We start from the raw sequence: 57,671 nt of genomic DNA, 5'->3' as shown, positions 1-57,671 counted from the left end.
TTTGAATGACGGTAAGTAACTTGCTTCAATTTTTATATGATCTTCTCTTAATGGGCTACTTAATAAGTTTCTTTGCACTTGTGTAGCTAAATCTAATTCATTACGAAGATTTTCTTCTTGTTCTTTATGCCAATTTAATTCCGATTTCAAGCGTAATGCTACACGCATACGCGCTAATAGTTCAACTTTATTTATAGGTTTCGTAATATAATCCATTGCCCCCATATCAAGAGCTTCGGCTAATTTATTTGCATCCTCTAAAGCTGTAACAAAAATAATAGGGATATCTTTAAACTTCTCCTCTTTTTGTAATCGCCTACAAACTTCAAGTCCATCAATTTCAGGCATCATAATATCTAATAGTATTAAGTCAATTTCATTATGCCTGGAAGAATCTTTTCCAAACTGTATGTATTCGAAGAGCTCTTGTGCAGAATTGAGCGATACAAGATCATGATATCCGGCTTGTTTTAAAATTTTCTCAATTACAAATATGTTAACCGGATTATCATCAACAATTAAAATGGACACAAGTTATTTCCCCTTTTCTTATTTAAAATGTAAATCTATTATAATTTTCTATTTTTCTAGTATTACATACTCAGTTACAAAATGAAAATTTCGTACTCAAACATATTTATACAACAAAAGAACAAACCCCTAGAAATAGGAATTTGTTCTTTCACTCTATAAAGTGAAACTTTAATCAGTGGGGGTTTTCTTCATCCCCCACTGATTATCAGCCCTCACCAATCGGACTTTTATGGGCAGTTAACCCCCCACCTAAATTCTTTGCTTTCGCTGCATTTTGAGGTGGGGGGTCTTACTGCCCATTAAAGTGGGGTAAATTTCCACTTTTAATTTAACACCATTGCTTTATCATTTAAAAGACGATCTAATTCTTCCATATGATTTGTTTCATCTGCAATCATATCTTCTAGTTTTACAACTAACTCTGTCATATTTAATTTCGCTGCCTGTTCTTTTCTCGTTTCATAACGCTTAATTGTTTCATATTCTGATTGTCTAGCGGATTCTAACATTTCTCGAACATCTTCCACTTGTTTCACTGGTAAAGGGATCGTAGTAGGTGTACCACCTAGCGTCTTAATTTTCTCCGCTAAATATAGGGCATGTCCTTGTTCATCGCTAATTTCAGATTCAAAGAAAGGTTTTAACACTTGTCTATATATACCAGAAACTGTAGCAGCATTATGGTTATACATAATAATCGCCGAGTATTCTCCTGCTAAATCTTCATTCAATCCTTCTATTAGTTCTTTCACATCGTGTGACATTTTAATATCTCCTCCTATACTTAATAACTACCCCTTTTCTCATGTTTTAAACATCATTATTTTAAATTTTTATGTATCTAAAAACGCGGCTTGCTTCAATTTACTTATCGCTTGTCTTTTAATACGAGAAACGTGCATTTGTGAAATACCTAATCGTTCCCCTGTATCTTTTTGATTTAAATTTTCTCCAAATATATAATGAATAACACTCTTTTCTGTCTCATTTAATACGTTAAAAATATCTTCTAAAACGAGACGCCTTTCTGTCTGTTCATATCCTTGCTCTACTTCACCTACAGATTCAATTCTCGCTACCGAACTTCCATCAGATGAATTTTCAACTACATCATCTAAGGAAGATACTCGATAATTATTTTTAGCATCCATAATTTCTAGCACTTCCTCTTCGGATAGTCCTAAATGATCCGCAATCTCTATAATCTTCGGTGAACGCTGCAGGTGATCTGTTAACTCCTCTATCGCAAGTTTAATTTTCCCGCCCAAATCTTTAATTCGCCTTGGAACGTGAATGCCCCAAGTTTTATCACGTAAATACTTCTTTATTTCTCCTACTATCGTAGGTATTGCAAACGGCTCAAAAGCATTCCCTATCGAATAATCATACCTTCTTATTGCGCCTAAGAGCCCTAACATCCCTACTTGTATAATATCCTCATGCATAGGCCCGCCTCTTGAATAACGATATGCAATGGAATATACGAGATTTTTATAGTGATTAACTAATCTTTCCTGTGCTTCATCACATTGGTTTTGTTGGAACTCTGCAATTAGCTTAATAACGTCTTCTTTAGTAAGATTTGTAGGTTGAGATTGGATTTCCATCATTCTCCACCTGCTCTCTTTGTATATATTTTGTCATTAAAACTGTCATGCCCTCATCATGCATGATTTGTATATCATCCATTAACGTATTTATTAAATATAAACCTAAACCATTTTCCGGCAAATGTTCTACTGGTTTACTAATATCATACGGACCAACTTTCCTTTTTAAGCTACTAAAATCAAAGCTAACTCCATTATCAGCAACCATAATTTCTAATCGATCTTCATATAGACCAAAGACAATTGTAATTTCTCCATCATCTTCTTTGTATGCATGTTGTACAATGTTTGTACATGCTTCACTAATAGCAATTTTCATATCTTCTATATCGTCATAAGCAAAGCCCATTCGGTTCGCAACACCAGCCATCGTTAAACGAATAATAGCCACATATTCTGCTTTTGCAGGAATTTTCATTTCTATCTTTTCAAATTTCTCCATCATCCCTAGTCACCTTCTTTCTACTTTTTCAAAATCGGAATTCAAATTTAATATTTCTGTTAGTCCTGTAATATCAAATAATCTTTTTAGTCTTTTAGATACACCAATAAACTCTAGTTTGCCATCATTTTTCTTAACTGCTTTTAATAGAGCTATAAAAACACCTAAACCGGTACTATCCATATAATCTACGTTATGAAAATCTACTACAATATGAACTTCCTTTTCGCTTGCAATAGGCATAATCTTATTTTTTAAATCTGATGCCGTATATGCATCAATTTCACCATTAAGTTGTACCGTATAACCTACATCATTTTGCAAAATATTTATTGCCAAATTCATCATTTCCGCCCCCTTATCTCAAACTACTACTATGTTAATTACCCATAAAAATTAATTTTAAACATATTTTTTTATTTTCATTATAAATAAATTTTCCACACCTTTCTCGGCTTAACACTTAAAAAATACTACCGAATGTTTAAATCTTATAAATTTGTGTATGTATAATGTATAAACATTATTTTTAGGGGGATCTATCTATGGAAGAGCACCACTTTAAAAAGGGAGATTTCGTTCAATTTTCTTATCGACACGATCATGCTACAAAATTAGTTGGTTCCATTATTAACATACTGACGAATACAATTGTAGTTGATATAGGTAATAGCGATGACTTATCCCATATAGAACCAAGGCAGGTCGTAAGAATAAATAATTGTGAAAAAGTAACGATGGTTTAATACATAATAGAAAGTGTAATTTTAATGAGTGGGGGCCTTCATCCCCCGCTCATTCCTATGAAGATTACATTAAAAAAAGCATCCAATTAGTTTAATTGGATGCTTTTTTATGTATATTTATCAGTTCATTCACTTTATAGCTATATATAATAAACTTAAGATTACTATTCATTATCATACTTACGCTTTCCGTAGCATTCTAGAAAAGAATGTGACGATTAAAATAAAGACGATTGCACCTAATAACGCTGGAAGAACAAAAATACCTCCCCATTCAGGGCCCCAGTGACCAAATAATGCACTGCCAACCCAAGATCCAATTAATCCAGCAATCACATTACCAACTATACCTAAAGGAAAGTCTTTTCCTGTAATCATTCCAGCTAACGCACCAATAAGTCCACCTACAATACACGTAATAATAAGTCCCACAATTAACCCTCCTATATTAGTTTTATATTGTATTTATCAAGCTTTGGTATGTAACCAAAGCTTGATAAATATGTATTATTCTTTATTATCCAACCCATCACTTATCTTTTGTTTCACTTTTCCGACTTTTTCTTTTATCGTTCCCTTCGTCTTCTCCCACTTTCCTTCATTTTTCAACTCTCTATCTTCTGTAACTTCACCAATTCCTTCTTTTACTTGTCCCTTTTTCTTTTCAACTTTACCCGTAATTTGTTCTTTTAGCCCGCTCTCACTCATATTTCCAATCTCCTTTTCGTAATAGATTTATAGATTTAAAGGATACAAATTTAAAGAGAATATGTGCATCTTCTTTCTTGTAGCCATTCACCGACTCTTTCTAAATCCTTAACGAATAACAAGATTTTTCCTTCATCCAGCTTTTCTTCATAAAAGTTAGCTTCTTCCTCATTAAGTCCTAACTCTTGCATCTTATTTCTTAACTGATCTCCCGTTTTTTGAAAGACATTAATAATGCTTGTCCCAAGTCCCTCCTCTTTTATTCCAATTGTATTCACGTCTGCATTATCTGCGATTCTATCTGTCCTTTCTTTCTCATGTGTTAATACGTAAATATCTTTTTGGTCTATTCCTTTCTTCACGAGATCATTCGCCGCATTCATGACCTCTTTCTCCGTAATAAATTCATATACAAAAGGTTTACTATACTTCGTTTCCATCTTTAACTTCCTCCTTTAAAATGAATTATTTGTTATATTATATGTAGTACACCTATTTTCGAAATGTTAAACATAAAATATGAAAAAATTATCTGAGTTTTGATTTTGATAGAGAAATAGCAGTGTAATTTCCCACTATTATTTTCAAATGTAAAACATCACACATTACCCCTTACAATAACTACCTAAATTAACAGAATATTGTTATAATTAAATTGAAGGAGGGGATAAAATGAAAAAAATTACTTATGTATGTGCTCTAACCGTTCTATCTTTCAGCTTAATTGGTTGTACAAGCACCTCGACTACAGATAAGGCTTCACCAGCTACACAGGAACATACACAAAATAGCATTCAATTAAACTCCACAAATATTATAGACATTGAAATACTTCGAACAAGCAATAATGATATTTCCAAATCTCAAACAGACAATGAAGAAATGATAAAACCTATCGTTTCGGCAGTTCAAAATGGAACCTCGAAAACAATTACATTAGATCAAAAAAAGGAACAATCGGCACATTCTACTATAACCGTTACATATAAAGATGACTCAAAAGAAGAGTTTCTTGTCTGGGTTGATAATAAGAAGCAAATTACAATCGCTAAAGATGAGAAGAAAGGTAAAGTAGAAGCTGTGACATTAAACATGAAACACTCTAAAATGATGAAAGATTTCTTTAAAAATGATAAAACGTAAAAAGGATCTCCTTTAAGGAGATCCTTCTTCTCTTTATACAATTTGCTTTATACAAGCAAACGAAATACATACTATTGTTATGCTCCTTATCATCCGAAGAAGAAATATTAATTATATATTATGGAGACAGTTATTTACTCTTTAGTTATATGACTATCGTTAATATTGATTTGCTAAATCGTGCTGTCCTATGTACCGATGATGACACTAAATTTTTTTATATAGTTGATGTTAAGTAAAGGAAGTAGCTTTACATCCTACTTCCTTTACTTAACCATTTCCATATTTAGACTTTTATAAAATCTATTTAAGGTCTAATTTTGCTAAATCATGTTGTAAAACATTATTTCCTTCTTGTGGATTAAATACGATTGCACTAAGACCAAAAACATTCGTAACAACATCTCTATCATTTGGATGAATTATTCTTACTTCGTAAGCAAAAAGTCCTGGAGGAAGAGCTGCCGAACGAAAAGTAACATATTGATTAGGTGCTAATGTTCGTGTAGAAGGATCTACTAATGGTAACAATACAGGAGAACCAGATGACCAATCAAACATTTCAACAGTTACTCTATGAGTATCATCTGGATCAACATTCATAGCATCAACAGTAAGAAATAAAGTAGCAGAATGTCTACGTAATACACCTGTTGATAACGTTTCATTGTAATTTTTACAACATTTTTTAGAAGAATAGCCATAGCCATAACTCATATCAATTTCCCCCTTTCATTTACAATTAAGGACAAGCATTCCTTATAATATATAATGCTATTATTATTTTATTGAAAGGTATAATAGCGGAATTTCATCTATATTTTCTAATATTTAAGTTTATGTTTGTTCACTCGTATTGAAAATAAAGTGAAACTTTAATCAGTGGGGGTTTTGTTCATCCCCCACTGATTATTAGCCTTCACCAATCGGGCGTTTACGGGCAGCCCGACCCCCACCTAACTTCTTTGCTTCCGCTGAATTTTGAGGTGGGGGTCTTACTGCCCGGCAAATAGCGGGATAAATTTTATATCATTCTTGTCCATGAACTAGTTCCTAAAAGGTCCCTTTTCTACAATAAAAAAAGAGCTGTCCATAAGTCGGTTTCACCAACTTATGAGACAGCTCTTCTTCACTTCACCTTATTTTATCGATGAATCCAAACTGCACCTGCAGACTTGTCTTCTGCTTGGCCTACTACTTCAAATTTTAATCCTAGTTTCGGCAACTTACGTCCTGCATCTGGAATCACGCTGTTGATATACTGCTTAGAATCATCAAATTTCGCAACACCTGGTAATCCTTTATAGTCAAAGATACCGCGAGTTGGCGAATCTACTCTCCATGCTGGCGTTTGATCGAATGAGAATGCAGCATCAGCAATTTGATAACGCGTACTGCTCTTCACAGTCGGTTGTCCATTTAATGTCCCTACGATTGCCTCTGGATGAGAATCTACTACTCCTAAGAATCCTTCACCTGGATGAACCCCTACCCAGTTATCTGTAAAGCTTTGATCCGCATACCATACAACCATTCCTGTATTAAATACTGGACCACGCGCATGTTGTAGCGCCGTGTCAGAACCAGCGTAATTTCTCCACTCTACATAGTAGTTATGTTTCTTCTGTTCAAATCCGTTAGACACCGTAAATCCTTTTAGTGTCATTGCTGGTTGGCCTTCTGCATCATCTGAGAAAACAACTTTTCCGTTTACAGTTAATGCAGCATTATCTAATGCAAATCCTTTATAAGCTACTGCAATATCTGTTAAATACTCAAATTGCAGTTTTACTTTTTTCCCTTTGAATTGGCTTAAATTGTATGATTTATCAACCCACTTACCATCAGTTGTATCCACGCCGCCTTTTACATCTTTTTCGCCCATTCTATCAATGCGTGTCTTCGTTCCATCTTCTGCAATCGCATATACGTCAAGGAAATCATACTTCGCTTCCAGTTCGTAGAATGCCTTATAATCAAACTTAGCATCCGTTGCATTTGTTAAGTCAAATACTGGTGTCTCAAGTGTTGTATGAATGTCATTTCCTTTTGTGCTGTAGTAAAACTTCTTACCAAATGCCGATTCGATATTTTTAATATCTTTGTCCGGTAAGTTAACACGAACGATTCCTGGTCGTTTTGATTTTGTAACACTTTGATCTAAATATGTTGCAACACCGACTCCCGTGCGAAGTTTATCGTAATCTACCTCAACGATATTCGCCCAATTGCCCTTCATATTCTTTTGGAAAAACTCTTTATTTTGTGGTGAGAAACTTGTTGGCTCTGTTCCCGCAATTTTTCCAGCCCAGCTACCGCCACTCATAATAGACCAAGACTCAACAGGTTCACCTTGCCCTGAGTACTTCGTATCGTACTCATCTGGTAATCCTAAATCATGACCATACTCATGCGCAAACACACCAACCGCTCCATCTTCAGGCTCGATTGTATAATCGTATGCAGCCATCTTTCCGCCCCAATTTGAAACAGAAGATTTTGTGCCATCAATCGCATATGGTTTTGATCCAAGTTTTGAACGATGAGACCAAATTGCATCATCTTTCAATTTACCGCCACCAGCTTCTTGACCAACACCAGCATGTACAACCATTAAATGATCAATAATGCCATCTGGCTCGTTTTTATTTCCATCACCATCTTGATCGTATTGATCAAATTGATCATAGTCTGCTAAATTGATCCCTTTTGCTACCGCTGCTTTTAATGCTTCTTTCACAAAATCACGTGGCCCTAAAGGACCTTTGTTATCATGACCAGTTCCAGCATCCGCACCATAGTCTGAAGCTTTTCCTGGAACAGTAAGCCATTCCGTTACAGTTCCATCAACTGTGTAGCTACCACCAGATTGTTCTTCATAATATTGTTTAAATGTGTTAATCTTCGATCCATCAAATAACGTAAACGGTTCATCACCAAATAACATTTTTTGATAATGTTCACGATTGAAGTCCTTAGAATACATGTATCCTGGCTCTTGATCAATGTTGTTATGCTTAAAATCGCTAAATTCTACGAGTAAAACAAGTACTTTATCTTTTCGAACAGCTCCATTGTACTCAGCTTGCTTCGCTGATGTAGTAGGTACTTTTCCATTTAATTTCCCTGGATTTAATCCTGCACCTTGTCCAGCTACTGGTCCTACTTCTGGCTGCTGCGCCTGTTCATTTTCCTTCATTTTTGAATCTTTTACTTTTTTCATAAAATCAGAAGCTTCTTGCGTAAGACTATCTCCTGTCAAGACTTCTTTCCCAGGGTTTTCCCCTTTCTTGTTCTCAACATATTTTTCAACAGCCTTTGACGTCTCAGCTTGTGATGCAGATTGATCAATTACGCCCCGTTGTTTTAGCGCTTCTGCCAAACGCTCCTCCGGTATTAAATGCTCATCTATCGGTAGAGATGATGGCGCATCAGCATACGCCGCATGACTTCCAAAAGCAAAACTACTACTTAGTACTGCCGCTGTTGCTAAAACTGATAATGGTTTTAACTTCTTATCCTTTTTCAATGCATTTCCTCCCCAGTGTCTGCAAATTATCGTTTTTTTGTCGATAACAACATAATATTCGTTATAATACGAATATTCAATCTTTTTCAACAACCAAAATGTTGAGAAATATTTTTTGTGCAGGATGAAATACGTAAGATAGCAAAATACAAAGGTTCTGCTTATTTATGTTTTTTTAGTTTTGCATATAACCATAAAGTGGGATTACTTGTTCTTTCAAATTGATAGCGATGGAGTAAAATGCTTATTTACAATACTAAGGAAATACAACATACAAACAGGCTGTTATTTGTTTTAAGTACAATAGTCATACTTGCTCGATGCACTTATTTTTTGGCAATAAATAAATGATCACCATCTAAGGAATCTTATTTATATTCTAATTACCTTTTAAATTATCAGAAAATTGTTGAAAAAGTTTTTTCTTACTATCTATCATTCTATCACACTTAATTTCTTGCTAGTATATACATATCAATATACAAATAAATATAGTAGAAAGCGGGGAGAATTATGGTAAGTCATCTAAAAACAAAAGATATAATCACACAACTTTTAAATAATTGGTATCAAGAGATACGTGCCCAGCACCTAAAAGAAGCAAAACATTTAAAAACAGAGATTGATACACACATAAAAAGTATTAATGAAGATCCAAATTTACTATTCCATTACTCACTTCTTACTTTTCGCTTTAAAGTTTTGCTCGATCATTTAAGCATCACACCCACAAGCTTCCAGGCAATTGATTCACTGGATATACCAAAAAATGAATCGTTGTCTTATTATTATCACTTTTTCAAAGGGATTCATGCCACACTAATTTCCAACAACAATGAAGCCTGGGAATACTACGAAAAAGCCGAAACACTATTACAACATATTCATGACGATCTTGAAATAGCCGAGTTTAGCTATCGTTTTGCTAACTTCTATCTTCATACCTATCAACCTCTATTAGGAATTCAACATGTGACTAAAGCTAAAGAAATCTTCTCTAAACATAATGGCTATGAAAATAATGTTGCCGCTTGTGAGAACTTATACGGTTTAGCATGTATTGATATAAAACAATTCCCTGTAGCAGAAGAAAAATTTAATTCTGCAATAGATATTTTACGTAAAAATAATGAGGATTCCCTAATATTAAGAGTCCGCAATAATTTAGGTTTTTTATATAGTAGCCAAAACTTATCCGCTTTAGCAATTCGACACTTATCAGAAGTAACAACTAAAAATCCAGAGCATTTTAGGGCCATCTTCCTTAAAGCTAGAGAACATTTAAAGATTGGGGAACTTGAACAGTCGGCCGAGTTAATTGAACGAGGATTAGCAATTTGTGAGAAGCTAGACAATAAAGAATACCTATATCATTTCAAACTTTTAGATTGTATAAATAAAGGTGTTTCGGCTGCTATTCTCGAAGAATTATCTTTGGAAGCTATCTCATTTTTCGACACACAACAACTCTATACTTACACACAAGAATACACTGAAAAATTAGCAATCAAGTTTTACGAAGAAAGCGACACTGTAAAAGCTAGTAAATACTTTTATATTAGTCATCAAGCTAAAGAAAAAACTTTTGAAAAAGGAGCGTTAAAATAATGAAAAAACTTTTTGGAACGATTTTAGGTTTATCACTTTCAGTTGCACTATCTATTGGATTAGCATTCCCTTCACAATCAGATTCTAAGAAACAAGTTGATTCGACTAAATCTAGTACAATTATGTACATGCAATCCAGCCACGGTGACTCCTGGTAATACAAAGAGTTTTTTATCTGTTACCATCATTAATTAGGAAAAGGGCACTCCCTCAATGGAGTGCCCTTTTCCTAATTAATAGACAACATATAGCAGACTACTTATTAACTTCAGCCCATTTAACCTTGAACTCCGCACCGAAATCATTTGCGCAACACGTTCGAAAATATAAATCTATGATGTTAGAAACAGACTAATCGTCTGTTCTTGTTGTGTTAATTTCATACTAAAAAGGAATGTGTTGTATCATGTTGAAAACATAATTTATAACCAAATCGATTTACTTTCATTTACTTTTAAATAAAGATTAAAGAGAGCTTTTAAATCCATCTTTATTCTAAAGCTACAAACGAGCATACATTATGCTCGTTTTTCAATTGGTAGTTTAAATGTAAAAGTACTGCCTTCCCCTAATTTACTTTCAACGGTAATTTCTCCTCCGTGTAGTTCGACAATCCATTTTACCATCGACAATCCTAAACCTGTGTTTCCAATATTTGAAGATTTCCGTGCTGCATCAACTCGATAGAAGCGTTCCCATATTTTCGTAATATGTTGCTCGCTGATGCCTATGCCATTATCGGAGACTTTACCTATTATGTTCGTTCCATCACGGCAGAGTTGTACATTCACACTACCATTCTCTTTACCATAAGCAATCGCATTCGTTAATAAATTCATTAACAAACGCATCATCAATGTTTGGTCTGCTTTCATAAACAGGTCTTCCTCTATATTTGTTGTTATATCAATCGAAGCTTCTTGAACCATTAATGAAAGTTCTTCTACAACGATTTCCGCTAATTCACTCATATTGATACATTCAAATTGAAAAGTATCATGCTTTCCTTGGTCAACTCGTGCTAATAATAACAGTTGCGAGATTAACGAGGACATTTTACGCGATTGCCTTAAAATTACTTCTAACGATTCTTCCATTTCTTTCGGATTATGCTTCTGCGATAAAGCGTATTCGCATTGCGAAATAATAACAGATGTTGGTGTTCTTAATTCATGAGATGCGTCAGATGTAAATTGTTTTTCACTTTCAAATGATGTCTCCAACCGCTCAAACATTTTGTCAAAGGTTTGTGCTAAATGATACATTTCGTCTTTCGATGAACCTTGTAAGTTAATCCTCTTCGAAAGGTCTTTACCATCACCAATTTCACTCGCTGAATCACTCATTTGTTTCACAGGTCGAAACGCTCTTTTCGTAATAAAATAGCCGCCCACTGCCGCAATGAGAATAAGTAATGGAAAGGTAATGAGTGTTACCAAAATAATCGTACTCATCGTTGATGACAATTGATTCATGGTCATGATTCCACGAACCCAGACTTGCTCATCCCCGCCCGCATGATAGAGAAAATCATATACGATCCATTCTTTATTACCATTTTTAATGATTTGTATTTCATCGGATTTAAGCAATCCCTTTTTATTAAAGCCGGCCGGATTATGTCCTGCCAGTAGCTCACCTTGCTTACTATAAATGAGTATATTTACTCCATCTTCTAAAGTTTCAAATTCATCGTCAATCTTTAACTTTCCATGCTTATATTTGATATCTTCGATGCTATCTTTTACCGTGCTCTTTAATTGATTTTTCATATTAAAAAGCAAAACTTTATCTGAAGAAGTTAAAATAAAAGCTAACACGAGTGCCATAATAATTACAACTAACCCCGTATACCATAGGGTTACTCTCATTTTTATTGATAGTCTTTTCATGATTCTACTCGCAATACGTAACCAGTGCCTCGCACCGTATGAATTAACTTCGTTTCAAACTGGCTATCAATTTTTTTACGAAGGTATCGGACGTAAACATCAATAATATTTGAGCCACCTTCATAGTCGTAATTCCACACATGTTGCTCAATTTTATCTCGTGTCAACACAACTTCTTTATTGCGAATCATATATTCTAAAATAGCAAATTCTTTACTGGAAAGATTAATAACCTGGTCTCCCCTTGTTACTTTATGCATATTGCAATCCACCACTAGATCAGCAATTTCAAACACATTAGAGGTATTCCCTGTTTTTCTTCGCATCAACACTCGAATTCTTGCTAATAGTTCATCAAAAGCAAATGGCTTTACTAAATAATCATCCGCACCTAAGTCGAGTCCTTTTACGCGATCATCAATTGTATCTTTAGCTGTAAGAAGCAAGACAGGAGTTGTATTATTGTCTGCGCGTAATCTTTGTAACACTTGTAACCCATCTATTCGGGGAATCATAATATCAAGCACAATCAAGTCGTAAGTAGCCATGCTTATATAATCCAAGGCATCTGCTCCATTCCCACATCCATCGACACTATAATATTCTGCATTTAATCGTTTTACTAATATATTTTGTAAGTCTTGTTCATCTTCGACAATAAGAACTCGCATTAGCATCCTCCTTTTTTCTTATTATATATATCACTATAGTTCCAAAACATTAAAGAAAGATTAGAAACGATTTAATTATATCATTTTATTTTTTGGCACATTAATCTTCCTTTAATGTTTGTTCAGTAATATAAAGGCAAGGATCAGGTGCTCAATTAAAGGGAGGCAAACATAATGAGAAACTGGATGATAATTGGAGCCATGTCTTGTTTATTCTTAACAGCTTGTTCTACTCAAACTGATAAAGATACAGAAGTACAACAACTGAAAGTAGAAAACGATACGTCACAAAAAGAAAGTGCTCAACTACAACAAGAACCAAACAAAACAGGGCCTGCTACGAATGATACTACGCAAACACAAGATTTCAAAAACGAAGTCTCATCTATTGTAGAAAAGGCAAATAACACGAAACCAGTTGGAGCAAAAGAAGAGGACTTAAATACGTACTTAGCAGCAAAAAAAGAAATTGACCAATTAGATGACAAAATAGATCTATCTGATAATCAGCTAGAAGCAGATTATCGCGCTGGAACGATAACTGTTGAACAATATCAAACACAAGAAAGAGAACAAGATATACTTGAAGATCAATTAGAGCAAGCAGAAAATGCACTTGAAGCAAGATTTGGAATAGATGATTAATCATTAAGGAGTGGATGAAAATGTTAAAACATAAAAAGAAAATAATGATAAGTGTAATTGCTACTTTAGTAATTGGTATCGCTATTGTTGGTGGATATTTTGGTATGGGTTACAATTATGCAAAAAAGAATGACAACTACACAGAAAAACAAGTTCGTGAAATTGCTTTAGCACAAACAAATGGAGAAATTATTCATGTGAAAAAAGAATTTGAATTAGAAGATGACAGCTTAACACAATCTCAATTCGAATATGAAGTGGAAATCAAGACACCTGACAATCTATTGAATGTTTTAAAAGTTAGTGCTAGAACAGGCACAATAGAAATCGATAAAGAAGATTAAAAAATATAATTAAGCAACGTGAATTCCATATTTATAGGAACTCACATGATGGCATTCATGTTAAAAAACAAAAAAACTCTAACTAATTCGTCATGGCGATTTAGTTAGAGTTTTTTTGTTTGAAGTATTCACGAGTATCTACCCTTATCTTTTCAGGTAAAACAATATCAAGTTCTTTATCTAACCATGCAAGAGTCTTTTTACGAAGAAACTCACGCATGTGTTCTTCTGCTTCAAGCATTACTAAGTTAATTGTACAAGAAGAATTGCTAGGTTCACAAGAATTGCAAGCCTCGGCCTCGTCTCGATATAGTAGACCATTCTGTACAATATTTTTACATTGAAAAATAGGTTTTGGACCTTCGACAGCTTCTATTACATCCCAAAAAGAAACATCTTCTGGAGACTTAGCTAACCTATACCCGCCCTTTACACCTGGGACAGAATTTACAATGCCAGCTTTAGATAATTTACCGAAAACTTTTGAAAGAAATGTTTCAGAAAGCCCTTGGAACTCTGCCAAATCTTTTATTCCGACACTTTCCTTGGAAGGAGTGTTAATTAAATAAACTAGGCAATGCAAGGCATATTCAACCCCAACACTATACTGCATATACAAATCACCTGCTTTTTATTTTAAGGGTTATCAAATTGTATCTTAGGACCATTTAGAATTTTAGTCAAATAAAAAAAGGCTCTTTTCGAATAGTATGTATTTCGTTTGACAAAAATAATTTCAGAGCTTATATTAAAGACAAAGTTAATCGACGATTAACTTTGTCGACAATTAAAACGTAAAAACTTTTAAAAAGGGGAAATACAAATGAACAAAACACTTATCATAAACGCACATCCAAAAGTGGATGATACATCATCAGTCAGCATTAAAGTTCTTAACCACTTTTTAGTATCTTATAAAGAATTAATTCCTAATAATGAACCGATTGAACAAATTAATTTATACGATGATATAGTACCAATGATAGATAAAACTGTTTTAAGTGCATGGGAAAAGCAAGGAAATGGACAAAAGTTAACTGATGAAGAACAAAAAGTAACAGAGCGTATGTCCGAAATTTTACAACAATTTAAAAGTGCAAATACGTATGTTATCGTATTACCTTTGCACAATTTTAATATTCCATCAAAGTTAAAAGATTACATGGACAATATCATGATTGCACGTGAAACATTTAAATATACTGAAACTGGATCAGTGGGACTACTTAAAGATGGAAGAAGAATGCTTGTTATACAAGCAAGTGGAGGAATCTATACAAATGATGATTGGTATACAGAAGTGGAATACTCTCATAAATATTTAAAAGCAATGTTTAATTTCTTTGGTATTGAAGATTATCAAATCGTTCGTGCACAAGGAACAGCAGTACTAGATCCAAATGAAGTATTACAAAATGCGTATAAAGAAGTTGAAGAAGCAGCTTCTAGATTGGCTAACAAATAAAATTTTTCACTGGAAGAATGATGATTATAAATAAAGATCCCCTCCACCTTAAGACAGAGGGGATCTTCTAATTCCTATTTCAAACTACCCGCAATCTCCGTAAAGATAACTCCAAGCGCATGTGCACCTGCATCTGGATAGCCTAAACTTCTTTCACCAACTGTACCGGCGCGGCCCATGCGAGCTACGATTTCTTTCGTGTACTCTGCTCCTTTAACGGCTGCTTCTGCACCTTTTTCAAAGGCAGTTTTCACGTCTACTTCGTTTGAGGCGCTAGCTAACCAAGAATCTACACATGGAGCAAGTGCGTCAACAAGTGTTTTATCACCAACTACTGCACCTCTACCGAACGATCTTTCACCGATAGATTGTATGCCTTGCAGTGCTGCTTGCAACATTTCAGCGAATTCTTTCACTGTTAACTCACGCTTCTCGCCTGCTGCTTTACTAGCTGCGCGGAATGCACCGCCCCAAATTGGACCAGATGCGCCGCCGCAATGTTCCATAATAATCATGGAACAACCGTCAAGGAATGATCCGATCGTTACATTTTCTTGTTCTACAATAGAATGCCACTCACGTTTTAATTGCTTAAATCCTTTCGCAACACTCATTCCGAAGTCGCCGTCACCTGCATGTGTATCTAACTCACAGAACGGTACTTCATTTTTAATAATAATGTCGCTCATTTTATCAACGAGATAAATCATGTTGTTTAATGTAATGACATTATCTTTAATCACAGCGTACTCTTCCGCTGTTTCTATTTCAAATGAAACTTCTTTCTCTTCTGCCTCTTCAAGTACATTCACGTACTCTACACTTTCAACTGGTCCATCTACTTTAAACGCTGGTGTATTACATTCTTTCGATAGTAATGTTTTTAGCTCATCATCTAACTTCATCACTGTTAAAGACATACCAGCCATATCAATACTCGTCATATAGTTACCGACGAATACTCTATTAATTTTAATGTTTCTAGCAGCTAATTCTCTCGTAACTGCGTTATTAAATAAGTATAGTTCTTGCAGTGGTGTACCACCAAAACCATTTACTAGAAGCGCAATTTCCTCGCCATCTTTTACTCCTAAATCTTTTATTAAATCATTTGTCATACGTTTAGCTAACTCATCAGCTGACATCGTTTTTTCACGCTTAATTCCTGGTTCGCCGTGAATACCAACGCCGTATTCCATTTCATCTTCCGCAAGTGTGAAAGTAGGTGATCCGCTCGCTGGAACTGTACAAGACGTTAACGCTAAACCGATTGTACGCACGTTAGCCGCTGCTTTTTCCGCTACAGCTTTCACCGCGCCTAAATCCATACCTGCTTCCGCTGCTGCGCCGGCAATTTTATGAACGAGAATAACGCCCGCAACGCCGCGGCGTCCTACTGTATACAGACTATCTTCTACCGCAATATCATCGTCAACTTTTACGTAATCGACTTCAATTCCATCTTCCTTCGCTAAATGCGCACCGTTTTTGAAATTCATAATATCGCCGCTGTAGTTTTTAATAATTAATAACGTACCTTTTTTACTAGCTGTCTCTTTAATTGCTTGATATACCTGAATTTGCGAAGGAGAAGCAAACACATCTCCGCACACTGCCGCATCTAACATTCCTTTTCCGACTAGTCCTGCATGTGCTGGCTCATGACCACTACCGCCGCCACTAATTAACGTTACTTTATTTTCATTCATTTCTTTTTTCTTAATTACTTTATATTTTTTCAAAAGCTCAAGCTCTGGGTGAGCCATAACCATTCCGTTACACATTTCCATAACTAATGTTTCTGGTTTGTTTATAATCTTTTTCATTGTGATTCTCCCTCAATTCCTTTAATATATTGTGATATATTTGAAATCTTCTTCTTACTAACCATGTTAAAATGAAAGCGTTTTATAGTAAACGGACAAAATGGACAATCTGTCTAAAGACACCGCTCTCATTTATAGATAGGATTTTTATATTAATAACATTCTAGGGATGATTCAGATGACCTCTTCTATAATTTCTAAAAAGATAATCGCGAACTCATTGAAATATTTAATGGAAACAGAGTCGTTTCATAAAATATCAGTAAGCGATATTATGTTACACTGTCAAATGCGTAGACAAACTTTTTATTATCATTTTAAAGATAAATTTGAACTATTAAGCTGGATTTATAGAGAAGAAACGAAAGAAAACATTATCGACTTTCTCGACTATGAAACGTGGGAAAACATTTTCGATTTATTATTTGATTACTTTTATGAAAATCAAAAATTTTACCGAAATGCTTTTAAAGTCATTGAACAAAACTCGTTTAATCACTATTTATTTGAGCATACGAAAAACTTATATATGAAGATTATTGATGAACTATCCGTGAGCTGTGGATTCAGCCTTTCTGACGAGACAAAAAATACGATTGCCTCCTTTTATAGTCACGGCTTCGTTGGAACGATAAAGGATTGGATTGAAAGCAAATGCGAAGTAGATCCTTCCATTATGTCTTCTCTCATGAAAAATATGATCAACAATCAATTACTACTATTACTGGAGCAATCAGCAAAGTAATTAAAGGGTGGCAAAAGCAATGAAAAAGATTATGAATGATGTACAACATATCGTTCAAGATATGCTGCATGGCTTTTATTTTGAACATAACGACAAAGTAAATTACGACGAAACAAACAACATCATTTATGTAAAAGATATCGACAAACTAAAGCAAGACGTCACTATTATAAGCGGTGGTGGTAGCGGACATGAACCTGCTGATATTGGTTATGTAGGAAAAGGAATGCTTACAGCGGCAGTAAATGGCAGTATTTTCACTCCGCCTACAGTAGAACAAATTGTCGCAGCTACTCACCTTATACCAAAGGATAAAAGTATTTTATTCATCATTAAAAACTTTAAAGATGATGTTGAGAATTTTCTAGCGGCGAAGCAAATTGCCAAAGAAGAAGGAAGACAAATTGACCACATCATCGTAAATGACGACGTTTCAATTGAAGATGATGCTTCTTTTAATAAAAGAAGACGCGGCGTTGCTGGTACTGTTTTCGTTCAAAAAATACTTGGTGCGGCCGCTGAGAGTGGACATTCTTTAGAAGAACTAACAACAATCGGGCAAGCTGTCATCAAAAACTTACACACATTAGGAGTTGCCCTTTCCCCTGCCAACGATCCAGTAAAAGGAAAAGCTTCATTCACATTAAACGAAGATGAAGTGTTTTACGGCGTCGGCATCCATGGTGAAAAAGGTTACCGTAAAGAATCTCTATCCTCTTCTGAAATATTAGCGATCGAACTGATGAACAAACTAAAAAGTATTTACCGCTGGAGAAAAGGAGACAATTTCGCTATTCTCATTAATGGACTCGGCGCAACTCCACTAATGGAACAATACATTTTCGCAAATGATATTCGCCGTTTATGTGAGCTGGAGGGATTACAAGTGAAGTTCGTAAAGGTCGGCACACTGCTAACTTCTTTAGATATGAAGGGTGTTTCGCTCAGTTTGCTTAAAATAGAGGATTTGGATTGGGTGGAATGGTTGAAGGAAAATACGGAAACTGCTAGTTGGTAATACAAATAGGATGGCTTCAATTGGCCATCCTATTTTTGTACGAAATTCAGCTATTAAAAAAATTCTGCCCTCAATATGACAGCAAATTCACATCAAAAATGTAAATCCTCATTTCCCTCGTATTTTCCTTTATTAAATCTTTTTCTTATGAACAATTCTGCAACAAGTAAATTGGGTACCCATGCTAACCAAGCAATAATAGCGTAACTAAGTTCAAACCGCTCTATTCCAAATAGAACTATAAACAACGGTAGCCAAATTCTTAATGTAACTGCTCCAAAGGTTAAAGAATAATTCCTAATCATCCAGTTCCGATGCTCTTTAATTTTTTTATTCTTAACTCTATGTAACGCTTGATATGCTGATGTTAGCCAGAATACAGATAACAAACCAAAACCTAGCTTCGCTACCAATCCTCCCGTAGCATAAAAGGATAGATATAGTCCAGAAACGCCTCCTAATAATACACCAACCAGATAGATTCTCCCAACTATTCGATGACGGTTGATATTCCTTTCTCTAAATCTAGTGGATAATGTAAAAGGACCAATTACTAATGCTACTATACTAGTTGTAATATGTATAAATAGCATCATATACCAGAACGCACTTAATTTAGATCCAAACATAAGCTTCGCTTTTACAAGCCCTGTTTGAAATCCATCCATAATAAAATATTGGACAACAACATAGCCAGTTACTAAAAGAGCAAAAAAAGTAACTACAAACCAAATTTTCCTATTCAAATTTTACTGCCTCCTTATTACATTAAGGAATTAGATTATACATTACTGTTCATTCTAGGGAAAAATAGAAAAGCCTTCTTCATACATAAAAACCCTCAAGTATATCGTTCTATACTTGAGGGTTTACTCATCTATTCCTTCTCATCTCTCATTTTCTTAAATCAATAGTCAGTTCATCTGTAATCTGCTCAAGATGGAAAAATCTTTTTATATAATGGATATCAGACCATTTTTCTTCTCCGCCAATAATAAATAATTCTTGCGCATCATACATAAATGAAAAGCTTGGATAGAAACTGTCCGCTTTTATTTCAATCCCACCAGTACGATTACTGATCATCTTACAGTCTGCTGAATAGCTTAATAGCGTATAGAGAGAATCTTGTGCTGATTGGAAGAAATACTAGAATCATTTTATAAACGAGATCGCACATCTCATTGGAGAATTACAGGCCTCCCAAATAAAGCTGGATAATAAATTAACATCGCACCTACAAATGAACACACTAAACAAAAAACAGCTTCGTATTTTATAACTAGAGAAGAGTTGGTATCAAGCTTTTTTTCCTCTCTTTTACATATCATTTTAAATAAAGCTCTATATATTACATACCCAACAATTGCCCCGAGGGTATTCGTAAATAAATCATCAATATCTGTAATTCTATTATTTAGTAATTGATTTAACTCAATTGCCAATGAAAAAAAGAATCCCGCACATACGGTGTTTTTCATTTTTCTAAACTGTGGCCAAATAGTCGGTAATAAAAAACCTAACGGCATAAACAGTACAATGTTCAAAAGATACGTAGTACTACCTGCAGTATCAAATAGAGTCAAGTTAATTTGACTGACGCGAATCCACGTTTCATATCTACTTATATCCCATACAGTCGCGATTTGCGTCACCTTATATACTAGCGAAAGGTAGAATAGAAAAACATATACCCATAGAAAATGCAGAATAGATATATTTCTTTTCGCTTTAAAATAAAAGCCAATTTGAAACACAATACAAAACATAATAGTAAAAAAATACGTATACAAATAACTAATCAAAACCTCTGTATGCATGTAGAATCCCCTAACTTTACATTTTCATCTATGACTTTGTCGTTTTTAGTCTCCTTCATGATGTAACTCATTTATAGGATAGGAAAAACTTCTAAAATAAAAAGTGGGGGAAACATAAAATTTTTCTTAAATCTTCAGTTGGGTTTTATTATTACTCTTCTTAGGAATCCGCCATTGATAGCTAGGCAACAACATGCTTGAACGTAACAAGATTATCATTTTTGCACGTAATCCTCGTAGTACTTTAATCGATGAAACATATATAAAATCATGTGAATCGTTTGTTCAGTTAAAACATGAAATTAAGAAATATATGACGTACTATAATCACTCTTGCTATCAATAGAATTTAAAGAAGATGACTCCTGTTTGCATACAGAAATCATCTTTTTTAGGTTACCTAACTTTTTTTAGAATGTCCTTTACAAAGAGTACAGATCAAGAACACCTTATGCCTATTCAAAGGGATCAACTATACCTTCTTCCCTTAAAATCACCAAAACCCATTTACAAATCTATAAAAGTAGATATAATATCCTTATGGAACCTTTATTAATTTATAAAGCATTGTCAAATGAAACAAGATGTCAAATTTTATCATGGTTGAAAAATCCAGAAAACTATTTCGATGAAAAACCTTATCTAGAGCAAGGCCTTAACTTTCAAGTTGGAGTATGTGTAGGAGATATCCAGCTTAAAACTGGTTTAGCCCAATCGGTTATTTCTAGTTATTTATTAACTATGAAAAAGGCAGGACTACTAGACTCTGACCGAATTGGAAAATGGACTTACTATCGTCGAAATGAAAAAACAATACAAGAGTTTTCTGAATACGTCCAAAACGAATTATAAAGTGAAAGCTAATAATCAATTAGCATACCAATTGATTATTAGCCTTCACACATTCTGCTTTTTTATAAAATTGCACTACCTATAAAAGCAAGAAACATGGAAAGGAGAAATTTTTTTAACACATCATATCTAGTTATTTAGATATCTGTTATTGTATTTCAAATTACATAGTCCTAATAATATTGACATCCAATCATGCTTGCAATAATGCTTCTTTGTTAATGAATTTACTTTCAAAATACTAGTACGAATGGAGAGTTTTATAAATGAAAAAAGTAAATCCTTTACTTATTCTGACACTCGCAATAGGTGTGTTCGGAATTATTACTACCGAAATGGGTATTGTCGGTGTATTACCACAAATCACTCAGAAATTCGGCATTTCAACTGCACAAGCAGGATTTTTAGTAAGTATATTCGCACTAGTTGTTGCTATTTCTGGTCCGTTTCTAATTTTGCTCGTCTCTGGGATTAATCGCAAAATAATTTTATTAACAGCAATTTTTACATTTGTTATTTCAAATATAATCTACGCTTATACAACACAATTTGAAATCATGCTTATTTTTCGTATTTTACCGGCCGCACTTCACCCACTCTTCTTTTCAATCGCTCTTGTAACAGCTGCTAAACTTGTCCCTCCTGAGAAAAGTGGTCAAGCCGTTACAAAAGTTTTCATGGGAATTACAGTTGGTTTTGCTCTAGGCGTACCATTAACCTCTTACCTTGCAGACCAATTTTCACTAGAAATTGCTTTCTTATTCGGAGCATTCGTTAACACTCTTGCATTCATTGGAATACTAATCTACCTTCCTTCTATGCCTGTTACAGAAAAAATGTCTTTCGGCAAACAAATTCGTATACTCGGCAAACCAGGATTATGGTTAAATATTTTAACCGTCACATTCCTTTTTGCAGCCATGTTTTCCGTATACAGCTACTTCGCTGAATACCTTGCAAAAGTAACTTCCATGAATGGATCTCTCATCAGTATTATGCTATTCATATTTGGTATAGTTATGATTTTAGGTAATCATTTATTTGGTAGTCTCCTGCAAAAAAGTATAGTAAATACAGTACTATCCTTCCCTATTTTATATTCTATCGTTTACATATTGGTTTATTATTTAGGTTCCTACCTTGTTCCAATGATTTTTATAGTATTCATTTGGGGAATCGTGCATGCTGGCGGATTAATTGTTGGTCAAACATGGTTAATAAGTGAAGCAAAAGAAGCACCTGAATTTGGTAATAGCCTATTCGTTTCATTCTCAAATCTCGGAATTACTTTAGGAACAACTATTGGAGGCTGGTTCATTTCAAACTTAGGTATTCACCAGCTTATTTGGAGTGGATTTCTATTCACACTACTTTCCTTTCTATTAGTTATAATAAAACTAAAATTTTTCAATTCTAATAGTCCAGCTTCATTATCAAGCTAGTACATTACAGTTTCAAATTTGATAAAAATATTATAAATTCTTCTCTATATAACATACAGGTTATTCTTCTTATAAGATTTTCCAAACTAAAAAGTATAATGCTCAAAGCCTTTAGCCATAATTACGACTAAAGGCTTTTTTGTATATAAAGTGAAACTTTAATCAGCCGGGGCTTTGTTCATCCCCTCACTGATTATTAGCCTTTACTAATCAGGTTTTTACGGACAGTTAATGCGGGATAAAAATAAATCTCAAAGGAGCTACTACTTTATGGAGCATAATCAAAATGGAATACTTGCTATAATTGTTTTGGTTTTAGGATTAGTGTTTTTTGTTAGTGGAATGGTTTATCATTTATGGGGTTCTTATTAATAGCATGATTGTAATCACCCATCCCCTCCCTCAAGTATATCGTTCCATACTTGAGGGGTTTTTTAAATATGTTAAAAAACCATTTCTACGACCGTTGGCTGTATTTGGAGTAGCAGCTATATCTTTCATTTTACTAATCATAACAGGAATGGTATTGACTCTAATTTTTATGCGAAAGATCAACATACTACTTCACTCCCAAAATTAAATACCGTTTATAAAGAAACTGATGATAAATCTAAAGAGATTGATAAAGTGAAACTTTAATCAGTAGGGGTTTTGTTCATCCCCCACTGATTATTAGCCTTCACCAATCGGGCGTTTACGAGCAGCCCGACCCCCACCTAACTTCTTTGCTTCCGCTGAATTTTGAAGTGGGGGTCTTACTGCCCGGCAAATAGCGGGATAAATTAAAAGGGGATATATCACTATTGGAAACGCAAAATAAAACGCTAGATGCTAAAGTGAAAAGATTAAAAGATTAAAAGAAGAATTAGCAAAGAAAGAACAACCTAAAAAAGAAGAATCAAAACGAGAAACGCAACAACCTGCTGTTCAACCGGAAAAGAAAGAAGAAGCTAAACAACAACAATCTACAGGTTCATTTGCAAATCCAGTGAAGGATATCAACAAAACCGAAGCAATAAATAGAGTGAAGGAAAAAGCGAAGCAAGACTTCAAAGATGATTACATGACTCAAAACTTTGTTGCTAGTGAGCAAACGAAAGCGTACGATTTCTTATATGGCATTGAAATAAAATCACAAGAAGAATTGAACATGATGAAAAACACATTAAAAGATTTTTCTAACGATTTTATGACAGCTAAGTTTGTTTATGAAGAACAGATGAAAACAAAAAATCAACAATAAACATTTTTAAAGTTCATATTACCTTTATAAGGGAATTATGAACAAAGTAGTGAAGTAAGTGATAGCACTCAGATGAGTGCTTTTACTATGTAGATCAACAAAAGAGAGGAATAAACAATATGAATAGAAAAGCTTTCATTGGATTTCTAAGTACTATCATTATTCCAATTATCAGCATCTACTATCGGCCTAATTAATTTTTCCTTATGCCCTTTAACATCAACCGTTTCAAATTTCTTTAAACTATTACATATGTTTGTACCACGCTTTGTTGATACGTTCACACTTCACAGTTGTTGAATTTTTAGACTTATCCCTTAGTGTACCCATACTATTAGAACATCCTACCATATTTAGACAGAATGTAGCCAACACACATGATATTATTAATTTCTTCAAATAGACAATTCAAACTCTCTTTCGGTTAACGTTTTTTCATAAAAATAAGTTCCGTACTCATTTTACATTATATTAAAAGCTGAAAAATATTCTTATACTCATAAATTGTTACATTTAAAGGTGAGAAACGGAATTTCATAAGATATTATTATTAAAAACTTACATACAATTTAAATATAGCCTCTTATACAAAAAAATTCCAATAAAATATAGATTTGAAACATATTTCTCAATGAATAAAATAACTTAACATGGTAAAATAATATTGGGATGAGAATCCCAATATTATTAAAATTAAGATGGTTCAAGTCGAAGAAAGGCACCTTAGGGTGTCTTTTCTTTATTTCTCAATGTAAGAACTTTAAGGATATGCTAGCAAATTCCCTTTTGTACAATGAAGGAGTAACACCTAATAGTAAGGCCCATCTATTTCCGTAGGTGGGCTTTATGTAATTTTACACTTATGCATGATGGTTCGATTCGAAAGAAGGAGCCTTTTATAATGAAATTTTATAAAAAGGCCTTAAAAAACAATAATTGCAACTATATTAATTTTACATTACATTAAGGATGGAGAATATTATTATACTAATAAAGCGTTAAATAGTAGGGGGAAAAATGGAATTTTGTGATTTGGGTATTACCATTAAAGAACTTCGAATTAAAAAAAATATATCACAATCCGAATTATGTCATGGCATATGTTCACAAAGTCAAATTAGCAAGATAGAAAAAGGTATGATTTATCCATCTAGCATATTGTTATATCAATTATCAGAAAGACTTGGTGTTGATCCAAATAATATATTTGCACTAACTCAAAACAAAAAATTAAAATACGTAAAAAATGTAAAATATGTAATGAGAGATTGTGTAAAGCAAAAACAATATAAAGAACTTTATGAAATAGTAAAAAAAGAGAAAAACGAAAACAATTTCCAATCAACAGAAGATAAACAATTTCTAATATGGTATGAAGCAATTGCTATATATCGTGTGAATAACTCAACAAAAGCGGCTTTAACTCTTCTTAATAATGCATTAAAACTAACTTTAACCAATGTTGATTGTTTATCAGAAAGAGAAATAGATATTATGCAATCAACTGCTATATTGTATGCGGAAAACAAAGAATACGAAAAAAGTATTAATATGTTAAAAAAATGTTTAACTAATTTTAATAAGTTAGATTTTCCTAGAGATAAAGAAATTAAATTAAAAATTATTTTAAATTTAGCAAAATGTTTAGACTTCACCTATCAACATGAAGAAGCAATAAAACACCTTGATAAGGGCATCAAATTAGCTATTAATCTAAACACTTTATACCTATTAGGTGAACTATTCTATTTAAAAGGTCAGTATTTATTAAAGATTAAACAACATGATGAAGAAGATGTTGTGAATAACATGAAAAAAGCATTATTTATATTTGAACTAACAGAAAAAGAACATTATATACAAATGATTAAAGATGAATTGATTGAAATACAAAATAAAAAACACTCATAATTTCGTAAAAACTACTTACAAAGCCCACAGGAAAAATCTCTATAGTTTTTAAACTTAGAACGATATTATTAAAATGAAAGTAGTTCAAGTTGGAGGAAGGTACCTTAGAGTGTCTTTTTTTATTTTCAAAAGGACCTGCTCAATTATTGCATAAAAAACATAAAGTAAATTGAATCCGTTAAAATACATGAGTGACCTTTTGTTTTCCCCTCTTATTAAAAGGAGGAACTATTATGGGATTTGGTGGTAGTTGTGGCGGCTGTGGATTTTCTGGAGGCTTTGCTTTATTAGTTGTATTATTTATTTTATTAATCATCGTTGGAGCTTCTTGCTTCTGCTAAAAAACTATCGGAAAAGACACTCATATATGGGTGTCTTTTCTTTTTACGTTAAAAGGCCCCCTATTTCCGTAGGTGGCCTTTATCTTTATTACACAATATTAAAGTATACTCTCTTTTCCCCGTAAACTTTATGTAATTATACATATTAGTGAAAAAATACACTTAATGAATATTAAATATAGTAAAATATAAATTGTGGACACGTTCTATAAAGCAGATTCTTTTGACAGGCGTAACATATCAATCATTATAGGGGATGTGGCGTTACTCCGATACTGATCTCAAATCTCTTTTATTTTATGAACTAACAATCTGGTGTATATAAACGATTCTGTTTTATAGGTTGTGTTTACATTTATAACAAAGGGGTAATACGGATAGATTCGTATGAAATGAAAATGGTTCAAGTCGGAGAAAGGCACCTTAGGGTGTCTTTTCTTTATAATAAAAAACTCTCCATACAGGAAAGCTTTTACGTTTATACATGTAAGTCATCCAAATTAGTGATTCACACAACTCTTTATTCCTTCACATCTTTCATGCTGTAATATCCTAAATTAATAATAATTAAGAAATACCCACCCATAATTCCAGCAGCAAATGTCCACATGAAATCATGATGTTCAATTTCATACATAATAATCGCGCCGAGTATTGCGGCTGCAAACCGATTTATCATTCCAAGCATCGGCGCTTTTTCTTTTTTCACAATGCTGTCTCCGAACTTTTCAATACGCCTGCCTAAAATCCAGACGCAATACATACTCACTAAAAGGCCAATGCTTATTCCTACAAACTGGGCTGAAAAAGGTGTCATAAGCCATCCTAATACCATCACCCCTAGCAAACAATACATTTGTATGTTAAATGATCTTAATGCCATACGAATCATGCAATGCTCCTTACCTTTCTCATTAGTCCCATCTTTCGGAGTTCAAGCTTTCCGATATATCTTTTTTTAAATGAGGAAATTTGATTTTGCTCACCATTAAATAAGCGAGTACGCATGTGCCAAACGCCACGGAAACTGGATTATTCAAAAAGCATAAAATGAGGAGACACATTGCCGCGAATGGTATTGGCATTCCGATAAATGTCGGGAGTTTGCTTTGCTGCGTGTTAAATCTCGCAAGCCGAAGCATGCCACAAATACTGTAAGCAAGCGCACATATCATCCCGATAGACTGTAATTCTTTCAATGCGACACTATATGCAAGAATAGACGGTGCCACACCAAAAGTAACTAAATCCGCAAACGAGTCCAACTCTCCGCCAATTTCCGAAACAGCATCAAGTTTCCGAGCGACCATACCATCAAAAAAATCAAATAACATACCTGTAATAATAAAAACTGCTCCTAAATAAATATCGTGAACGAAAACAGCGTAAATAGCCAAAAGCCCACATACAAAATTTGCTATCGTAATCATATTTGGTATGTAACTCATAACATGCTTCTCCTCCTTTCTACTAATTGCTTCATCTAAATTCTTACTCATTACAATCAAGATCCTTCTGTTTTTCTTCTAATATAACTTTATTTATTTTCGTTAACGTATCGGTCATTTGCTCTAAAGCATGTATATCGATTTTAGAAAAGTACTTCTCAATTAATACATCATCTAAATCAGACAACCGCTCTATATACTTACTACCGTTTGGACCAATTGTAAGGAAATACTCTCTTTTATTATTAGGGTTTACTTGTTTCGAAATCATCTTCTGTTTTTCCAATTTCGATAAAACTTGGCTCACAGCACTTTTCGATATATTAAAAGTAGTCGCAATGTGATTCGCTGTCGTATTTTCATTTAAATTAATATGAAATAGCATGCTCTCTTGCTGTCCTGTAAGACCGTACTCATCTTTTAGCTCCTGAAATAGTAAAATGTAAAATTCATTATAAGCCCGGTTCATTTCATTAATTACTTCTTTATACGATCTAGTCATAGCATTCTTCCTCCATGCTGTTATTTCGTTTCGTTATATAGTTAAGTTCACTTAACTTAACTATATAATACCGTTATGTTCGTGTAAAGGAAAATATAGCTCTATCCTTTATTTACAATGAAAAAAGAAGACATCAATGTTATGTGAAATTTTATGGATTCTCATATTGTTCCGACTTCTTCTTAAAGTTAAAAAAGGTAATAAAAAACCTAAACCGATTCCAAAAGCTACACTACACCCGGAGCCTCTAGATCAATTTAGGTTTTGCCTGCCGAACAGTAACAATCCTTTTACTTATTAACTTAATTTTATTACACACAACAAGTTAGCCTTTGCAACAATGAATGATTAGTCTTTGTTACAAGAGAAAACAAAGACTAATCATTTTAAAAAGCATTTTGTCTTTTTCGATATACTAATAGTTTATCAGCTGTTGTTTTAATGTATTTAAAACTTTCTTTCTCTCTTCATAATCTTCTGCATCAGCTTCTTCCCAAAGTTCAAGATCAGCCCCTCTCTCAATTAATACAATCGCATTGTTGCGAACCTCATCCTGAAGACACCCTTTCTCCAATTGTATTGCCGCAAGACCAATATATACTAAAGACATAACCTCTAAATCTTCATCTATATCAAACTCATCTAAATACTCTTCTAAAACGAGCTTAGTTGCTTCTTCTACACTATTATCTTCTTCTAAGTACTCAATAAACTGTTCTTTCACATCACAAGTTGTATCATCATCAAATAACCCAGTTCCCCAAGCGCCCATATTCCACAGCCCCTTCTTTGTACTTTTCTATTATATTTCAATCTTAAATATAATAGAAATTCATTACAAGGCTAGTTATATACATCATTATATTTTACAATTACTATAGGTAATATGTATATTTTACCACATGTATCATTCTGAATAATCAAACAAAATTATCGATAAAATTCCATATAGACCCATTACTGGTTAAAATGTTATAATTAAATCACCCTACATAGTTACTCATAGTCAGACTGAGGAACTAGCGTCTTATTAAGCAATGCGCATAACTTAAATAAAAAAGACACTTTACAGTGTCTTTTTTATTTACATTCTATTCATTATTTTTTCATAGAAGTTATCTCTTTTATACACAAAATATATCAAACTTGAGCTCGACTATCTTTCAAGTTCCCTTATCGACCTATACTTATTTAGAGTTTCCCTTCAATCCAACTACCCGATTGGTCAAAATAGTATTTGTTACCACCAATTGATTGCCAACCCGTTAACATTGCACCTTCACCATTTAAGTAGTACCATTTACCACCTATTGATTGCCAGCCTGTTAACATTGCACCTTCACCGTTTAAGTAGTACCATTTACCACCTATTGATTGCCAACCTGTTAACATTGCACCTTCACCATTTAAGTAGTACCATTTACCACCTATTGATTGCCAGCCTGTTAACATTGCACCTTCACCATTTAAGTAGTACCATTTACCACCTATTGATTGCCAGCCAGTTAACATTACACCTTCACCATTTAAGTAGTACCATTTACCACCTATTGATTGCCAACCCGTTACCATTGCACCACTGCTATTTAAGTAATACCATTTACCACCTATTGATTGCCAACCCGTTACCATTGCACCTTCACTATGTAAGTAATACCATGCACCACCTATTGATTGCCAACCCGTTACCATTGCACCACTACTATTTAAGTAATACCATGCACCACCTATTGATTGCCAACCTGTTACCATTGCACCACTACTATTTAAGTAATACCATGCACCACCAACATTTTTCCAACCGGTAGCCATTTTGCCATCACTGTTTGTATAATACCAATTGTTATTTTTAAATACCCAACCTTCTTTTGTTGTATTAGGGTCTTTATCTTGAGCATTGTTAGTGAGCTTACTCCAGCTTGGATCGTATTTCACCCACTCACCTTTCTTGATTTCATACCAGCCATCTTTAATAGATAACACTTTGTATTTTTCACCCTTCTTAGCAATGCGGACAACTCCATAATTCACTCCTGCACCACTACGAACATTCACGCTTGTACCAGTGATTTCTAACTCAATATTTGGCTCAGCTGGGTTTGTTTCGTTACCATCTACATCTTCTTTTTCGTCTACTAACGGAGGATTCGTTCCAGTACCCCCATTCAGATATCCATTAGCGCCTTCTACAAATGAATTCCAAGTCCCCCTTGTGATAATAATATCAGGGCACTTCTTTCCACTCCATTGTTCATGGCGTCTTAAATTACTCGCGCTGATTCCTTCTTGTTTCATTAAATGCGCTACTAATTTTTTCGCGTTTTCTACCGCTTTATTGTAGTCGCCATCTTGATTAACCGCTATCTCAATACCGATTGATTCTCTGTTTCCTGTACCTGTACCACCATCACCTGCATGCCAGCCATTTTCATTTGTTGGTAGATGCTGATAAATTTCTTTATCATCTACAGTAAAATGCCAAGAAGCAGTTCTAACAGTACCGCTTGTTGCTTGATTGTATAAATACTTTGCATGACTCTCAGCATTCGCACCCGGTGCCGTATTTGCTGTTTCATGAATCGTAATATACTTTGCTTTCATTGGGTTTGCAGGTCGAATATCTGTGTTACCAGCTGGTATAATCCACTCTACAAACGGAATTCCACTAATTGTTCCACGTTTCTTCGTTGCTGATGGGTCTGCTGCTGAATACCCTATACGGTTAGAACTACGCATTTTGGGTTGCATAGAGCGAGAGCTTCCATCTCCTTTACCATCTACATCTTTAAACGCATTTTCAATATTTTTTAAAGCTTCCGCTTCCGTGACTTTTCCTGTCTTAGCTTCTTTAACGGTCTCTATATCACCATGAACATGTGCGTCTTTTTCTCCGTCTGCAATTGACAATTGATTCGGCTGATTAACACCTTCTTCTGCTAAAGTTGTTAATGGCACAGTTGATAATAAAGTTAGTCCTGTTGTTAAAGTAATTACGTATTTTCCTAGATTTCTTGTCATAGTTATTACGGTATATTTTACTAGATTAGTAGTAATACCTTCCTCCCCTATACATGATTTTTTCACTTCCAGATTTATGAAATAGAACATTCATTTCATGCATCTGATACCACCAAAATTAAAGAACAGATTTTTCGGAAACTTACTACAATGCATTAGTAAAATTAACTTCTCTCTTGTTTTATACATTCTATATTCCAAATATTCAACACACTAGATTTATATTCAAACAATAGGTTCGTTAAATAGTAACCTTTGAGTGTAATCATTCCTATTCGTTCTAGTTCTCCTAAATATACATAAGTGCAGTGGCGTCCCAGACTATATCATATATGATATAGGAGAAAAGTAAAAGGTCATATATTTATATTGTTGTAAACTTTTATAAATAATATTACATACACAAAACCACTCAAGTATATCATTCCGCATTTGAGTAGTTCTCATTTCTGCCCTAAAAGATATGAATCTATTTCTTAATAAAACTACCATAAAATTTTCAATGTAAAGCAATCGAACTGCATGAATAATAACTAAAAAAAGGCCCCATTACTGGAGCGCTCAAAAAATAATATAAGTAAATGAATTAAAAGAAATAACAGACAACTAAAATATATACGAATAAACATTCTTTAATCTATATATATGCAACATTACATAAAATTATTTATTATTACATGCTATACTAAAACTGGAGTCGATAATTGTTATTTTCTTCTTAGTTTTAAAGCAATATGGATATACCTTCTAATCGCATTTGGATTGTACAAGGGAAAGAAGACACCTTAATGGGTGTCTTCTTTTCTTATATTTTTATGAATTCTTTTGAGTTGATGCTCTCCAATCACGAAAAGATGTTGGGCGTCCAGAATAAGCTCTTTGCTTTGTAACAGCTGGTTTTTCTTCAATAATAGTTGATTTCTCTTCAGGAGTATTTGGTTTTTCTTCAAGAATAGTCAAAGCTGTTTGCATTTTCTCCAGCTGTTCTCTTAAAGCTTGCTGTTCAATCTTTAAATCTGTAAGTAAACGTAAAATCATCTCAGAATTAGCCATAAAGATCCTCCTTCTCCCAATACACAGAATAAAATACAATATGTAAACGACGAAATACCGGTGACAAAAATAAGTTTGTCAACTCTTATAAAGTGAAACTTTAATCAGCCCGACTCCCACCTAACTCCTTTGCTCCAGCCAAATTTTGAGGTGGGAGTTTTACTGCACATTAATGCGGGATAAAATCCCAAGTACTTTTATTTTTCAAAAGGACCTGCTCAAGTTTATCCGTAAAAACATAAAGTGAATTAAATCCATTACGGAAGGAGGAGTTAATATGGGTTATGGCGGTAGTTGTGGTGGAGGCTGTGGTTTCGGCGGCGGATTCGCCCTACTTGTTGTACTCTTTATTTTATTAATCATCGTTGGAGCTAGCTGTTGGGGCGGCGGATTCGGCTGCTAAGGAGAGGCACTCTTGAGAGTGTCTTTTTTTATGTTCTACATACATATTACTTCATATAGTAATTTCCCAGCACTAAAGGCTACTTTCACAATGAAGTGCACCCCCATTGTATTTTTTGTTTCATATTTATTGTTATGTTCCCTCTCAAAAATTGCACATTTTAAAATTGACATAGCATTTCATTCACCATATACTGTTAACAACAGTATACTGTCATTAACAGTAACATAATCTATTTTAGGAGGTCTATTTATGAAACATACAGGAAGACACACAGGGGCATTCCTTTTATTATTTCTAGCCGAGGGGGATCACTATGGCGGGCAACTATTGCAAAAGTGCGAAGAAGAACTTCCGGTCAATCCAATCGATAGTGCCATCCTATACCGCACACTAAAGAAATTAGAAAACGAAGGTGCAATTGAATCTTATGTAAGTACAGCTCATCAAGACAAACCGAGAAAGATGTACAAAATTACGCCTGCTGGAAAGGAACAATTGGTAGATTTTCAGATGGATATTGAAGAAAAAATGAAGAACTTATCCTTTTTCCTAGACAAATATAAAGACTTAAAGGAATCCGATCATGATTAACGGTATGATCCTTTACACTTTAGCCATTGTCCTTACGGGAATTTCTTTTATGAAAGATCGTAATAAAACGAAAAATGCTCTATTTAAGTCATGGAAAATGTTTCGAAATCTTCTACCTGCCATGCTTTCCATCATGCTTTTCGTTGGCTTATCACTTTCCATATTAACGCCGTCCTTCATCTCTTCCATCATTGGAGAGCAGTCTGGATTGTTAGGTATTATTTATTCTGCAATCCTCGGTTCTGTGGCACTCATCCCAAGCTTTGTCGTATTCCCTCTTGGAAATACATTAGTTCAACATGGTGCAGGTCTTCCTCAAGTTGCGGCACTTATGTCTACACTCATGTCAGTAGGGCTTACAACTATGCCGATGGAACAAAAGATATTTGGGCGAAGCTTCGCTTACGCACGTAATGCATCTGCTCTGCTCATGTCTCTCCTATTCTCCTATATCATTTGGGTGGTGATGGTATGAACGAATTAAAAAGATATCGCTTCTTTTTCATTTTACTACTGGGGCTCTTTGTATTAACTTTTATAAATCAATCTTTAGGCAAGGCGGCATTACAACTAACAGGGAATAGCATTTTAGATATGCTGTTTCTCCTTCCTCCTGTCCTACTATTTGTAGGATTACTTGATCAATGGGTGAAGAAAGAAACGTTAATGAAATATATGGGCGAAAAATCGGGCATATATGGTATCTTATTCTCTCTATTATTAGGCGGAATTGCAGCTGGTCCCCTCTACGTCGCCTTTCCAATCGCCGCATTACTTTTGAAAAAAGGGGCGAGCATTAAATACATCGTATTTTTCTTAGGCGTTTGGACAACTGCAAAATTACCAATTATCGTATATGAATTTTCTTCATTTGGAGCTACTTTCACACTTATTCACATTTGCTTCGGTCTAGTATTCTTCTATGTAATGGGACTTATTTTTGAGAAGTTTTATGATCAGGGGCAATTGTTGCGGTATGACGTTACGGAGGAAATGTAAGGTTAACACCCATTGGATAACAGATGCAGAAGATCGAACTGTCATTGTAAAAAAAGAGAAACCAATATTAACAACTTGTTACCCCTTTAACTACATCGGTGATGCCCCAGATCGCTATATTATTGAAGCATCTTTAATTTCTACTAGCTCCAAAGAGGTGTCACCTTATAACTATGTGACACCTCTTTTTTACTTTAAAAACATTACCATAATCTTAATTCGATACAGTATAATAAATGTACAATACAGAAAATTCCATATTTTGTTTTATAATATTTTTAGAGGTGATTATCTTGAGTAAAAACGTGAATTTACTTCTTCAAATAGTAATTGGAATTATCATTATGATCGCACCTATTCTCATTACAGGGACTATGTATGATGTCACTAAAACGATGGGTGACTTATTAGTTGCCGAACTTATTATAAGAACACTTTCCCTCATTATTGGACTTTTAGTTATTAGTAAAGCTTTACATCGTTATTCTCAATAGTTCTTCTTACTAAAAAACTGACAATACATACACCACATTTCCCTCGGCTGTTTGAACTATTATTACGAAAGAAATATAAAAAGACATCTTTAATCGTAAAGATGTCTTTTTATATAAAACTTAATTTTCGTTCTGTAAAACCCCCTTTACTTCTACTCCCTTTTTCTCTTCTTTTAAGAATAACGATACGATAAATGCAACAATAATAAAGATTAACCCAAGTGCAAATGCACCTTGGAACCCTGACGTTAAACCGTTTAACTTCTCTACTGGGTCCATTGGATTTGCGGAGCTTTCCATATACTGAGTTGTTCCTGAAGACATTTTTGAAATAAAGATAGCCGTACCAATTGCGCCCGCTACTTGCTGTAACGTACTAAACAGTGCTGTTCCGTGCGGATATAAATCTGGTGTTAATTGATTTAAACCGTATGTTTGTGCTGTCATGACAAACATGAGTCCAACCATTAATACGCTATGCATCACAATAATTTGTACCATTGATGTATCAGGAGTAATGCCTTTAAATAAGAACATTGCAATCCCCACTAACACAATACCAGGAACGATAATAACTTTCGGACTAAATTTATCAAATAGTTTACCTGCGATTGGTCCCATTATAGCGCTAATAATACTTCCTGGAAGCATAATGATTCCTGATTTAAAGGCTGTAACGAGTAAAACTGTTTGCAGGAACATCGGTAATAAAGTCATCGTTGAAAATAACGACATCATCACAATGACAATTAATCCAACTGATAATGTAAACATCGGAACTTTAAATGCACGTAATTCTAAAATTGGATTCTCAATTTTTAATTGTCGAACGACAAAAATGAATAATGAGATAAGCCCAACAAGTAAAGTGCCATACACTTTCGCATCAGACCATCCTAAATCACCCGATGCACTAAAGCTATACACAAGCCCGCCAAATCCTAATGTCGATAAAAGGATAGATGGATAATCTACTTTTGGCCTTGTTAACTCTGAAACATTTTGAATGTATTTCATCCCAATCATAATTGAAATGATCACGATAGGAATAACAATGTAGAATAACCAGCGCCAATTGAGTGAATCGACGATTACTCCAGATAATGTAGGACCAATTGCCAGAGCAGACATCATCACAAGTGCGATTAATCCCATTGTGGCACCACGTTTTTCAGGTGGACAAATAAGTAAAATCGTATTCATTAATAACGGTGTAATTAATCCCGTCGCTACAGCTTGGACGATACGGCCGACTAATAAAACAGAAAATGTCGGTGCGAATCCCGCAATTAATGTACCGACTAAAAACGTTACCATTGCGATTAAAAACATTTGTCTCGTTGTGAGCCATTGCTGAAGTAACGCTGTAATTGGTACTAAAACACCAACAACTAACATGTATGCTGTAGAAAGCCATTGAATCGTTGAAGCTGTTACGCCAAATTCTTTCATTAGTACAGTTAACGCATTACCAAGTAACGTTTCGTTTAATAATGCAACCATTGCCCCTAAAAGTAATGCAATTAAAATGGGGGTATGTTTCATATTAGAAATATCAACTTTGCCACTTGCTGGGCTCTTAGTTGTCATATTCATTTACAGATTCTCCTCCTGTTTCTTACTTAAAAAACTTTAAATACACCGGAACACATGTAATATAATATACATATGTAGATTAAAAAGGGAGAATCAATTTTCAGCCACTGTATATTTAATCTACAAAAAAGGAGAATTGTAGATGAACGATAGTGAAAAACAACTTGATTTACGTATTAGACGTACACATAAATTACTGTGGGATTCCTTATTTGAATTAATGACGCAATCAAAACAGAAATATAGTACGATCACGATTAACCAAATATGTGACCGCGCAATGGTACACCGAACAACCTTTTATAAACACTTCGAAGATAAAGATGCTTTATTAGCATTTGGATTTAAACGATACAGCAAGATGATTGCTGAAATACCGGTTTCAGATCGATTAAGTAAACCATTTCAAGTAATGGAACAATTCCTACATCATGAAGAAATCGGTAAAATATTAGAAACGCAAATGTCTGATGAACAATTTATTAGCCGTGCACAATATTTAAGTCACGAAACGAGAAAACAAGAAATAGAAGCTTTAAATCAACTTTGTAAAAATTATACGATGCCAAATGATTTAATCATTGAATTTTATTCAGGGGCGATCACCTCATTAAGCGCATGGTGGTTTAAAAATGAAAGAAGCGTTTCTGCTGCTGAAATGGACCAATATCTCCATCAACTTATTAATCGGGATATTTTTCAGTTTGAAGAGGAATAAGACTACACCTTTTCAATTATGCAATCAAATTGACCACAAAATAGGAATATGATATATTTTCGGTAGAATGCTATATAAGTATGACATCAAATAAAATGGCATATAATAAAAGAAGAGATGCGATAACATCTCTTCCCTAACTGCTATCGTATGGGTGGTAGTTATTATAAGCTATTTCTTTTTACGAAACCCACCCTTCTGCTTCCTACGGCGCGGAGTGGGTTTTTTGTTGTCCTTATCTAGAAGTTGCTTCCGCAAAAAATACGCTGAAACTTCGCGCACAGTCGCTTTGACAAACTCTTTTACAAGGTCAAACAAAACCTCCATATTATCACCTCCTTTCCTTCCAAATAGAAAGAAGGGATAACCACCCACCCTCACAATACGCAATTGACTTTATTTTATCAAATAATTGTAAAGATATTATGTAAACAAAACAAATGAAATTTTACATAGAAAAAAAGCCCTTCTAAACTGGGCTTTTTTTATACATACTATTACTTCCCAATTATGCGGAAAAGAAAAAACCGTCGATAAATTTATGTTTTAAATATTCAGAATTAATATTAAAATATAAAATGGGGATAGGGGTATGGAATTATAAAATTTATACATAACGAGGGAATAGAAATGAAACTACAATTAAAAGCAGATTTAGGGCTACTACTAGTTACATTCTTTTGGGGTGCATCTATCTTACTTACAAAAGTTGGACTCGAAGGCATAGAAGAATACAATTTAATCGCATTACGATTTATTATTGCCTTTCTTTTATCAGGTTTAATATTTTACAAACATGTATTCAAAATCAATTTTAAAACGGTAAAATATGCATTTATACTCGCTTCTGTCTTATTTATCGTTTACATTTTCGCTACTTTCGGCACAAAGTATACGAGTGTTTCTAATGCTGGTTTCTTACTATGTCTCACAGTCATTTTCATTCCGATATTATCAGCTATATTTTTAAAACACATTCCAGAAAAGAAAGTTATAGTAGGAATCATTTTAACGATAATAGGAATCAGCTTATTAACATTAACGAGCGAATTCAAAATCGGTAACGGCGATATATTTTGCATACTGTCAGCCTTATTTTATGCCATTCACGTCATCATTACCGGAAGCGTAACGAAACATGTGAACTCCATTGCACTTGGAGTCATACAACTCGGTTTCGTCGGTCTATTTAGTCTTATATTTTCATTCATTATAGAAACGCCAAAACTGCCTAGCACAACCAACTCATGGTTAATTATCTTAGCCTTAAGCATATTTTGTACCGCAGTCGCATTCATCGTGCAAGTGATCGCCCAGCAATACACGACGCCTACACATACAGGCCTTATCTTTTCATTAGAACCTGTTTTTTCAGCAGGCTTTGCTTTCGTTTTCACAGGTGAAACACTTACCGGAAAAGGATACTTAGGAGCGACGCTTATATTAGTAAGTGTGTTGATTGCTGAGATGGATTTTAAGAGTTTGCTAAAGGTAAATTACAAGAAAAATATGGAATAAATATTTTACCAAAATAAATAACTACACATCCACATTAAGAAGATTCGTTTGTATTATTCTCTTAATCTAAGTGTACTTCTAAGTGAATATCTGTCCCTCAGAAGAATATTCAGGTGACTGAAGCATACTGTGCTATGCCTTTTATTCAGCGACAGGAATTTTATTTCCTGTTGTTGATATTAGTTTAGAATAAAGTTTGATTAAAAATAATGCCCCCCTATTTTTTTAGAAAACAATTCTAATTCATCAAAAACTGATAATTAATAATAATTTATATTCCAATACATCCCACTTACGTAAACAAAAAAACGTCAGATCTACAGGAGAAATTTTCAAAGATTATCACCCTTAGTTTAACAGTAACTTTTATCAACAAACGGATGCATTAGTAAATAGGATATGTGGATGAAATGCTTTATACAATTGATGGACATGGTATGTAAATATTTTCTTACTATTGGAGGGATTTCCTAATGGTTGATGATATACAACAACTTATTCAAGAACATAGACAATTTTTCAATCATGATCATACAAGAAGTCTTCAATTTCGGCTTAAACAGTTAGAAAAGCTAAAAAATTCTATTCAAAAATATGAAAGTCAAGTGCTGAGCGCATTATATCAAGATTTACACAAAAGCGAGTTTGAAGCATACGCTGCAGAAGTTGGTTTCGCATTTAACAGTATCAATTTTATAATGAAATATCTAAAACAGTGGATGAAACCTCAAAAAGTAAAAACCCCTATTCATTTTGCACCATCCAAAAGCTACATAATAAAAGAGCCATATGGTACCGTGCTAATTATCGGTCCTTTTAATTATCCATTTCAATCATTAATTGAACCTCTCATTGGGGCAATTGCAGCAGGAAATTGTGTAGTTCTCAAGCCTTCAGAAAATGCACCAAATGTTTCAGCTGTAATGAACAAAATAATAAGTGAAACGTTTGATAAGCAATACATTCGTGTAATTGAAGGAGGCAGTGAAATAACTTCTTTATTGATTCATGCACCTTTTGACCACATCTTTTTTACTGGTAGCGTTCAAGTTGGAAAAATTGTCATGGAGGCTGCGGCGAAAAATCTTGTACCAGTAACATTAGAACTTGGTGGAAAAGGCCCCGCTATTGTCGATGAAACCGCTAACCTCGATATAGCAGCCAAGCGCATTATCTGGGGAAAATTCATAAATGCTGGCCAATCCTGTATTGCACCTGATTATGTTATTGCACACAAATCTATCAAAGTAAAACTGATTTCAAAAATGAAAGAAATCATTACAAACTTTTATGGATCAGATGTATTAAAAAGCAATGATTATGGTCGAATTGTTAATGAGAGACAATTCGATAGACTTCTTTCTATATTAGAGCAAGACAAAAATTATATAGTATTTGGTGGAAATTCATCTAGAAGCCATTTATATATTGAACCAACACTTCTTGAAGTAAAATCATGGGATGATGCAGCTATGCAAGAAGAAATTTTCGGACCAATTTTACCAATTATGGATTACAATGATTTAGATGAAGTCATTCATACGATTAACACCCATCCCAAACCGTTAGCTTTGTATGTGTTTACTGAAAACAAAAATGTTGAAAAGCAGGTATTAGGACGAATTTCTTTTGGAGGAGGATGCGTCAACGATACAATGTCACATATGGCTAATCTCCACTTACCTTTTGGCGGAGTAGGAACTGCAGGATTTGGCTCCTATCATGGGAAACATAGTTTTGATGCTTTTACACATCGTAAAAGCATTTTAAAGAAAAGCTCAAGGATAGATTTAGGGTTTTTATTTCCACCGTATAGGAACAAAATTAATATTTTGCGAAAGATTTTTAAGTAATACGATTTGTTAAACATTCATGTTGATATTAAAGAAGGAATAATAAAGGGAATCCAGTAGAGTGGACTCCCTTTACCTTGTAATAACCTAATCTATTTTTAGCGATGGTTCTCCCTGCTTTAAACAGGATAGGGATACGCGTTAACAATGTTCTAGCTTATACAAATATGAATGAAGTGCTTTATTTTGTCTTTGCACCAGAACCGCTAAAAAAAATGAAAATAATATACAAATTTTCCGTCTTAAGATCTGTATTTCCTCCAATTATTAAACGAACAATCTTCCCTTTCTCTTTTCCTTTCATAATTGAAGCCGCTTCTACTCCGTTCTTCAAGACACAAGCTTCTCCCTCCCACTAATTCACCCTCTCCACAAACCGCCCAAACTCCTTCAAAAATCTCAGCTTAAAACTCCCCACAGGTCCATTCCGATGCTTCGCCACATGAATTTCCGTCATCTCTTTCTGCATCGTTTCCTTATCGTAATAATCCTCTCGATACATAAGCATAATGACATCCGCATCTTGCTCAATTTGTCCCGTCTCTCTTAAATCAGATAAAAGAGGGCGCTTATCTTGACGCGACTCTACAGAACGAGACAATTGCGACAACGCCACTACACAAACATTCAAATCACGCGCTAATAACTTAAGCTTACGAGAAATCTCACTAATTTCCTGAAATCGATTGCCCTTATGCTTTGGATCTCCCGTAATAAGCTGCAAATAATCTACAATGACTAAAAGCTTCTTATCATCATGCTTCCTCTTTAACTTACGAGTTTGCATCCAAACATCTTGCACCGTAACGCCTGCATTATCGTAAATCTCAAGTGGTAATTCCCCAATTTCCGCAAACGCCTTACTCACCTTTTCCCAGTCTTCCATCGCAAACGGTGCTTCGGATTTTTCAGCCTACCACCTGACACTTCCCCTACGCAAGAAGCCATTCTTTTTAACAATTGCTTACTACTCATCTCTAACGAAAACAATCCAACCGCCGCTCCAGACTTCGCCGCATGCAGTCCAACATTTAACGCAAACGCAGTCTTTCCCATAGAAGGGCGCGCACCAAGGACAATAAAATCACCTTCCTGCAATCCGCACGTCATCTTATTTAGCGATATATAACCAGTCTCAATACCAGTATTCTCCTTCGTATCTTGATGAAGCTCTTCATACAAACCAACTAACGCATCCTTCAAATCAAACTCACATACACAGTCTTTTTCCTCTAACTCACAAAGTGCCGTAATCGTCTCACCAATAACTTTCTCATTCTTCTCCGCAATAAGACGCTCTCCCATCTTGTGCCCGAGAACACCCGCCTGATACATTTTCCAGGCACCTCTAACAAGCCCCTCATAATAAGAGAAGTTGCTAGTTGTAGGCACACCATCCATTAATCCTATAAAATACTCCATTCCTCCGATCCCCTTCAAAAAATTCGGATCTACTCTAGAAATGAATGTCACAAGATCAATCGGTTGCCCTTCCTCTTCCATTTTTCGCATTAACTGAAATATAGACTTGTGCACGGGCATAGAAAAATAGTGCTCCTTCAAACGGCACTCCTTCATAAGCTCTCCATCAAGTAATAGAGAACCTAGCACCGTCTTTTCCGCCTCCACATTTTGAATACTCACGGCCGCCACCCGCGTTCCACTAAAAAGCGCTGCAACTCTTCCTCTGACGGCTTATTCTTCTCCCACTCCTCACACTTCGCCAAAAAATTCTCCGTCTCTCCGCTACTAATAGACGACTCCTTCTTTCGAAACCTTTCCGTATCCGCCTCAACCTCAGACACTTTCGTAAATCCTTTCCCGTGCCACCCCCGCAAAATCCCCTTCACATAAGCCATCTTCCGATTTTTATTCTCATACGAAATTTGAAGAGCCTTCAGCACAAGCTCTTCTGACAAATCATTCATCCACGCATTCAATTCCTCTACCGTATACGGAGACAAACTACCAAAATGTTGCTCATAAAACGTGAACACCTTACTTCCCGTTTCCTCCCCTATAACCTCTTCTTCCACTGTTTCCTCGCAAACTGGATCAACATCATCCATAGTCACATCACTAGGCATACCGAAATGTGTTAAAAGCATCGGAACATTCAGCTCCTCCTCCGCACACTTCTGCAAAAACATATGTACAAACTCCTTATTCTTCACACCCTTCAGCTCACGGAGCACACACTTCTCCACATTTGTATTCGTCACAGGATTATAACGAAGCCAATTTAAAATGAATAACTCCCGCGTCTCCGCATCATAAAGGATCTTTCCATAATCAATGAAGCGTTGCACAAGCTTATCAACAGTCTCCCGATTATAACCCGTCTCCATCTCAGCTAACCGCTTCGGAAAAGGAAAAATCCCACACTGCGTCGTCTTCGAACAAGTTAATAAATATATATAAAAATACCGCTCCTCCGGCGTCAAATCCAAAACAAAATCATCCTGCCAAAAATTCACCTGCACATTACGATACACCGCCATCCTAATTCCTCCTGTCTCCATTCAAAAATGAAAAATCCCTCTTTGTACTATATATAGGAAGGAGGTCTGTTTTTTTGGCGTGTTATTTCAAATTTTTTTTGACTACTACTACGGTGTTTGTTGGTGTTTTTGTTTTGTTGTGTTTTTTCTTAGTGATTTATTACTTGGTAGGGGCTTGTAAGGGGCTTGTAAGGGGCTTAGGAGGGGTTAGTTATCGGTTACTTCGATTAGGAAGACTCGATTGGAGAAGCCGCCTCGTTCTTCTGCTTTCTTTTTACGGATGTTGTTGATTTCTTCTAGTGTTGTGCCTTCGTGTTCGGCTAGGGCGTTTATTAGTTCTAGTAGGTCGGATAGTTCTTCGAGTTTATCGGGTTTTGTTTTTGCTTCGATATATTCTGTTAGTTCTTCTTGTGTTTTCTTGCAGAGTTCCTCTATGTATTCGTCTTCGTTTAGGATTCTTGTTGTGGGTGTTTTTCCGTTGGTTTTTATTATTTGTGGGATTTTGTTTCGGATTAATTTGTTGTAGGTTGGCATGGGATTTCCCTCCATTGGTTTTTCTTCTATTATAATGGAAAAGCAGTTTAACTAGGTGTTAAACTGCTGCATTGCTACTTTTATATAGTTTTCTTCTTCAGTTGTGAAGAGGGTTGGGAATTCGGATAATGACAATCATACATATGATGAAAAAGAAATAGATTACTTCAAAGAACTTATGTCCCAAAATGCCAAAAATCTAGCCATTACACACTTGATATCATAGTATAAAATATAATTAACCCCAAATTCACCATAATTAAATTAGTAATTCCGCATCAGCATAATATTTAATTCGTCCTCTTGTTTTATCTTTACTGATTTTATATGTTTCAATAAAAAATGTTTCAGGCTTCTTCAAGCCTACAATCACCAAAGGTACCGTCAATTGAGTATTTAAAGGCATTAAGTGCTCAATGTACTTTTCATACGTTCCAATTGCAGAGTCAAATCCTCCCGAATCTCTTAATTCATTGGTTGCAGAAATGATAATCCCTATTTTAGTTTGTACAGCTTTTTCAACATGATTTAATTCGCTTGCAATAACTGGTTTCATTAAATTCCATGCAATCGTCCCACTATGATTGAAAGCAACTTCTACAGAAATAATATCTTTAGCAAAGTCTAAACACCATGCTTTATTTTTATATCTCTTATCCTTAAAAATATAACTTTCACTTTTCCATCCAAAAGTAGCTAATTGTTCCTTAATTAATTGATTAATTGCCTTTGATAAACTTTTGTTTGAATCAATATATTTTTGTCTATGAACTTGTAAGAGCATTTCATCTGTAATATTAGAAAGAGCTTTCTGAATTTCTAGCCAGGTGTTTGTAAATTCTGGGTTCGTTTCAAGTATATTTTGACCATGTCGATGTGAGTATACTATAAAATTCATTTGAAACCTCCTATGAAAATATAATTATATAGTACCATTTTCATAAAGAGGAGTGAATCTACATAAGGCTTATTTATACTATTCCATGTAATTCTGCTCCTTTTCCAATTTTCCACAAAATACCATTAGGATTATTGGTAACTAGCGAGATATTTATTCATAGTTTAGAAACCCATTTTGATTCCACAATTATTTTTGTCTACATTTTATCTCCCATAAAACCAAACATTGTGATTCTTACACAAAATATATCGGTTCATAAAATACCTAAAAATTAATTTATACTCTTAACAATAAATAGAGAAGGAACAGAGTACATTTATACACTCTGTCCCTTCTCTATTTTTTAAAACCAACTCAACTGCACAAAGTCTTTCATTTTTTCTTCTTCCTGGTTAATTTCTAAAATTCTCTCACCCATTCGTTCCACCAAGTCAACCACTAAAGCATTCCCCATACAAAAGTATCTATTTCTTTGTGGCATACCTGTATTTGTCCAGTCCATCGGGAAGCCATTTAACAATTCACATTCAACTGGTGTTAAATATCTTAGTCTTTTTGTATAAGGATCTTCGATTACATGTGAACTCCTATTACATGTTCCTTCACTTGTTAACATTGTACGTCCAGGCTTATTTAAATCATCCGGGAAAGCCATTCCTCCCTCAGAATAGAAATATTTATGCCCCGTCGCCTTTGATACTCTTTCTTCTTTTTTAGGACCCTTAAGGTACTTAAGTTCCTCAAATTCCGTTCTTCCCTTTTTGTTAACCTTATCCATTTTCAAATAATATGATTCATCTGCAGGACCAAATTTATCATATACTTTTTGAACAACTTCACCTAAAGTCTCTGGACTTTCAGTTACTGGAACTAATTCTTCCGTATATACTTGTCCATCCATCATTACGCCCGAATTATAGTATTCAGCTTTAAATGTATCAGAAACCTCAATAATATCGACCGGCAACTCAAATTGCCCTCTTTTTTTGTTTTCCTCAGGCGCTTCATGCACTTTAAAAATCGGAGCGAAGAATCCATTTTCACACAATATCTCTAAAGGCTTCATTTTACTTTGAACAGATGTGAAATGAGATTCTTTTAAATACGCAAAAATAAATACTCTTCGTCTTCTTTGAGAATTTCCATAATCAGCAGCGTTAATAACTCTCCATTCCACTACATATCCTGCGTCTCTAAAGCTCGCCAGCATAATAGAAAAATCACGACCTCTTTGTTTTGCTGGTGATTTTAATAATCTATCTACATTCTCTAACAAAACAAATCTTGGCTTGCGAGAATTAACTATGTTCATTATCTCCCAAAAAAGAACACCTTTTTTTCCTTGTATTCCTTTTTCATTTGATAAAGTACGTGCTACAGAATAGTCTTGACAAGGGAATCCACCTACTAATAAATCATGCTCAGGTATTTCCGGCCAAGCTTCTGCTATGTCTCTATTTACATGTATTCCTTTATTTTCAAAGCGAGTTGCATAACAATTAAATGCATGTTGTGCTTTAGTTGAGGGCTCCCACTGGTTTCCCCAAAGAACTTCAAAGTTTTCGTTTGCTTCTAGTCCTAATCTAAAACCTCCTACTCCCGCGAAAAGTTCTACTACTTTCACCATAAATACACGAACATCCTTTCGGTATTTTATTTATCTATGCTTCATTATAATAAAAAGTGAGGAAAAGATCAACTATAACATTTTAGGAATCATATTTTTACAGTTCCTTTTTGACTTGTAACCGTTAAGAAAATAATTCGTTACTATATCAATAGTATAAACGAAACAAATCGCCTTGAATAAATCCAATATAACTGTTATTTAATAGAACAAACTGACTTTTCCTTCTTATAAATTTTACTTGTATAAAATTGAAACAGCTTTTTATTATAGCATAAATTTAATATGTATTGTTTAAAATCATACAACGCAGCACTGGATACAGAAAGGAGTTTATTATGGACTATACTACAATAGAAGAACTAATGAAAAAAGCACATGAAGCTGAAGGAAAAACATTTGGTGAAATTGATTCCACTAACCGACTTGCAAATGCTAAATCGAAAGGTGGACTAGGGCAAGTAATCGAAGAAAGCTTTTTTGGATATGAAGTCAATTCAAACGCAGAAGCTGACTTTAAACACCTTGGTATTGAACTTAAAGTAACTGCATTTAAACAAAATAAAAACGGTTCATTATCTGCCAAAGAGCGGCTAGTCTTAAATATTATCAACTATATGGAAGAAGTTCATACACACTTTGAAACCTCAAGCTTTTGGAAGAAAAACGAAAAGCTACTATTAATGTTCTATGAATGGGTACCTGGTGTAGACCGTAAAGATTTTCACATTACAAAAAGCCTTTTATTCACCTATCCCGAAGCTGATTTAGAAATAATTAGACAAGACTGGAAAACCATCGTAAATAAAATTCGTGCCGGCAAAGCACATGAATTATCTGAAGGTGATACAAACTATTTAGGAGCTTGCACTAAGGGTTCCAATAAAAATTCACTTCGCTCACAACCGTATTCTGAAATTCCAGCAATGCAAAGAGCTTTTTCGTTAAAGCCTTCTTATATGACAGCACTAGTTCGCAGGTATCACCTAAACGAAGAACTAATAAGTTTTACAACAACAAATGAACTAAAAGGAAAATCTTTAGAAGAAATCCTTTATTCAAAATTTGAAAATTACATAGGCTTAACTGATCAAGAAATCGCTCAAAAATTATCTATTGATTACAAACCTACAACCAAAAGCTTTGTTCCATTATTAGTAAGCTCTTTACTTGGTATTAAAGGAACTCGACTCGATAAAATTGAAGAGTTTGCGAAAGCTAATATAGAATTCAAAACAATTCGTTTAGAACCAAACGGAAAACCTGAACAAAGCATGTCATTTGAAACGATTGATTTTCATCAATGGACAAACGAATCATGGGAAGAAAGCGAAATGCGAGAACGCTTCTATCAAACCAAATTTTTATTCGTAATTTTTGAATTTAGCCAAACAAAAAAAGAAAACCCAAACCGTAAACTCTACTTTAAAGGTATTAAACTTTGGAACATGCCTGCTCCTACAATAGAAAAAGAAATACGTGAACTATGGGAAGAAGTTAATAAAGTAATACATGAGGGTATTCAAATTGAATATAAAAAACGTGGTGACAAAATCGTCGAAGCAAATAACCTACCAAAAATAAATTTCAACGGTGTCGCGCATATTAGACCAAAAGCCCGTAACGGTGCCGATAAAATAACTTTACCTGATGGCCAACATATTACAAAGCAGTGTTATTGGTTGAATAATTCTTATATCGCCCAAATCATTAACAAAACGAATAAATAATTATCTTTCTTATTAACAAAAATGGATTATATCTAGATAGTATATAAAAACTTACCTAGCTATAATCCATTTAATATATATCATTAAAATTAACTCATATTATATACAATATTTAATAATACTTCCATCTATGCAAAATCAGTTATTTCTTCATTTTCCCTTAAAATACTTCTGATAATCCTCTTCATTTTTAAATTCGATCGGCCCAACATCCATTCCAAACTTCCCGTTCTCGTACAATAGTGGCGAAGCTTCTGAGTGATCTTTCGAGTAACTTTCTACGTGTGAAATTTTCATCTCAGCTGAATTGGTGAAATCAATATGAGCAATGCACACCCAATAAGCATGGTCATTTATTTCTAATAACGGTGCTGTTACAACGCTTCCCATATGATTATCAACAACAGCTTTAGCCTTCATAGAATAAAAACTACCTATTCCATTTCCGACAGCACTATACGCAGCAAATAAAACATATTTTAAAGCTTCTGGTCGGTAAATACGAATTGTTTCTTTTCCTGGTTCTTGCGAATCACCATCCAGCACAATATACGGCGACACTTTAGACGAACCTAGATTTTTATAATAAACCTTTCCTATCTCACCATTGGTTGTTACGTAAAAACAATATAAGTCTAAATCTTTATTTGTTTCCCATTCTAAAGTAGCTGTTACCATTTTAGATTTTTGTATATTTATAGATTGCTTTTTCTTCAATTCAACTTTCACTACATTAATAGTTTTTTGTACTGGAGGCGGAGTAAGAACTATTTTCTTCTCTACAGGAGGAGCAATTTGTTTTTCATCCTCTGCGATTTCTATCCCAAAATTTGTACACAATGCAGCTAACCCACCAAAATAACCAGCTCCAATAGGATTGAACTTCCATCCTCCTCCATGTCGGTATAGCTCTCCAACAATAATGGCACTTTCATCTGTAAATGGATGTGTGATAGGGAAATGAATAATTTCTAATCCTGATTGTGCGTTGCTTATTTTCAATTGAATATGGGAAACATCTCGTAAAGCCTGTTTCTTCTCTTCAGCATTATGAATTGTAATCGAAAATACAATCTTTTGGACTTCATCTTTTATATGCGTGAAATCTATTGAAAATCTTTGTTTACTTCTATTTGTTACATGTTGATTCAATTGAACAGATCGACAACTAGAATACGGTTGTCCATAGAAAACAAAATCTTCTTCTTTAGTAATTTTCCCATTAACACCTACTAAAAAAGCTGATGTATCTACATCCATATTCATCGGGCCATCCCAAGTTAAATCTACCAGTAATCCTCTAATCTCCGGATGATTCTTCGTGACGTCTATCTTTTGTCCCCTTACTAAAGTATGTATCATCATAATTCCCCCGTCCTACACCTTTAATGTATTATCATTCAGTCCAATTATACTCTTCTTTAGATTCCCACGGATACTTTACTAATTATTTTAAATTTGGATTCCTAAACATACAAATACCCTGAATATTCTCAAGATATTTCATTCCGTAATACTTGTCCAAATGAAGGTTTATCATAACTTCCAGCATGAATATACAAATGCTCGGATGATCTTGTCATGCCTACATATAGTAACTTACGTAGTTTAATATCATTTTGTTCGAGCTGCATTCTCTCAAACTTGTCTACATCAATTAAAAATACAATTGGTGCCTCAAGACCTTTCGATGAATGATACGTCGTTATAATTAAATGTCCTTCAGTAATATCTTTTGTAACTTTTACTTTTTGACGTATCTCATGATTTAATTTCTTCTGTATACTCTCACAATCTTTTCGCTCTCTACACAAAATTAATATATCTTCTGGCTTATAGCCCTTCCGTTTAATAAGTTCATAAACTTTATTACTAATATCTTCATACGAACCTTCAATAAAACTAACTCCATCTTTCATCTCATTCCCAAAAGATAGTTCACTCATTGGACAATAAAATTTATTTACTTCCTCTTCCAATTTCTTTTCTTGCTTCAAGAAATTAAGAGCTAAATCTATATGTTGACTACCAGCACGATATGATTTCTTTAGTAAAGAACTTCGCCCACGCATATCAATACCTAAGCTCTTCCAACTATAATCTGAGTTATTGTAAATACTTTGTAGCCTATCTCCCGCTAAAAATAAATTTATCCCGGTAACGGTTTCCTTTTGATTGTTAATATACGTATGTTCTTTACAAGACTTCACACATAAACGAATCCACTCATCTAGAAAGTCTTGATATTCGTCCACTAAAACGGCATCATATGTTGATTGCGCTCGTTGTATCGCAATTTCGGGCAACTCTTCATTCCACCATCTCACTGTATATTTTTTTGGTACGCATATACTCGCTGTATCTAGCGCAAATTTATGAAAAGTGCTAACATCTATATTCTCCAAGCGCACATTCATAAAAGAAAGATCAGCTGCCAAGGAATTCAATTTATTTTCAATTTTTGTTTGTAACGACTTATTATACGTTAATATTTTTATTTTCCATTCTGGATGTTCACGTACTAGATGAATCGCACGAGCTAGCAATAAAACTGTTTTTCCACTACCCGGAACCCCAGTTACCATATAGTGACCATACGGTACACGCTTGGCGAAACGTTCTTGCTCTGCATCTAGTGCCGTAATTAATTCTTTTGTACTGATTTGATTATTGCTACAACTAACTTTAATTTCCGGGAATAATAGCGTTCGTATCGCAATAATCTCCTCTTCTTCAATGAAACTACATTCATTTTTGAATAACTGATTTATATTTACTTTACCTAACATATCAGATGAAATATACTGCGCTGGTGGCTGATTAAATATTTGTTCTAATCCACTCTCTTCAATCTTATTAGAATGAAGATACGGGAATATAACATTAGTATGTAGTTTAAACTTTAATTCTCTCCGCTCATTTCTTAAAACATCTTGCAAGCTAAATAACCTCTGTGCTGCAGTGTAGTATAAATTAGCTTTACAAAATGGATTATCCACCTGTTTCCCGTCTGCTAAATCTACTTTTCTTCTATCCGCGCTACTAATATAAGAAAGTTCCCAATCTTTCACTTCAAAAATTGTTACACCTCTTTGTGAATCAATTAAAATAAAATCAGGTTCTAAATGTCTAATTCTTGGCTGAATATATAAATACGCTTCTCTCTGCACATCTTTATATAAAGACCGAACCTTTTCAAGTACTTTTCTCTCACCTGGAGTCAAGCTTGGCAAATCATTCGGTATAATGTGTAAACCCACAAGAATCCCCTCTTTTTTTCATATTATGTACGTTGTTTATTCATAAAACCAATATATAAATATATAAGAATAAAAATTCCCAAAAGAACTAAAAGCTTATCAAAATTTCTCTTTTACTATAAAAAATATTATTACATGCTGTTCTCACTTTAAATTATATACTAAAATACAATTTACCTGGATTATTTTTCTATATTTAAAACAAAAAGACACTTTTCATAGTGCCTTTTCAGTAAATTCATATTGAACTTTTTATATCGCTACTTTACCTTTTTCCCGTTTCCCCTGGCTGATTAGCTTAATAAGTTTCTCTCGGTTAATTAATACAACCCGATTTACTTTAGCAAGTTTGTATGCTGCAGCTGTAAATTCACTATTTGTAACAACCCATGTTTCATCAGCTTTATAAAATTCTTTTGCACCAACAATCTCCTGAACAGATTTAATCCCAACGTTATTCTTATAGCGTTTTGCTTGTATAATAATTCTTCTATCATTTTTTCTCAAAATTAAATCTGCCCCAAAATCGTTAGATGCCTTTGTAACATCTGTTTTATAACCCAACGCTTGAAATAGACTTCCTAAATATTTTTCAAACTGATGTCCGCTCATTTGATCAATATCATCAATTCCTGATTGTCGAAGTTCTCTTAGTTTTTTTACATTCACATACATATATAATAATATAATTGCTGCTGATACCATTGTTATCGGTACTAAAAATTCTGGTTGCCACAACACTCCAAAAAACGTCATAACTAATAAAGATCCCAATATTGATTCATCTTGTTTTTTCTTTCGCTTAGCCATTTTGACCTCTTTTCACTTATAAACGGAATAATTACCCTAATAAGCTATATAAAATATCCCGCCTAAAATAACCAATGCTATAGCACCTTTAATGATCGGTAGAATATCATCTGGTATATAAGATCTGATAATTACAAGCACAGTACATACAACAAATATAAAACCAAGGAGTATCCATCCGTCCCAAAGTACTTCTTTTAGTGATTCTGGTAACTCTATGTTATTAACATCCATTTTATTTCCCTTTCTATCGTAACCTATAAAATTATAATAACGCATTATTTTTATAAAAGGAAATATTTATATTATTTTTTTTGACTAAACATCTTCCATTTAAACTTCTAAATAAATATGATAAGAATCATATCAATATTTCATAGATACAAAGTACTAAAATTACTTATCAACGCTATCTCCACCAACCATCCCCCCATACCAACCATAACTCTCCTCCAAAAACCCCCTACTCTCCCCACTCCCCTTATAAAAACTCTCCCAACCCCGCTCCCTCAAAATCCCCTTCCAACTATCACTCTCCACCATCCTCTTAATCACACCATCCCAATAAGCAACCTCTTCCTCCGACATATCTTTTGGGCCCATGATTCCTTTCCAGTGCTGGAAGATGACGTCGATGCCTTGTTCTTTCCAAGTTGGGATTTCTGGTAGTCGGTCTAGTCGTTTTGGAGCGGATACGGCTAGGATTTTTATTTTGCCGGCTTTGTATTGTTTTTCGGCTTCGGATAGGGTCATGGTTGCGGCGCCTATTTGTTTGTTCGTTAGGGCGTTTATGATTTTTTCTTTGTTTTCGTAGACGAAGAATTGTAGTTCGGCTGGGTTTATGCCGAAGGCTTTGCTTACTTGTACGAAGGATAGATGGTCATCGTTTCCTAGGCCTGGGGCAACGCCGATTTTGAAGTTTTTCTTGTCTTGTTTTAGTTGTTTCATTAGTTCGTTTGCGTTTTCTATGTTTGAGTCTTTTGATACGACAACGACTTCCCAGTCCGACGCGAGTGTTGCGAGCGGTGTGAAGTCTTTATATGTTAGTTTACTGTGGCCTAATAGGTTGTTCGTTATGAGTAAGCTTGAGTTAATCGCCAGTACGTGACCGCCTTTTTGTTTCGTATATTTCCATCCGACATCACCGCTTCCTCCTACTTTGTTTGTGACTGTGATTGGTTTTGTGAAGATTTTTTCTTCTGTCAACGTTTTTTGCATCGCTCGCGCTGTTAAGTCCCATCCTGCTCCTTGAATGTTTGGCGCAACGATTTCTACTTTGTCGATGTTCACTGTATTCGTATGGGATTTTTCCGAGGAACAACCATCTATTACTCCTGTCATAATCCATATACATAGTAATAATCGTTTTTTCATAGTCCTCGTCCTATTCGATACTTTCGTTCTGGTCGTCCGATAATGCCGTATGTGTACTCTACTGTGCATTCGTTTGTGGCTACTAAGTATTCTAAATATCTTCTTGCGGTTGTTCTGGAAGCTCCCATTTGTTCTCCCATTTCTTCTATTGTAATTCCCTCTTCGAATCCTTTTATAATTCCTTTCACTTTTTGCAGCGTTAACGGATCAACACCAGTCGGTAAGTTTTTCATATCTTGTATTTGCGAAGTACCGAAGAAGTTATCGATGAGTGTTTGACTCACTTCATTGTTACTATGTAATAGTTGCTTCTTTCTTTTATAGTCTTCAATTGTGCGAACGAATTTTTCTAACGTGACCGGTTTTATAAGGTAGTTGCTTACGCCGTTTCGAATTGCTTTTTCTAGCATATAGTTTTCATTCGCCGCCGTTACCATAATGACGTCAACGTTTGGAAAGTCAGCATGAATTTGTGGTAATAAGTCGGTTCCAATTCCATCTGGTAAGTAATTATCTAATAGAAGCAAATCGATTTCTTCCTTTTGTAGTAGTTCTATCGTTTCTTTCGCGTTCAATGCTTTTCCAATCACTTTTACGTCCTTTATTTTTAATAAAAACTCCTCTTGAATTTGCGCGACGCGGAAATCATCTTCTGCAATTGCAACCTTCAACATATGCCCATCCCCCTGTTTGTTATGTACTTTCCCTCAATGTTTTCGGAAGGTAAATTGTAAAAATAGCTCCCCCATTTTTCTCGTTTTGAATTTCAATTGTTCCTTCTAGTAGATCTACCATTTCTTTCACGTTTGCTAGTCCGTAACCGCGATCATTTCCTTTCGTTGAAAATCCTTTTTGAAAAATGGTCGTGATTTTTTCTGCTGGTACTCCTATCCCGCTATCTATTACTTCAAACACAATATCGTGCCCAATATCCGTAACAAAGAAGGAAACATTCCTTTCCTCTCGTTCATTCACCGCATCAAATGCATTGTCGATTATGTTTCCAAGTATCGTAATAAGGTGCGAAACTTTTATATGGTCTGGTAACGGATGAAGCGCACTATCTCCTTCAATATGAAAATCAATTTTCTTTTCAGACGCTGTTCCGATTTTTCCTAATAAAATAGCTTGTACTTTCGCATCGTGAATTTGATGAAATAAAATATGATTTTGGCTTTGATGAATAGTAGATTCTTGTTGGATAAATTCAATCGCTTCTTTGTAATGCCCTAACTGCAATAAGCCAGATAAGACGAACAGCTTATTTGTAAATTCATGCGTTTGAGCACGCAAGTCCTCTGAATACTTTCTTACCTCAGATATTGTGTTCACAAGGTTTTGCAGTTCTGTTTTATCTCTAAAACTACATACAACTCCTACCGTACTGTTATTTTCGATTATCGGCGTCATGTTTAAAATAAACACTTTATCTTGAAATGCGATTTCTTGATCGGTTTCTAGCACTCTTTCCATTTTAAAATCAGGTAAAACTTTTGAAATGTGCTGCTGCATATAATCATCATTTACATGAAGCATTTCTTCTGCCGAGGTGTTCATCATCGTAATAAAACCGTTTTGATCAATGGCGATGATTCCTTCTTTTATAGATAGTAGTATCGCACTTCGTTCCCGGTATAACGCTGCGATTTCATTGGGCTCTAAACCGAGTGTATCTTTACGAATGCTACGCGCTAAAAGAATGCCACCAACAATTCCGGCTAATAATACCGCTAACGAGAAGAGGATAATTTCTTTCGTTCTGCTCAATATGTTAGATTCAATACCTTGTATTAAAAACTCTACTGTCACAACGCCTACAACTTGATCGTAGTCTCCGTTATGAACAATAATAGGTGCCTTTGCCATTAAAGCAGGACCACTTACACCATTTCCTTCAAGCGTATAGTACCCTCCAAAAGTGAGTGCTTCATAGTTATATGGATTGTTACTCTTTGTCCCAATCAATTCCGAATTAGAATGGGAATACATAACCCCATAGCGATTTTCCACAATTACATAATCTGCACCAGCTTGCTCACGAACTTGTTCCGCAATAGATTGAACGGTACTTTTATGCTCGTTATATTGAAAGGCCTCTTTTATAGCTGGCATAAAAGAAAGTGACTTCGCCGTTTGCAGTGCTAATTGCTCCACTTGGCGCTTCGTATCAACGGACTGAATGTAAACAAATATTCCCGCTAACAGGAGAACGACAAATAAAATTAACGCGATAATTAAGCTTACTATTTTCGTTTGTAATGATACTTTGCGTGATTTTTTCATACCCCATACCCTTTGATAAAATATTCAAAACTATCAATCTCCTTTTTCTATTATTATGACAAAACTGAAAATGAAGCAACTATTAAAAATATCCATGTTCATAAAGTACAAAAAGAATAAAATTGTCATAATATTGAGATTTCAGCTAAAGAACAGTACAATTCAACTACAATGAACGCGCTTTCATAATTATCATTTTATTTATAAGCAAGAGGAGGAATTAGTATGGCTCAAGTAAAATCAAACCGAGTCGCCGGCAATATTTTCAAAGGTTCAGTCGGTAATTTAATTGAATGGTACGACTGGTACGTTTACTCTGCTTTCGCTGTTTATTTTTCAGCAGAGTTCTTTCCTAAAGGAGATCCAACGAGTCAGTTACTGAACACAGCAGCTATTTTCGCAGTTGGATTTTTAATGCGCCCTATCGGAAGTTTATTAATGGGACGATATGCAGATCGGCACGGACGCCGGGCAGCATTAACGCTTTCGATTACGGTTATGGCGGGTGGTTCTTTAATTATCGCCTGTACACCTAGTTACGAAAGCATTGGGATTATGGCACCGATCATCTTAGTTCTTGCCCGTTTACTGCAAGGATTATCACTCGGCGGAGAGTATGGGACTTCCGCAACGTATTTATCTGAAATGGCTAGTAGTGGCCGCCGCGGTTTTTATTCAAGTTTCCAATATGTAACGCTCGTTGCTGGACAGATGGTTGCGTTAGGCGTTCAAATTGTTCTTCAACAATTACTAAGCGAACCAGATATGAAAGCTTGGGGATGGCGTATTCCATTCATTATTGGAGCGATGGGCGCAGTAGCTGTATTATGGCTTCGCCGCACGATGGATGAATCGGAGCAGTTCTCAAACATAAAATCGCAAAAACGCGAAAGCGCAGGAACCATTAGCGCTCTTATGAAACATCCAAAAGCAGTATTAACAGTAGTCGGCCTAACACTAGGAGGCACTGTTGCATTTTATACGTACACAACATATTTACAAAAGTTCATGGTAAACACAGTCGGCCTTCCGAAAGAAGTTGTAAGCTGGATTAACTTTGTCGCACTACTTATTTTCGTCGTACTTCAACCGATTGCAGGGCTATTATCTGATAAAATTGGACGCCGCCCACTATTAATGGCTTTCGGTATTCTCGGAACTTTACTCACAGCACCAATCTTCTTCTTCATGGAAAAAACGACAGAACCAATCGTAGCATTCTTACTCATGATGGTCGGCCTCATTATCGTTACTGGTTACACATCAATTAACGCAATTGTAAAAGCAGAACTCTTCCCAACAGAAATTCGCGCACTAGGCGTAGGTTTACCATATGCACTAACAGTTGCGATATTCGGTGGAACAGCTGAGTTCATCGCATTATGGCTAAAGAGTATCGGAATGGAATCACTCTTCTACTTCTACGTAGCTGGATGTATCGCGATCAGCTTTATTACGTATTGGCGTATGGATGAGTCATCGAAGACTTCGCAGATTGAGGCGGAGCTTGGTGGTGGGGATACACTAGCTAATAATAAATCTAGTTAAAAGTATGTATTCTATGTTCTTCGTTTACCTGAACTCAATTTACTTTATCTAAAAAAGCATAATTCATTCATATATAATTTAAAAACCTCTACTTATATGTAGAGGTTTTTGTATGACGAAAAAACACGTAGTTTCATTGTTATTTTACAAACCCAGCTTCTATTCGATATAGTGACAGCACATAATTTGAAGTTTAAATAACGATGTCTTGATAACCAACTTCTACAACTTGCTCATTTTCAAATTTCACCCCGACACCGTCCTCTTCCCAGGTACAATTGAATATTAATCCAACTCTTCTAATTCCATCTTCAAAATCTGGTAATATAATTAACCCAACAGGTTCCACCAATTTTCCTAGTTCTTGAATGG

The 57,671-nt window shown here is 34.6% G+C and carries 60 protein-coding genes and 7 pseudogenes (2 of these 67 only partly in view); 27 read left to right on the top strand and 40 right to left on the bottom strand.

Annotation, left to right across the window (positions count from 1 at the left end):
- The 5 genes from ACS2MN_RS06395 to rsbV form a co-directional block, all read right to left on the bottom strand.
- A protein-coding gene (locus ACS2MN_RS06395; protein ID WP_346994070.1) for a fused response regulator/phosphatase crosses the window boundary here: on the bottom strand, positions 1-531 show its 5' end (the start). 612 nt of this gene lie to the left of the window's left edge; the window shows 531 of its 1,143 coding nt (coding positions 1-531); its start codon is at positions 529-531; its stop codon lies off the left edge, out of view.
- 326 nt (positions 532-857) lie between these two features.
- A complete protein-coding gene (locus ACS2MN_RS06390) occupies positions 858-1,298 on the bottom strand; it encodes a ferritin-like domain-containing protein (protein ID WP_000017755.1) in 441 nt (146 codons plus the stop codon).
- A 69-nt stretch (positions 1,299-1,367) separates the two neighbouring features.
- Positions 1,368-2,144 (bottom strand): RNA polymerase sigma factor SigB, encoded by a 777-nt coding sequence (gene sigB / locus ACS2MN_RS06385; RefSeq protein WP_043321481.1) that lies wholly within the window; start codon positions 2,142-2,144, stop codon positions 1,368-1,370.
- Positions 2,107-2,589 carry an anti-sigma B factor RsbW gene (gene rsbW, locus ACS2MN_RS06380; RefSeq protein ID WP_015000196.1) on the bottom strand — a complete coding sequence of 161 codons (483 nt, stop codon included), beginning with the start codon at positions 2,587-2,589 and terminating at the stop codon, positions 2,107-2,109. Before rsbW ends, sigB begins: the two co-directional genes overlap by 38 nt.
- 6 nt (positions 2,590-2,595) lie before the next feature.
- Positions 2,596-2,934: an anti sigma b factor antagonist RsbV gene (rsbV, locus tag ACS2MN_RS06375; RefSeq protein ID WP_001986277.1), complete on the bottom strand. Its 339-nt coding sequence runs from the start codon at positions 2,932-2,934 to the stop codon at positions 2,596-2,598.
- A 197-nt stretch (positions 2,935-3,131) separates the two neighbouring features.
- On the opposite strand from rsbV, the gene ACS2MN_RS06370 reads away from it, so the two are divergent.
- Positions 3,132-3,332, top strand: a complete 201-nt coding sequence (locus tag ACS2MN_RS06370; RefSeq protein ID WP_346994069.1) for a methyltransferase — start codon at positions 3,132-3,134, stop codon at positions 3,330-3,332.
- A 180-nt stretch (positions 3,333-3,512) separates the two neighbouring features.
- Here the strand turns inward: ACS2MN_RS06370 and ACS2MN_RS06365 are convergent, their stop codons facing one another.
- The 3 genes from ACS2MN_RS06365 to ACS2MN_RS06355 form a co-directional block, all read right to left on the bottom strand.
- Entirely contained in the window at positions 3,513-3,764 is a 252-nt protein-coding gene (locus ACS2MN_RS06365; RefSeq protein WP_000522903.1) for a GlsB/YeaQ/YmgE family stress response membrane protein, read from the bottom strand.
- A 75-nt stretch (positions 3,765-3,839) separates the two neighbouring features.
- The gene (locus ACS2MN_RS06360) at positions 3,840-4,040 is read right to left on the bottom strand and encodes a CsbD family protein (protein ID WP_000004263.1); all 201 of its coding nucleotides are present in this window, start codon (positions 4,038-4,040) and stop codon (positions 3,840-3,842) included.
- A 50-nt stretch (positions 4,041-4,090) separates the two neighbouring features.
- The gene (locus tag ACS2MN_RS06355) at positions 4,091-4,480 is read right to left on the bottom strand and encodes a general stress protein (protein WP_000448810.1); all 390 of its coding nucleotides are present in this window, start codon (positions 4,478-4,480) and stop codon (positions 4,091-4,093) included.
- Between the two features lie 232 nt (positions 4,481-4,712).
- Between ACS2MN_RS06355 and ACS2MN_RS06350 the strand changes: the two genes are divergently transcribed.
- Positions 4,713-5,183, top strand: a complete 471-nt coding sequence (locus ACS2MN_RS06350; protein ID WP_346994068.1) for a hypothetical protein — start codon at positions 4,713-4,715, stop codon at positions 5,181-5,183.
- 71 nt (positions 5,184-5,254) lie between these two features.
- Positions 5,255-5,422, top strand: a pseudogene (locus ACS2MN_RS06345) (YolD-like family protein); the annotation flags it as partial.
- A 64-nt stretch (positions 5,423-5,486) separates the two neighbouring features.
- Here ACS2MN_RS06345 and ACS2MN_RS06340 read toward each other — a convergent pair.
- Both ACS2MN_RS06340 and ACS2MN_RS06335 read right to left on the bottom strand, forming a co-directional pair.
- Complete coding sequence (locus ACS2MN_RS06340) at positions 5,487-5,900, bottom strand: hypothetical protein (protein WP_000120220.1); 414 nt, start codon at positions 5,898-5,900, stop codon at positions 5,487-5,489.
- Between the two features lie 427 nt (positions 5,901-6,327).
- Entirely contained in the window at positions 6,328-8,712 is a 2,385-nt protein-coding gene (locus ACS2MN_RS06335; protein ID WP_346994067.1) for an immune inhibitor A domain-containing protein, read from the bottom strand.
- A gap of 513 nt (positions 8,713-9,225) precedes the next feature.
- On the opposite strand from ACS2MN_RS06335, the gene ACS2MN_RS06330 reads away from it, so the two are divergent.
- Together ACS2MN_RS06330 and ACS2MN_RS06325 are read left to right on the top strand one after the other, a co-directional pair.
- Positions 9,226-10,320, top strand: coding sequence for a RapH N-terminal domain-containing protein (locus ACS2MN_RS06330; RefSeq protein ID WP_000253571.1), 1,095 nt, complete (start codon positions 9,226-9,228; stop codon positions 10,318-10,320).
- Positions 10,320-10,478 (top strand): hypothetical protein, encoded by a 159-nt coding sequence (locus ACS2MN_RS06325; protein ID WP_000732343.1) that lies wholly within the window; start codon positions 10,320-10,322, stop codon positions 10,476-10,478. The genes ACS2MN_RS06330 and ACS2MN_RS06325 overlap by 1 nt, the downstream gene beginning before the upstream one ends.
- Positions 10,479-10,838: 360 nt before the next feature.
- Here ACS2MN_RS06325 and ACS2MN_RS06320 read toward each other — a convergent pair whose 3' ends face one another.
- Positions 10,839-12,212, bottom strand: a complete 1,374-nt coding sequence (locus tag ACS2MN_RS06320) for a sensor histidine kinase (RefSeq protein ID WP_346994066.1) — start codon at positions 12,210-12,212, stop codon at positions 10,839-10,841.
- A complete protein-coding gene (locus tag ACS2MN_RS06315; protein ID WP_001264538.1) occupies positions 12,209-12,883 on the bottom strand; it encodes a response regulator transcription factor in 675 nt (224 codons plus the stop codon). Before ACS2MN_RS06315 ends, ACS2MN_RS06320 begins: the two co-directional genes overlap by 4 nt.
- Positions 12,884-13,057: 174 nt before the next feature.
- Here ACS2MN_RS06315 and ACS2MN_RS06310 point away from each other — a divergent pair, with 174 nt between their 5' ends.
- Positions 13,058-13,528, top strand: a complete 471-nt coding sequence (locus ACS2MN_RS06310; protein WP_098709040.1) for a hypothetical protein — start codon at positions 13,058-13,060, stop codon at positions 13,526-13,528.
- Positions 13,529-13,548: 20 nt separating this feature from the next.
- Positions 13,549-13,872, top strand: coding sequence for a PepSY domain-containing protein (locus ACS2MN_RS06305; RefSeq protein WP_087949085.1), 324 nt, complete (start codon positions 13,549-13,551; stop codon positions 13,870-13,872).
- A gap of 100 nt (positions 13,873-13,972) precedes the next feature.
- On the opposite strand, the gene ACS2MN_RS06300 is transcribed toward ACS2MN_RS06305, so the two are convergent.
- Complete coding sequence (locus ACS2MN_RS06300; protein ID WP_001200345.1) at positions 13,973-14,485, bottom strand: RrF2 family transcriptional regulator; 513 nt, start codon at positions 14,483-14,485, stop codon at positions 13,973-13,975.
- Between the two features lie 210 nt (positions 14,486-14,695).
- Here ACS2MN_RS06300 and ACS2MN_RS06295 point away from each other — a divergent pair, with 210 nt between their 5' ends.
- Entirely contained in the window at positions 14,696-15,337 is a 642-nt protein-coding gene (locus ACS2MN_RS06295; protein ID WP_001044357.1) for an FMN-dependent NADH-azoreductase, read from the top strand.
- A gap of 74 nt (positions 15,338-15,411) precedes the next feature.
- Here the strand turns inward: ACS2MN_RS06295 and dhaK are convergent, their stop codons facing one another.
- Positions 15,412-17,163 carry a dihydroxyacetone kinase subunit DhaK gene (gene dhaK, locus ACS2MN_RS06290; protein ID WP_088056140.1) on the bottom strand — a complete coding sequence of 584 codons (1,752 nt, stop codon included), beginning with the start codon at positions 17,161-17,163 and terminating at the stop codon, positions 15,412-15,414.
- A 178-nt stretch (positions 17,164-17,341) separates the two neighbouring features.
- Between dhaK and dhaS the strand changes: the two genes are divergently transcribed.
- Positions 17,342-17,908: a dihydroxyacetone kinase transcriptional activator DhaS gene (dhaS, locus tag ACS2MN_RS06285; protein ID WP_000204220.1), complete on the top strand. Its 567-nt coding sequence runs from the start codon at positions 17,342-17,344 to the stop codon at positions 17,906-17,908.
- Between the two features lie 7 nt (positions 17,909-17,915).
- The gene (dhaQ, locus tag ACS2MN_RS06280; protein ID WP_198129972.1) at positions 17,916-18,926 is read left to right on the top strand and encodes a DhaKLM operon coactivator DhaQ; all 1,011 of its coding nucleotides are present in this window, start codon (positions 17,916-17,918) and stop codon (positions 18,924-18,926) included.
- 92 nt (positions 18,927-19,018) lie between these two features.
- Here dhaQ and ACS2MN_RS06275 read toward each other — a convergent pair whose 3' ends face one another.
- The 3 genes and pseudogenes from ACS2MN_RS06275 to ACS2MN_RS06265 form a co-directional block, all read right to left on the bottom strand.
- A complete protein-coding gene (locus tag ACS2MN_RS06275; protein ID WP_001080305.1) occupies positions 19,019-19,672 on the bottom strand; it encodes a DUF2306 domain-containing protein in 654 nt (217 codons plus the stop codon).
- A gap of 148 nt (positions 19,673-19,820) precedes the next feature.
- Positions 19,821-20,075 (bottom strand): annotated as a pseudogene (locus tag ACS2MN_RS06270) (hypothetical protein); the annotation flags it as partial.
- Positions 20,076-20,107: 32 nt separating this feature from the next.
- Positions 20,108-20,746: a VanZ family protein gene (locus ACS2MN_RS06265; RefSeq protein ID WP_000556714.1), complete on the bottom strand. Its 639-nt coding sequence runs from the start codon at positions 20,744-20,746 to the stop codon at positions 20,108-20,110.
- A gap of 244 nt (positions 20,747-20,990) precedes the next feature.
- Here ACS2MN_RS06265 and ACS2MN_RS06260 point away from each other — a divergent pair.
- The 3 genes and pseudogenes from ACS2MN_RS06260 to ACS2MN_RS06250 all read left to right on the top strand — a co-directional run.
- Positions 20,991-21,092, top strand: a pseudogene (locus ACS2MN_RS06260) (TetR family transcriptional regulator); the annotation flags it as partial.
- 194 nt (positions 21,093-21,286) lie between these two features.
- Positions 21,287-21,598: an ArsR/SmtB family transcription factor gene (locus tag ACS2MN_RS06255; RefSeq protein WP_000433544.1), complete on the top strand. Its 312-nt coding sequence runs from the start codon at positions 21,287-21,289 to the stop codon at positions 21,596-21,598.
- Between the two features lie 266 nt (positions 21,599-21,864).
- A complete protein-coding gene (locus tag ACS2MN_RS06250; RefSeq protein ID WP_087949088.1) occupies positions 21,865-23,040 on the top strand; it encodes an MFS transporter in 1,176 nt (391 codons plus the stop codon).
- A gap of 402 nt (positions 23,041-23,442) precedes the next feature.
- Here ACS2MN_RS06250 and ACS2MN_RS06245 read toward each other — a convergent pair whose 3' ends face one another.
- Positions 23,443-23,598, bottom strand: a complete 156-nt coding sequence (locus ACS2MN_RS06245; RefSeq protein ID WP_179192254.1) for a hypothetical protein — start codon at positions 23,596-23,598, stop codon at positions 23,443-23,445.
- Between the two features lie 221 nt (positions 23,599-23,819).
- Here ACS2MN_RS06245 and ACS2MN_RS06240 point away from each other — a divergent pair.
- From ACS2MN_RS06240 to ACS2MN_RS06230, 3 genes and pseudogenes are all read left to right on the top strand, one after another.
- A pseudogene (locus ACS2MN_RS06240) lies at positions 23,820-24,283 on the top strand (Branched-chain amino acid permease); the annotation flags it as partial.
- A 1,017-nt stretch (positions 24,284-25,300) separates the two neighbouring features.
- On the top strand, positions 25,301-26,194 hold the full coding sequence (locus tag ACS2MN_RS06235) for a helix-turn-helix domain-containing protein (protein WP_000393592.1): 894 nt from the start codon (positions 25,301-25,303) through the stop codon (positions 26,192-26,194).
- 233 nt (positions 26,195-26,427) lie between these two features.
- The gene (locus ACS2MN_RS06230) at positions 26,428-26,535 is read left to right on the top strand and encodes a YjcZ family sporulation protein (protein ID WP_000505673.1); all 108 of its coding nucleotides are present in this window, start codon (positions 26,428-26,430) and stop codon (positions 26,533-26,535) included.
- Between the two features lie 520 nt (positions 26,536-27,055).
- Here the strand turns inward: ACS2MN_RS06230 and ACS2MN_RS06225 are convergent.
- The 6 genes from ACS2MN_RS06225 to ACS2MN_RS06200 form a co-directional block, all read right to left on the bottom strand.
- Positions 27,056-27,427, bottom strand: coding sequence for an ATP synthase subunit I (locus ACS2MN_RS06225; protein ID WP_000620622.1), 372 nt, complete (start codon positions 27,425-27,427; stop codon positions 27,056-27,058).
- A gap of 22 nt (positions 27,428-27,449) precedes the next feature.
- On the bottom strand, positions 27,450-28,034 hold the full coding sequence (gene pssA, locus ACS2MN_RS06220) for a CDP-diacylglycerol--serine O-phosphatidyltransferase (RefSeq protein ID WP_346994065.1): 585 nt from the start codon (positions 28,032-28,034) through the stop codon (positions 27,450-27,452).
- Positions 28,027-28,485: a MarR family winged helix-turn-helix transcriptional regulator gene (locus tag ACS2MN_RS06215; protein ID WP_000198621.1), complete on the bottom strand. Its 459-nt coding sequence runs from the start codon at positions 28,483-28,485 to the stop codon at positions 28,027-28,029. Before ACS2MN_RS06215 ends, pssA begins: the two co-directional genes overlap by 8 nt.
- Before the next feature lie 415 nt (positions 28,486-28,900).
- On the bottom strand, positions 28,901-29,257 hold the full coding sequence (locus tag ACS2MN_RS06210) for a DUF4259 domain-containing protein (RefSeq protein ID WP_000501500.1): 357 nt from the start codon (positions 29,255-29,257) through the stop codon (positions 28,901-28,903).
- 419 nt (positions 29,258-29,676) lie between these two features.
- Positions 29,677-31,503 (bottom strand): N-acetylmuramoyl-L-alanine amidase, encoded by a 1,827-nt coding sequence (locus tag ACS2MN_RS06205; protein ID WP_087948977.1) that lies wholly within the window; start codon positions 31,501-31,503, stop codon positions 29,677-29,679.
- An 813-nt stretch (positions 31,504-32,316) separates the two neighbouring features.
- Positions 32,317-32,556, bottom strand: coding sequence for a hypothetical protein (locus tag ACS2MN_RS06200; protein ID WP_000013684.1), 240 nt, complete (start codon positions 32,554-32,556; stop codon positions 32,317-32,319).
- A gap of 277 nt (positions 32,557-32,833) precedes the next feature.
- Between ACS2MN_RS06200 and ACS2MN_RS06195 the strand changes: the two genes are divergently transcribed.
- The 6 genes and pseudogenes from ACS2MN_RS06195 (at position 32,834) to ACS2MN_RS06170 (ending at position 35,046) form a co-directional block, all read left to right on the top strand.
- A complete protein-coding gene (locus ACS2MN_RS06195) occupies positions 32,834-32,959 on the top strand; it encodes a YjcZ family sporulation protein (protein WP_000540377.1) in 126 nt (41 codons plus the stop codon).
- A 252-nt stretch (positions 32,960-33,211) separates the two neighbouring features.
- A complete protein-coding gene (locus ACS2MN_RS06190; protein WP_000683179.1) occupies positions 33,212-33,553 on the top strand; it encodes a PadR family transcriptional regulator in 342 nt (113 codons plus the stop codon).
- Positions 33,546-34,028 (top strand): hypothetical protein, encoded by a 483-nt coding sequence (locus tag ACS2MN_RS06185; protein ID WP_000606980.1) that lies wholly within the window; start codon positions 33,546-33,548, stop codon positions 34,026-34,028. Before ACS2MN_RS06190 ends, ACS2MN_RS06185 begins: the two co-directional genes overlap by 8 nt.
- Complete coding sequence (locus ACS2MN_RS06180) at positions 34,025-34,552, top strand: permease (protein ID WP_001004194.1); 528 nt, start codon at positions 34,025-34,027, stop codon at positions 34,550-34,552. The genes ACS2MN_RS06185 and ACS2MN_RS06180 overlap by 4 nt, the downstream gene beginning before the upstream one ends.
- Positions 34,551-34,694: pseudogene (locus tag ACS2MN_RS06175) on the top strand (class D sortase); the annotation flags it as partial. The gene ACS2MN_RS06180 and the pseudogene ACS2MN_RS06175, both read left to right, overlap by 2 nt.
- A 151-nt stretch (positions 34,695-34,845) precedes the next feature.
- A complete protein-coding gene (locus ACS2MN_RS06170; protein WP_000042278.1) occupies positions 34,846-35,046 on the top strand; it encodes a hypothetical protein in 201 nt (66 codons plus the stop codon).
- A 120-nt stretch (positions 35,047-35,166) separates the two neighbouring features.
- Here the strand turns inward: ACS2MN_RS06170 and ACS2MN_RS06165 are convergent, their stop codons facing one another.
- Entirely contained in the window at positions 35,167-36,642 is a 1,476-nt protein-coding gene (locus ACS2MN_RS06165) for an MDR family MFS transporter (protein ID WP_438894671.1), read from the bottom strand.
- Positions 36,643-36,784: 142 nt separating this feature from the next.
- Between ACS2MN_RS06165 and ACS2MN_RS06160 the strand changes: the two genes are divergently transcribed.
- Positions 36,785-37,360 (top strand): TetR/AcrR family transcriptional regulator, encoded by a 576-nt coding sequence (locus ACS2MN_RS06160; RefSeq protein ID WP_346994063.1) that lies wholly within the window; start codon positions 36,785-36,787, stop codon positions 37,358-37,360.
- Between the two features lie 171 nt (positions 37,361-37,531).
- Here ACS2MN_RS06160 and ACS2MN_RS06155 read toward each other — a convergent pair whose 3' ends face one another.
- Positions 37,532-37,687, bottom strand: a complete 156-nt coding sequence (locus ACS2MN_RS06155) for a hypothetical protein (RefSeq protein WP_000453392.1) — start codon at positions 37,685-37,687, stop codon at positions 37,532-37,534.
- Positions 37,688-37,990: 303 nt separating this feature from the next.
- On the opposite strand from ACS2MN_RS06155, the gene ACS2MN_RS06150 reads away from it, so the two are divergent.
- Both ACS2MN_RS06150 and ACS2MN_RS06145 read left to right on the top strand, forming a co-directional pair.
- Complete coding sequence (locus ACS2MN_RS06150) at positions 37,991-38,878, top strand: DMT family transporter (RefSeq protein ID WP_200203708.1); 888 nt, start codon at positions 37,991-37,993, stop codon at positions 38,876-38,878.
- 473 nt (positions 38,879-39,351) lie between these two features.
- Entirely contained in the window at positions 39,352-40,731 is a 1,380-nt protein-coding gene (locus tag ACS2MN_RS06145) for an aldehyde dehydrogenase (RefSeq protein ID WP_000227310.1), read from the top strand.
- A 181-nt stretch (positions 40,732-40,912) separates the two neighbouring features.
- On the opposite strand, the gene ACS2MN_RS06140 is transcribed toward ACS2MN_RS06145, so the two are convergent.
- The 7 genes and pseudogenes from ACS2MN_RS06140 to dcm all read right to left on the bottom strand — a co-directional run bounded on the left by ACS2MN_RS06140 (position 40,913) and on the right by dcm (position 46,294).
- The gene (locus tag ACS2MN_RS06140; RefSeq protein ID WP_180250206.1) at positions 40,913-41,065 is read right to left on the bottom strand and encodes a hypothetical protein; all 153 of its coding nucleotides are present in this window, start codon (positions 41,063-41,065) and stop codon (positions 40,913-40,915) included.
- Positions 41,066-41,086: 21 nt separating this feature from the next.
- Positions 41,087-42,375 (bottom strand): annotated as a pseudogene (dnaB, locus tag ACS2MN_RS06135) (replicative DNA helicase).
- The gene (locus ACS2MN_RS06130) at positions 42,372-43,232 is read right to left on the bottom strand and encodes a DnaD domain-containing protein (protein ID WP_200203704.1); all 861 of its coding nucleotides are present in this window, start codon (positions 43,230-43,232) and stop codon (positions 42,372-42,374) included. Before ACS2MN_RS06130 ends, dnaB begins: the two are co-directional and overlap by 4 nt.
- Positions 43,233-43,439: 207 nt before the next feature.
- Positions 43,440-43,766: a nucleoside triphosphate pyrophosphohydrolase gene (locus ACS2MN_RS06125; protein WP_103591357.1), complete on the bottom strand. Its 327-nt coding sequence runs from the start codon at positions 43,764-43,766 to the stop codon at positions 43,440-43,442.
- Positions 43,767-43,817: 51 nt separating this feature from the next.
- Positions 43,818-43,901: pseudogene (locus ACS2MN_RS06120) on the bottom strand (MerR family transcriptional regulator); the annotation flags it as partial.
- 124 nt (positions 43,902-44,025) lie between these two features.
- The gene (locus tag ACS2MN_RS06115) at positions 44,026-44,664 is read right to left on the bottom strand and encodes a BglII/BstYI family type II restriction endonuclease (RefSeq protein WP_346994062.1); all 639 of its coding nucleotides are present in this window, start codon (positions 44,662-44,664) and stop codon (positions 44,026-44,028) included.
- A 346-nt stretch (positions 44,665-45,010) separates the two neighbouring features.
- A complete protein-coding gene (gene dcm, locus ACS2MN_RS06110; protein WP_085450106.1) occupies positions 45,011-46,294 on the bottom strand; it encodes a DNA (cytosine-5-)-methyltransferase in 1,284 nt (427 codons plus the stop codon).
- Between the two features lie 338 nt (positions 46,295-46,632).
- Here dcm and ACS2MN_RS06105 point away from each other — a divergent pair, with 338 nt between their 5' ends.
- Positions 46,633-48,024, top strand: coding sequence for a Sau3AI family type II restriction endonuclease (locus ACS2MN_RS06105; protein WP_085450107.1), 1,392 nt, complete (start codon positions 46,633-46,635; stop codon positions 48,022-48,024).
- A gap of 150 nt (positions 48,025-48,174) precedes the next feature.
- Here ACS2MN_RS06105 and ACS2MN_RS06100 read toward each other — a convergent pair whose 3' ends face one another.
- The 6 genes from ACS2MN_RS06100 to ACS2MN_RS06075 form a co-directional block, all read right to left on the bottom strand.
- Positions 48,175-49,386, bottom strand: a complete 1,212-nt coding sequence (locus tag ACS2MN_RS06100; RefSeq protein ID WP_346994061.1) for a TerD family protein — start codon at positions 49,384-49,386, stop codon at positions 48,175-48,177.
- A gap of 131 nt (positions 49,387-49,517) precedes the next feature.
- The gene (locus tag ACS2MN_RS06095; protein WP_346994060.1) at positions 49,518-51,284 is read right to left on the bottom strand and encodes a UvrD-helicase domain-containing protein; all 1,767 of its coding nucleotides are present in this window, start codon (positions 51,282-51,284) and stop codon (positions 49,518-49,520) included.
- A 252-nt stretch (positions 51,285-51,536) separates the two neighbouring features.
- Positions 51,537-52,094, bottom strand: coding sequence for a restriction endonuclease (locus ACS2MN_RS06090; RefSeq protein ID WP_088056129.1), 558 nt, complete (start codon positions 52,092-52,094; stop codon positions 51,537-51,539).
- 396 nt (positions 52,095-52,490) lie between these two features.
- Positions 52,491-53,468 carry a tripartite tricarboxylate transporter substrate binding protein gene (locus ACS2MN_RS06085; RefSeq protein ID WP_346994059.1) on the bottom strand — a complete coding sequence of 326 codons (978 nt, stop codon included), beginning with the start codon at positions 53,466-53,468 and terminating at the stop codon, positions 52,491-52,493.
- A complete protein-coding gene (locus ACS2MN_RS06080) occupies positions 53,465-54,142 on the bottom strand; it encodes a response regulator (protein WP_087948962.1) in 678 nt (225 codons plus the stop codon). Before ACS2MN_RS06080 ends, ACS2MN_RS06085 begins: the two co-directional genes overlap by 4 nt.
- Positions 54,143-54,161: 19 nt before the next feature.
- Positions 54,162-55,751, bottom strand: a complete 1,590-nt coding sequence (locus ACS2MN_RS06075; RefSeq protein ID WP_346994058.1) for a sensor histidine kinase — start codon at positions 55,749-55,751, stop codon at positions 54,162-54,164.
- A gap of 225 nt (positions 55,752-55,976) precedes the next feature.
- Between ACS2MN_RS06075 and ACS2MN_RS06070 the strand changes: the two genes are divergently transcribed.
- Positions 55,977-57,299, top strand: a complete 1,323-nt coding sequence (locus ACS2MN_RS06070) for an MFS transporter (protein WP_000079862.1) — start codon at positions 55,977-55,979, stop codon at positions 57,297-57,299.
- Between the two features lie 193 nt (positions 57,300-57,492).
- On the opposite strand, the gene ACS2MN_RS06065 is transcribed toward ACS2MN_RS06070, so the two are convergent.
- On the bottom strand, positions 57,493-57,671 hold the final stretch of the coding sequence (locus ACS2MN_RS06065) for a DUF6985 domain-containing protein (RefSeq protein WP_052943405.1). Its footprint extends 298 nt past the window's final position; only the last 179 of its 477 coding nucleotides appear in the window; its start codon lies off the right edge, out of view; it ends in the stop codon at positions 57,493-57,495.

It is taken from the genome of Bacillus cereus group sp. BceL062, from assembly GCF_051780025.1.
Lineage (GTDB): Bacteria > Bacillota > Bacilli > Bacillales > Bacillaceae_G > Bacillus_A > Bacillus_A toyonensis.
Note: the sequence above shows the minus strand (reverse complement) of the source record. Positions and strands in the feature narration are given on the sequence as shown.

Excerpts from the sequence above, each read along its gene's own strand:
- ACS2MN_RS06390 (WP_000017755.1), bottom strand. The coding sequence starts at position 1,298 with ATGTCACACGATGTGAAAGAACTAATAGAAGGATTGAATGAAGATTTA.
- sigB (WP_043321481.1), bottom strand. The coding sequence starts at position 2,144 with ATGATGGAAATCCAATCTCAACCTACAAATCTTACTAAAGAAGACGTT.
- rsbW (WP_015000196.1), bottom strand. The coding sequence starts at position 2,589 with ATGATGGAGAAATTTGAAAAGATAGAAATGAAAATTCCTGCAAAAGCA.
- rsbV (WP_001986277.1), bottom strand. The coding sequence starts at position 2,934 with ATGATGAATTTGGCAATAAATATTTTGCAAAATGATGTAGGTTATACG.
- ACS2MN_RS06370 (WP_346994069.1), top strand. The coding sequence starts at position 3,132 with ATGGAAGAGCACCACTTTAAAAAGGGAGATTTCGTTCAATTTTCTTAT.
- ACS2MN_RS06360 (WP_000004263.1), bottom strand. The coding sequence starts at position 4,040 with ATGAGTGAGAGCGGGCTAAAAGAACAAATTACGGGTAAAGTTGAAAAG.
- ACS2MN_RS06355 (WP_000448810.1), bottom strand. The coding sequence starts at position 4,480 with ATGGAAACGAAGTATAGTAAACCTTTTGTATATGAATTTATTACGGAG.
- ACS2MN_RS06350 (WP_346994068.1), top strand. The coding sequence starts at position 4,713 with ATGAAAAAAATTACTTATGTATGTGCTCTAACCGTTCTATCTTTCAGC.
- ACS2MN_RS06340 (WP_000120220.1), bottom strand. The coding sequence starts at position 5,900 with ATGAGTTATGGCTATGGCTATTCTTCTAAAAAATGTTGTAAAAATTAC.
- ACS2MN_RS06330 (WP_000253571.1), top strand. The coding sequence starts at position 9,226 with ATGGTAAGTCATCTAAAAACAAAAGATATAATCACACAACTTTTAAAT.
- ACS2MN_RS06325 (WP_000732343.1), top strand. The coding sequence starts at position 10,320 with ATGAAAAAACTTTTTGGAACGATTTTAGGTTTATCACTTTCAGTTGCA.
- ACS2MN_RS06320 (WP_346994066.1), bottom strand. The coding sequence starts at position 12,212 with ATGAAAAGACTATCAATAAAAATGAGAGTAACCCTATGGTATACGGGG.
- ACS2MN_RS06315 (WP_001264538.1), bottom strand. The coding sequence starts at position 12,883 with ATGCGAGTTCTTATTGTCGAAGATGAACAAGACTTACAAAATATATTA.
- ACS2MN_RS06310 (WP_098709040.1), top strand. The coding sequence starts at position 13,058 with ATGAGAAACTGGATGATAATTGGAGCCATGTCTTGTTTATTCTTAACA.
- ACS2MN_RS06305 (WP_087949085.1), top strand. The coding sequence starts at position 13,549 with ATGTTAAAACATAAAAAGAAAATAATGATAAGTGTAATTGCTACTTTA.
- ACS2MN_RS06300 (WP_001200345.1), bottom strand. The coding sequence starts at position 14,485 with ATGCAGTATAGTGTTGGGGTTGAATATGCCTTGCATTGCCTAGTTTAT.
- ACS2MN_RS06295 (WP_001044357.1), top strand. The coding sequence starts at position 14,696 with ATGAACAAAACACTTATCATAAACGCACATCCAAAAGTGGATGATACA.
- dhaK (WP_088056140.1), bottom strand. The coding sequence starts at position 17,163 with ATGAAAAAGATTATAAACAAACCAGAAACATTAGTTATGGAAATGTGT.
- dhaS (WP_000204220.1), top strand. The coding sequence starts at position 17,342 with ATGACCTCTTCTATAATTTCTAAAAAGATAATCGCGAACTCATTGAAA.
- ACS2MN_RS06265 (WP_000556714.1), bottom strand. The coding sequence starts at position 20,746 with ATGCATACAGAGGTTTTGATTAGTTATTTGTATACGTATTTTTTTACT.
- ACS2MN_RS06255 (WP_000433544.1), top strand. The coding sequence starts at position 21,287 with ATGGAACCTTTATTAATTTATAAAGCATTGTCAAATGAAACAAGATGT.
- ACS2MN_RS06250 (WP_087949088.1), top strand. The coding sequence starts at position 21,865 with ATGAAAAAAGTAAATCCTTTACTTATTCTGACACTCGCAATAGGTGTG.
- ACS2MN_RS06245 (WP_179192254.1), bottom strand. The coding sequence starts at position 23,598 with ATGTTGATCTTTCGCATAAAAATTAGAGTCAATACCATTCCTGTTATG.
- ACS2MN_RS06235 (WP_000393592.1), top strand. The coding sequence starts at position 25,301 with ATGGAATTTTGTGATTTGGGTATTACCATTAAAGAACTTCGAATTAAA.
- ACS2MN_RS06230 (WP_000505673.1), top strand. The coding sequence starts at position 26,428 with ATGGGATTTGGTGGTAGTTGTGGCGGCTGTGGATTTTCTGGAGGCTTT.
- ACS2MN_RS06225 (WP_000620622.1), bottom strand. The coding sequence starts at position 27,427 with ATGATTCGTATGGCATTAAGATCATTTAACATACAAATGTATTGTTTG.
- pssA (WP_346994065.1), bottom strand. The coding sequence starts at position 28,034 with ATGAGTAAGAATTTAGATGAAGCAATTAGTAGAAAGGAGGAGAAGCAT.
- ACS2MN_RS06215 (WP_000198621.1), bottom strand. The coding sequence starts at position 28,485 with ATGACTAGATCGTATAAAGAAGTAATTAATGAAATGAACCGGGCTTAT.
- ACS2MN_RS06210 (WP_000501500.1), bottom strand. The coding sequence starts at position 29,257 with ATGGGCGCTTGGGGAACTGGGTTATTTGATGATGATACAACTTGTGAT.
- ACS2MN_RS06205 (WP_087948977.1), bottom strand. The coding sequence starts at position 31,503 with ATGACAAGAAATCTAGGAAAATACGTAATTACTTTAACAACAGGACTA.
- ACS2MN_RS06200 (WP_000013684.1), bottom strand. The coding sequence starts at position 32,556 with ATGGCTAATTCTGAGATGATTTTACGTTTACTTACAGATTTAAAGATT.
- ACS2MN_RS06195 (WP_000540377.1), top strand. The coding sequence starts at position 32,834 with ATGGGTTATGGCGGTAGTTGTGGTGGAGGCTGTGGTTTCGGCGGCGGA.
- ACS2MN_RS06190 (WP_000683179.1), top strand. The coding sequence starts at position 33,212 with ATGAAACATACAGGAAGACACACAGGGGCATTCCTTTTATTATTTCTA.
- ACS2MN_RS06185 (WP_000606980.1), top strand. The coding sequence starts at position 33,546 with ATGATTAACGGTATGATCCTTTACACTTTAGCCATTGTCCTTACGGGA.
- ACS2MN_RS06180 (WP_001004194.1), top strand. The coding sequence starts at position 34,025 with ATGAACGAATTAAAAAGATATCGCTTCTTTTTCATTTTACTACTGGGG.
- ACS2MN_RS06165 (WP_438894671.1), bottom strand. The coding sequence starts at position 36,642 with ATGAATATGACAACTAAGAGCCCAGCAAGTGGCAAAGTTGATATTTCT.
- ACS2MN_RS06160 (WP_346994063.1), top strand. The coding sequence starts at position 36,785 with ATGAACGATAGTGAAAAACAACTTGATTTACGTATTAGACGTACACAT.
- ACS2MN_RS06155 (WP_000453392.1), bottom strand. The coding sequence starts at position 37,687 with ATGGAGGTTTTGTTTGACCTTGTAAAAGAGTTTGTCAAAGCGACTGTG.
- ACS2MN_RS06150 (WP_200203708.1), top strand. The coding sequence starts at position 37,991 with ATGAAACTACAATTAAAAGCAGATTTAGGGCTACTACTAGTTACATTC.
- ACS2MN_RS06145 (WP_000227310.1), top strand. The coding sequence starts at position 39,352 with ATGGTTGATGATATACAACAACTTATTCAAGAACATAGACAATTTTTC.
- ACS2MN_RS06130 (WP_200203704.1), bottom strand. The coding sequence starts at position 43,232 with ATGGCGGTGTATCGTAATGTGCAGGTGAATTTTTGGCAGGATGATTTT.
- ACS2MN_RS06125 (WP_103591357.1), bottom strand. The coding sequence starts at position 43,766 with ATGCCAACCTACAACAAATTAATCCGAAACAAAATCCCACAAATAATA.
- ACS2MN_RS06115 (WP_346994062.1), bottom strand. The coding sequence starts at position 44,664 with ATGAATTTTATAGTATACTCACATCGACATGGTCAAAATATACTTGAA.
- dcm (WP_085450106.1), bottom strand. The coding sequence starts at position 46,294 with ATGGTGAAAGTAGTAGAACTTTTCGCGGGAGTAGGAGGTTTTAGATTA.
- ACS2MN_RS06105 (WP_085450107.1), top strand. The coding sequence starts at position 46,633 with ATGGACTATACTACAATAGAAGAACTAATGAAAAAAGCACATGAAGCT.
- ACS2MN_RS06100 (WP_346994061.1), bottom strand. The coding sequence starts at position 49,386 with ATGATACATACTTTAGTAAGGGGACAAAAGATAGACGTCACGAAGAAT.
- ACS2MN_RS06090 (WP_088056129.1), bottom strand. The coding sequence starts at position 52,094 with ATGGCTAAGCGAAAGAAAAAACAAGATGAATCAATATTGGGATCTTTA.
- ACS2MN_RS06085 (WP_346994059.1), bottom strand. The coding sequence starts at position 53,468 with ATGAAAAAACGATTATTACTATGTATATGGATTATGACAGGAGTAATA.
- ACS2MN_RS06080 (WP_087948962.1), bottom strand. The coding sequence starts at position 54,142 with ATGTTGAAGGTTGCAATTGCAGAAGATGATTTCCGCGTCGCGCAAATT.
- ACS2MN_RS06075 (WP_346994058.1), bottom strand. The coding sequence starts at position 55,751 with ATGAAAAAATCACGCAAAGTATCATTACAAACGAAAATAGTAAGCTTA.
- ACS2MN_RS06070 (WP_000079862.1), top strand. The coding sequence starts at position 55,977 with ATGGCTCAAGTAAAATCAAACCGAGTCGCCGGCAATATTTTCAAAGGT.